Below are 55,764 nucleotides of genomic sequence, written 5' to 3'. Positions count from 1 at the left end.
GGACGAGTTCGTTGCGCACTTGCTCGCGGGTCACGCTGCCTTGCGCGAATGCGCCGAACGAAGCGGACAGGGCGCTGGCGGCGACGACTGCGTAGACGATCGATTTCATGATGACCTCCGGTGTTTGTTTGGCTCTTCCGCGTTCGACACCATGTCGTAAGCGGTTGAATACATCGTAGGCGCCGGAGGACTTAGGGTAAACGTGGATTTCGGTGAAAGATCGTTGCCTCAGGGGCAACAATTCCAAGATAAACACCGTCTGGCCCTAAAGACCATCTCGCATATTGCAATCGTCGGTGTGGCGGGCGGGTGCCGGCGCGGGCTGCGGCGGCGGGAGGGATGGGGCGCGCGGCGCCTCAGACGCTGTCGGCGTCGTCGATTTCCTTGCGTTCGCGGCGCTCCTCGTTGCCGCGGCGCGCCCGCAGGCGCTGGCGCGACAGCACGGCGATCACCTGCTGCGTGGGGGCGCCGGACGGGAGTTCGTTGCGGATGCGGTCGGCTACCATCGGCAGGCCCGCGCGCTGGCGGCGCAGCGCCTTCGCGATCGCCCGGCGGCATTCGTCGCCGTGGCATTCCCACTCATCGCGGATTTTCAGGCAATAACGGCATGTGTCCATGCCGGACAGTCTAACGCGTCTTGCGCTGCGGCGACCCGTCAGGAAACGCAGGGTCGGGCATCGGCGACAGGGCGGCGTGCGGTGCGTCGGGCACGGCGCACGCCGCCGCGCTCACGTTTCCAACTCGGGTCGGCGCGTGTCCGGCGGCGCGACGCGGGTGTCGCTGGCGGCTCGTGGCGGGTTCGCGCCTTCGCGTTTTTCGAGGAAGTACATCGCCAGCGCGGCGATCGTGAGCAACGTGAAGGCGGCGGGGCCCGTCATCGCCGCATGGCTGACCTGCAGCAGATATCCCGCCGCGGCAAGCAGGATGCCGAGCACCACGTTGGCCCGCGTGCGCCGGCGCAGCCAGCGTTCGAGCCCGACGAACGCCATCGCGAAAAATGCCGCCCACGACCCGCTCTCGCTGATGACCGACCCGACCCCGCCCGTCCACGGGTCGACCCAGGACTTGTTCAGCAGCGTCGCGATGGCCGTCTGCTGGTCCGGTGCCATCTGCGCGGCGATCTGCAGCAAGCGGCCGAGCCCGATCCCGCCGACCGCGTCGAGCACCGTGTAGGCCACCAGGAAAACGAAGGTCGACACGCGCGCGAGCCAGGCGACCGGGCCCGGATCGTCGCCGACGAGCAGCCAGAGGCCGATGCAGACGAGCACGACGCACGGCGTCTGGATCATGTGCAGCGCAAACCACCAGGCCGGGCCGAAATACGCAAGCGCGTGATGGCCGTGATCGTATTCGGGCTTCGACAGGTAGTCGAACATGTCGGGGTTGTGCGTGAACCCGGCAGGATGAAACAGCTCGATCGTCGCCAGCACGATCGGCGCGACGAAAAGGCACAGCCACCACAGCACGGCCCGGGTTGTTCGGTTCATATTCGGCTCCTGATTGGCTTGCGAATCGCATTGACGGCGGACCGCGCGTGTCGGCACGGGTGCGATATCGGTCGAGGAATGAAAATGATCGATTGAATGATTTCTCGCGAATGTGCGCTCGAATCGCGTGTCCCATTCGCTCTCAGTCAGCATAGGACACGCGCTGGCGAATGTTAAGAATGAATCTCGTATGGAAACAGGCGCGGCCGATTTATATTCGGCGCGCTCTTTTTCAATTCAATTGGAACGTTGGTGATGGAAATGGCATGAAAACGCCAGCCATTTCCCAGTGGCCGCTCTTGAGGTTCTTGTCCGTCTCGTCGCCCCTCCACTCGGAACGACGACGAGTGGCCGTTACAACGCTCGCGCCCATTCGTTGCCGGGGTGGAGCGCGTCGAGGCAGTCTTTCAGCCACGCGCGTTCGATAGCCGGCAGTTTCGGTAACGCGCGCTCGAAATCCTGATGGTCTTTGGGGCGCCGATCCCTGGCCTTGAACAGAAGCACGGCGGACGGATTCAGATACGGGATGCCGTCAGCCGTTCTCATCACCATGTCGGCGCGAGGGCGCTTGAACGATGGATCTCTCTTGTAGGCCCACAACGCGTGCGTTCCAGGCTCGATCATCATGTCGATCCGCCAACTTTCCGCCGCGCGGTCGAATCCCCGGAATTGCATGATCTCGGACGGCGCATCCCGAGTTGCCGGCAGTTTTTCGACGACGCCCGCATGGGCGGTGTAGAACGCCAAATCACCGAACGCCTGACGGAATATGCCGAAGTCTTCTCTTAGGATCGTGAACTCCAGATCGCCGTGTTCGCGCGTCTGGGCGCCGTGCCAAAGATCGAGGGCCCATCCACCGACGACACACCACGGCAACCGTATATCGCTCAGCCGTCGAGCGAGTTCGGCCGGTTGCCATGCATTCCACGCTTCCTGGTCGGGGATAGCCGTTTGAGTATTCATCGTGTTGGCGTGACTTGCACTGTAGAGTCGCCACGGCTTTTCTCAAAAGCGTATGTGGCCGTGAAAGAAATTCCGTATTTACGATTAGTTTTCATGCGGATGGCGTGCGCTTCCGAAGATTGATCGGCAATTTTGCTTCGCTGGTACGTCGCAATGTATTGAAGTGCCGAGCGTTTTCCCGCGCTTTCGTGATTCGCGAAGACCGATTGCGAAGTTCTTGATGCATGGCATTTACCCCGTGCGTTTCAGCAAGGAATACGGTGAAGGAGGGTTTGCGAACTCGGTGGCTGCCTTTGGAAGAACGCTTCCGATGTCGCTTGGGGTGGCAGCGTTGACCTGCGTCGTGGCGCCTGGCCTTCAACGATGTGAACGGGCGTAGCCGGCCGGCGCAGCCCGCGCGCCGGCAAGCAGGCCGTTTCCTTGAAAAGGGCGCGATTAGCCTGGCGGCGCGTCACCAGTCCATCCGGTGCTTCTCCTCGGTCTCGCGGTGCCGCAGGTCGTCGTCCGCGTGCAGATACCGGCTCGTCGTGGTCAGCGACACATGGCCGAGGTTGTCGCGCACGAGGCGCAGGTCGAGCCGGCCGTCGGCCATGTGCGAGCCCGCGCTGTGGCGCAGCCAATGCGCGGACGCCTGTTCGAGCACGCGCGCCTGTTCCGCGCCCGCGTCGCCTTGCGCGCGCAGCCGGTCGGCCGCCTGCCGGAACACGGTCTTGACGATCAGATGCAGCGCCGCGCGCGTGAGCGGCCGCTGCGCATGCCCGACCGGCAGCACGAGCGGCGTGGCCTCGCCGTCGACGGGCAGCGCGGGCAGCCGATGCGCGCGCCGGTAGCGCGACAGCTCGGCCATCATCTCGTCGGTGGCGGGCACGAGCCGTTGCCGGCCGCCCATGCCGGTGACGTCGAGCCACCACCGGTCGCGCCCGTGCGCATCGCGTCGGCAGAAGAACTGACCCATCGTGTTCTGCGCGACCTCGGTGATCCGCAGACTTGCGCGAGCCGCGCGCCGAACCGCTCGCGCGTCAGCGCGGCGCTTGCGTCGGCGCAGGCTGCGACGCGTGCGCTTGCCTTGGCACCGGCGCGCCGATGCGCCGGAACACGAGCGCCGACAGCAGCGTGATCGCGCCGATGCACACGAACGCGAGCATGAAGCCGCCCGACGCGGACCCGAAGCGCGCGGAGAACACGTTCACGAGCCCGCCGCCGATCGACACGCCGAGCGCCATCGCGAGCATCTGCATCATCGTGAACAGGCTGTTGCCGCTCGCGGCGTCGGCATGCGACAGGTCCTTCAGCGTCACGCTGTTCATTGCCGCGAACTGCATCGAATTGGCCGCGCCGAACACGACGAGCAGCGCGCCTTCGAGCCACGGCGACGGCTGCCCGGACACGAGCGCGAACGCGGCGATGGTCACGCCGATGATCAGCGTGTTGACGACGAGGAACGCCGGATAGCCGTAGCGCTGCACGAGCGGCGCGATCTGGCGTTTCGACAGCACGCCCGCGATCGCGGCCGGCAGCATCATCAGGCCCGAATGCAGCGGCGTGTAGCCGAGCTGCACCTGCATCAGCAGCGGCAGCATGAACGGGACGGCGCTCGAACCGATCCGGCACAGCAGGTTGCCGAGCAGCCCCGCACCGAAGTTCGGCTCGCGGAACAGGCCGAGCCGGAACAGCGGGCGCGCCCGCACGCGCGCGTACGGTACGTATGCCAGCGCGGCGGCGGCGCCGAGCGCGGCGAAAGCGGCCGACCACGCGGTGTGATGCGCGCCCACCGGCGGATCGACCGCGAGCGACAGCAGGATCATCGCGGCCGACAGCAGCGCGCAGCCGACGAAGTCGAACGGTGGCGGCTGCGTCGCGTCGTCGTGCCGCAGGTAGCGCCGCACCGCGACGAAGCCGAGCACGCCGACCGGCACGTTGACGAGAAAGATCCAGTGCCACGACACCGCTTCCGCGAACCAGCCACCGAGCGTCGGGCCGAAGATCGGGCCGAGCTGCCCCGCGATCGACACGAACGCGAGCGCAGACACGTATTGCTCGCCGGGCACGCTGCGCAGCACCGCGAGCCGGCCGATCGGCATCAGCATCGAGCCGCCGACGCCTTGCAAGGCGCGCGCGACGACGAGCTGGTCGAGCGACCGGGCCGCGGCACAGCACACCGAGCCGAGCACGAAGGCCAGGATCGCGATCGAGAACACGCGCCGCGTGCCGAAGCGGTCGGCGAGCCAGCCGGACGCGGGCGTGAGCATCGCCATCGTCAGCGTATAGACCACCACCACGGGCTGCATCGCGAGCGGCGACGCGTGAAGGCTGCGGGCGATGGACGGCAACGCGGTATTGACGATCGTCGTGTCGAGCGTCTGCATGAAGAACGCGGAGGCGACGATCCAGAGCAGCGCGGTGTGTGACGTGATACGGGGCATGGCGAAATCGGTTGAGGCGCGACCGGGCGGCCGAAGGCGTCGTGCCGCTCGAGCGACAGACAGCGACCGATGTTATCGGGTCGCGTGGTAATCGGGAAGTGGCCTGAAGGTGTTGACTGCCGTCGCCATCGAGGCAAGCGCCGCGTCGGCGGGCGGCGGTGCGTCCCGCCGTCAGGCCGCGTCACCCACCCGCCGGCACCAGCGCCAGCCGCTTGCACGCGCACCGCTCGACGCTCGCCGCATCGGTCGGAATCGTCACGTAGCGGCCGTTCGCCCACTCGTCCATCCGGTCCGAATACCACGCCGAAAACCGGTTGCCGGACTGGCCGACCGGCATCGCGAAGCGGGCCGCATCCGGCGCGGCCATGTCGATCACCATCCGCATCGCGGCCGCCATCTTGGTCTCGTAGGGCGCGGCGGCGTCGCTGAAGTCGTTGCCGCCGACGTCGACCGTCGTCATGTCGCCGCCGAACGGCACGCGTACGTCGAACCAGCGCGCGAGCCACGGCACCTGGTGAAACGGCCGGTGACGCGCGAGCGCGGCGTGCGCGTCGCCCCAGCGCCACGCGCGCATGTCGTCCCCGTAGCGCTGTTTCAGGTCGCGCAACGCGGCCCGCAGCGCCGCGCCGACTTGGGCGGAACACGGCGCAGGCGCCGCCGTGCCGGCCGCTTTGCCGCACCACGCGGCGCCGATCGTCGGGTCGCGCAACGCGTTCAGCAACGCCTGGTGCAGGTTGCGCTGGCGCCAGTATTCGGCGAACAGTTCGCGCCCGGCGCGCGGCTCGAAGACGGCCTGCGCGGCCGCGCGTTCCCACGCGCTGGCGATCAGCGGTTCGGCTTCGTCCGCGCGCGCGACGCGATCCCAGCGCCGCAGCCGCGCGAGCGCGTCCGCCTCGTCGCGATCGGCCGGCAGGCCGGCGCGGGCGATCAGCAGCGGCAGCAGGTCGGCCTGCGACGGCGACTGAATATCCGCCTGGATCGCCGCGAAGCTGTCGAGCGAGTGGGTGGCCCGCGCGTCGAGCAGCGCCGTGATCCGCTTGTAGCGGTACGGCAGCACCCATTCGCCGCTGAGGAAATACGGATAGCCGCGTGGCACGATCCGGTTGTTCGCGGTCACGATGCGGCCGGCCGGCGGATTGAGCGCCTGCGGCAACGCGTCGAACGGCACGAAGCCGCTCCAGTCGTAGCGCGCATCCCAGCCGGGCGCGGGCACTTCCGTCATCAGGTCGTTGCCGGGCCGGCGGATCGGCACGCGCCCGGGCGCGACGAAGCCGATGTTGCCGTGGCGATCCGCATACACGATGTTCTGCTGCGGCGCGTCGAACTTCGCGGCGGCGCGCAGGAATTCCGGCCAGTCGCGCGCATGGTCGAAGCCGAGCCCGGCCTCCATCGTCGTATCGTCGGGCATCAGCGCCGTCCATTGCAGCGCGAGCACGTAGCGGCTCGAGCGGCGCAGCGCGTCGCGGGCGTTCGCGGACACGTCGCTGATCACGGGCCCGTGCCGCGTTTCGCGCACGGTCCAGCGCACGGCCGGCTGGCCTTTCACGGCGATCGTTTCCGTGCGCGTCGCGAACCGGGCCCAGCCGCCCGGCGTGCGGTAGTAGTCGGGCCGCGTGAGGTCGACCTGCTCGATGAACAGATCCTCGACGCTCGTGCCGGTGTTGGTCATGCCCCACGCGATCTGCTCGTTGTGGCCGATCAGCACGACCGGCAGGCCGGGCACGGTGCCGCCCGCGACGTTCAGCCGGTCCGAGCGCAGATGCGCGAGATAGAACAGCGGCGGCGTCGACAGGCCGAGATGCGGGTCGTTCGCGAGCATCGGCAGGCCGCTTTCCGAGCGGTTGCCGGCCACCACCCAGTTGTTCGAGCCGAGCCCCTCGACGTGCTGCGACGGCTGCGCATCGAGCGCGGCGGCGGCCGTCACGGCCAGCGCCGACAGGCCGCGCAGCATCGGCACGTAGTCGATCGTCGCCATCGGCGTCGCGTCTTCCGGCGCGGTCGTCACGAGCTGGCGGATCTGCGCGAGCGGCAGCCGCTGCGCGAGCCGCATCCGTTCGATCGCCAGCGCCATGTTGCCGCCGAGATCCCACGCGAGGACCGACAGCCACGCCACCGAATCCTCGGGGGTCCACGGTATGGGCGCGGGCGCGCCCGTCATCAGGTATTCGATCGGCAGGGCCGGGCCGCGCGTGGCCAGATACGCGTTGATGCCGGCCGCATAGCGTTCGAGCGCGAAGCGGGTGTCCGGCGACAGGTGGCGATAGATGCGCTCGGCATTGCGCTTCACGCCGAGCGTGCGCATGAACTGATCGAGCGGCAGCGTGCGCGCGCCGAGCACTTCGGACAGCGTGCCTGACGCGATGCGGCGATTCATGTCGAGCTGCCACAGCCGGTCCTGCGCATGGACGAAGCCCAGCGCGAAATACGCATCGCCGTCGGTCCTGGCGACGATGTGCGGAATGCCGTGCGCGTCGCGGGCGACGACCACGCGCGCGGCGGGCGTGGCCGCGCGCGGCAGGGTGACGGCGCCTTCGAGCACCGGCAGCGACGCGCGGCCGTACAGCGCGACGCCGCCGCCCGCGAGCGCGATCAGCAGGAGGACGAGCAGGCTGAAGGCCAGCCCGGCCCGGCGAAGTGTGCGAGGCAGCAAGATATCCGTCTCCTGGATGGATGCGCCGTGCCGGACATTATCGCAGCAGGCGATGCGGCGTCGACCTCATGGCGCGCGGCATAACCTTATGCGAATTGCTTGGTTCGGCTTGTGCGCGGGCGGCCGTATCGTTCACGGTTATCGCGGGCCGCTGCCCATGCGGCGCGCGAACGATCTGAACACAGGAGAACGCGACATGAGTCGGGACGTGCTGTTTCTGCTGGAACCGGGCTTCACCGATCCGAAGCATCCGGGCGAACGCTTCGTCTGCCCGCACGGGCTGTCGATCGAGGGGCTGCTGGCGAGCGATCCGTCGCGGGCGGCATCGCTCGACGTGAAACGCATCGGCTTCGCGCGGCCGCGCCACGACGTGATCGCGGCGCTGGACGACGCGCACCAGGGCCTGCCGGCGCTCGTGCTCGGCGCGGGCCAGCCGGCGCCGCCGGATGCGCTGGTGCTCGGCGAGGTTCGTTACGTGACCGACCCGAAGCGCATCGTCGAGCTGCTCGCGCAGCGCCACGGTTTTCCGAAGGTGCATTGACGCGGGGCGGCGCGTCGCGCGTCAGCAGGTCAGCGCGGGCGAATTGCAGATGCACGCATAGACCTCGGTGTAGCGGCTGACGGCGGCCGCGGAGTCGAACCTGCGCCGGGCCGTCTCGAAGCCGGCGTCGCCCGGCGCGTCGGCGTGCGAGGGATCGGACCACAGCGCCTCGATGCGTTGCGCGAGCAGCGGGATGTTGCGCGGCGGAATCAGATAGCCGGTTGCCCCGTCGTCGACGAGGTCCGGCGGCCGGCCGGCCGAGGTGCCGATCACCGGGCGCCCGGCCCACATCGCTTCGAGCGCGGACAGGCCGCAGGTCTCGAAGTAGTTCGGCATGCAAAGGATGGTCGCGTTACGGTATGCATCGTACTTCGCGTCACCTTGCAGCGAGCCGACGAACTCGACCTGCCGCCCGATCCCGAGCGATTCGGCGAGGCTGCGCCACGGCGCGGCGTTGCCGCCGCCCGCAACCTTGAGCGGGACGGCCAGCCCGCGCTGGCGGAGCATGCAGAGCGCATGCAGCAACTCGCTCAGGCCCTGGTGCTCGACGAGGCTGGCGGAAAACAGCACGTAGCGGCCGTCGGCGGCGCGATCGGCATCCGGCAGCAGGTTCCGTTCGAATGCGCCCGCATGGTCGCCGATCACCGTCGATTGGGCGCCGGCGCCGACGCACGCGATCATGTCATGACGAACGGCATCGGATGCGACGACACGCGCGTCCGCGTGCGACACCAGGAAATCGACCGCCGCGCGGTAAAGCCGGCCGGCCGTCCGATAGCGGGCGAAGCATTCTCCCGAGTGGACATGCAGAATGCAGCGGCGCCGCAGGAGCCTGGCAATCGCAAAGAGCGCGGCCTTGCGCATCAGCGAGCCGGGCGACGTCACGTGGAACAGGACGAGATCCGCCTGCAGCGCACGCAGCGCGAAACGCGGGAAATCGATGGTCGGGAACAGCACGACGCTCGCGGGCGACGCGCAATCGCGCGTGCCGAAGAACGCGGCCTCGATACGGTGCGCGCGCAACTGCTCGGCTTTCGCCTGAAGATTGGACAGGATCGCCGCGACACCGACGTCGCGTGCGTTTCCCGGCCCAACGTGCAGCACCCGGAGGTTCCGGTCGGCATGGGCAGTCATCTGGGTCTCTCGCTTCTGATTGTTCGTGTACGGCGCAGGGACGAGGACGCTGCTCACGGCAGACCTTGAATCTCGGGAGCCTGTGAAAGACAGCATAGGCAAAAGCGCCTCAAGGTCCAACGAAAGATCATTAATCGTCGGCAGCGCCGGGATGAAGAAGGGCGGCGGCACGCAGACTTTTCCCCGGCCAGGCCTGATTGGTGTGACGAAACGCGCCGGTGAGCGCATGGAAGAACGGCTGTCGAGCCGGACGAATCGTCATCATTCCGCTGATCTGGATCACGAAGCCGGGCAAGGCCGGCGGATCGAGCGACGCGGCAGCGGCCGCGCATTGACCGTCGCGATGCAACGAGGCCGCGAATCCCGCGATTCGCGGCCTTTTTGCGTTCAGAGCGTCTCGATCGCGAGCGCGATGCCCTGGCCGCCGCCGATGCACAGCGTCACCACGCCGCGCTTGATGCCGTCGCGCTTCATCGAGTGGATCAGGCGCGTGGTCAGCACTGCGCCCGTCGCGCCGATTGCGTGGCCGTGCGCGATCGCGCCGCCGTCCACGTTGACGATCTCCTCGTCGATGCCGAGCTGGCCCGCCACCGCGATCGGCACGACCGCGAACGCCTCGTTGATCTCGAAGCGCTCGACATCGCGCAGCGCCCAGCCGGCGCGTTCGAGCGCGATCTTCACCGCGGGAACGGGGCCCAGGCCGAACATCCCGGGCTCGACGGCGGCGATGCCGAACGACACGACGCGGGCGCTCGGTGCGATCCCGTGCGCGTCGGCGAACGCGCGGTCCGCCACCAGCATCGCCGATGCGCCGCTGTTCAGGCCCGGCGCATTGCCGGCGGTGATCGTGCCGTCCGGGCGGAACGCGGGCTTCAGTTTCGCGAGCGTGTCGAGCGTCGTATCGGGGCGGGGCGTCTCGTCCCGCGCGAACGCCACGCGCGCCTTGCGCTGCAGGATCTCGACCGGCACCAGCTCGGCGTCGAACTTCCCGCCGGCCAGTGCGGCGGAGAAGCGCTGCTGCGAGCGCAGCGCCCAGCGGTCCTGGCGGTCGCGCGAGATGTCGAGCTGGCTCGCGAGATCCTCGGTATGCCACCCGGAATGCTGGTCGGAGAATGCATCGACGAGGCCGTCGCGCAGCATGCTGTCGAGGATCGGGGCCTGGCCCATCCGGTAGCCCCAGCGGGCGCCGTCGAGCAGGTACGGCGCGCGCTCCATGCTTTCCATGCCGCCGGCGACGGCCGCGTTCGCGAAGCCCAGCATGATCTCCTGCGCGGCATTGACGATCGCCTGCGCGCCGGAGCCGCAGACCCGGTTGACCGTCAGCGCGGGCACCGCGACCGGAATGCCGGCGCCGATCGACGCCTGCCGTGCGGGGTTCATCTTGTTGCCGGCCTGGATCACGTTGCCCATCACGACCGTGTCGACGGCCGCGCCATCCAGGCTGCTGCGCCGCAGGGTTTCGCGCACGGCGATCGCGCCGAGCTCGGTCGCGGGCGTGTCCTTCAAAGAGCCGTTGAACGTGCCGATCGGCGTTCGGACAGGATGGCAGATGACGACTTCGCGTGTACTCATGATGCGTTCCTCGATCACGTTGACATGGGTGCGCGCGGGCGACCGCGAGCGGTGGTGCGGTGCGCGTCGCGCAATGATTCCCGGATTCCTGGGTTCTGTGCATATGCATGGTCATGTATGTATATGCATATTGTCAACGTGAAAATTGGGCGGCGATGCTTCCCCTATTTCTTCGGGCCGGGGCTCGAATCCGCGCGCGGGCCGGCAGATTTCGAAATTGTCATCCGGCGGTCAGCGTCACGCCGGCTCCGCTCTCCAGAATGACTCCGTCAGGCAGCGGACCGCATCGGCGGTCCTGCCGGCGGCGCATCGACGATGCGTCTTCTTCGTACCGTTCTGGGGAGTTTCATCATGAATCTGAATCGCAGGCTGATGGCTGCCGCCGCGCTGCTCGCCGCCGCAATCGGCACGCCGGCCGCGGCTTTCGCGCAGACTTCGTTGCCCGGCCTGACGCGCGCCGACGTCATCGCCGACCTGGTCCAGGCGCAGCGCGACGGCGTCATGCCCGCACCGAAACGGGACTATCCGCCGAGCGCGCAGACGATCGCCCTCAATCGCGCGCGCTATGCGATCGCGCACGGCGAGCAGGGCGCCGCGACCGCGAACGCGTCGGCATCGGTGTCGACCGTGAGCGCGCCGTGAAGCGGGGGCGGGCGATGAAACCCTTGTCGCGGCTGGCGATCGCCGCTCTGTTGGCGGCGGCGGTTGCACCAGCCTTCGCGCGGGGGATGCCGCAATTGCCTGACGACGACGGCGGCCGCGCGAGCGTGCTGCGCGCGCTGAACCCGGCACGCACGACCGATGACGCGCGGCCGCAGGTGGCCCGTGCCGGCTCGACGGAAGCGCAAGCGCGCCCGTGCGGGACGGATGCGCGAAATCGCGACGCGTCGCTGCAGTGAGCAGCAGAACGTCGCGTTTCCGCTGGGATGCGCAAGGTCCGCAAGTCCGACGCCGATCAATGGCCGCGATAGATCGCGTCGCGGCCGTTGATTGTCATCGCGCGGCCGGATTCGCTGGCGGTTCGGCTCTCCTTGCCATAGCCGGTCGCGTCGGCGGCCGGGGCAGCGCTCGGGCCGGTTTGCGCGACGGCGTTTTCACGCACGCGATTTTCGGCGGCGAGGATCGCGGCCGGATACGTGTTGTGATCCATCGCCGGGCGGTAGCCGGCGGCCACGAGCTGGGCCAGTTCGGCCTTCACTTCGGCGCGGGTCAGTGGATGGGTGGTTTGCTGCGCGAACGAAACGGCCGGTGCGGCGATGATCAGTGCGGCGAGCGTGGAAGAAACGAGCGTTTTCATGTTGGGTACCTGTCTGGTTGAGTGAGCCGCAACCACGTCGATGTCGTTGCGAGTGCAGCCAATATAGGTATCCGTTCGCCGCGGAAAAACGGGCCGCCGGCGAAATGATCTTTGATCTGAAATCACGAATTGGCCGCCGATTCCGTCGCCAGCCTTGCTGCGCGAGCATGTCGGCCGCACGCCCCCTTCGCGGGAAATATCGGGTCGCCGCGCCAAACCGGGGATTAGACCTTCCGGGACTCAACTATGTCGAATTCCGTCTTGGACAGACTTAACCCGCCTGCCTAGACTGAACCCGCTTTCCCTCACCCCTGGAGCAAATCATGAGTCTCAAAGGCAAGCTGCCCGGCAACAAGATCCTCGGCTTCGGCACCGCGCCGCTCGGCAACATGTTTCGCAACATCCCCGACGCGGAAGCCGCGGCCACCGTCGAAGCCGCATGGCAGCACGGCATCCGCTATTTCGATTCCGCGCCGTTCTATGGCGCCGGCCTCGCCGAAATGCGTCTCGGCGACGCGCTCGCGCACCATCCGCGTGACGAATACGTGCTGAGCACGAAGGTCGGCCGCGTGATCCTCGACGAAGTCGAAGACGTGTCGGCGCGCGATCTGGGCGAGAAGGGCGGCCTGTTCGAACACGGCCGGCCGAACCGCATCGTCAACGACTATTCGGCCGACGCGACGCTGCGCTCGATCGAGGACAGCCTGAAGCGCCTGCGCACCGACCGCCTCGACATCGTCTGGGTGCACGACATCGCACAGGATTTCTACGGCGACGAATGGCTCGCGCAATTCGAAGTCGCGCGCAAGGGCGCATTCCGCGTGCTGGGCAAGCTGCGCGAAGAAGGCGTGATCAACGCATGGGGCCTCGGCGTGAACCGCGTCGAACCGATCGAACTGGTGCTCGATCTCGCCGAACCGCAGCCGGACGGCATGCTGCTGGCCGGCCGCTACACGCTGCTCGATCACGAACGCGCGCTGCAGCGCGTGATGCCGGCGGCGGCCGCGCAGAACGTCGGGATCGTCGTCGGCGGCCCGTACAGCTCGGGCGTGCTCGCGGGCGGCACGCACTTCGAATACCAGAAGGCTTCGCCGGAAATCATCGCGAAGGTCGAACGCATCAAGGCGATCGCCGCGCGCTACGACGTGCCGATCAAGGCCGCCGCGCTGCAGTTCTCGATGGCGCATCCGGCCACCGCCGCGGTGATTCCGGGCGCCAGCCGTCCGGAGCGGATCGCGGAAGACCAGGCCGCGCTGAACGTGGCGATTCCGGCCGACTTCTGGCGCGAGATGCGCGAACAAGGTCTGGTTGCGGCCAATGCGCCGCTGCCGATCGATCGTTGATCGTCAACGGTGATGATATGGCACAGGCACACGCAAGCATCCAGGTCTCGGCTTCGGCCGACACGGTCTGGCAATTGATCGGCGGCTTCGGGGCGCTGCCCGACTGGCTGTCGTATATCCCGTCGAGCGAGCTGAGTGAAGGTGGCCGCGTGCGCAGCCTCGCGAATCCGGACGGCGACGCGATCGTCGAGCGTCTGGTCGCCTTCGACGACGCGGCGCGCAGCTACACGTACGCGATCCTCGAGGCGCCGTTCCCGGTCGTCGACTATCGCTCCACGCTGCGCGTGCGCGGGAACGGCGAGAACGCGGCGACGATCGAGTGGTCGGGCACGTTCACGCCGAACGGCGCGACCGACGACGAAGCGATTCGCCTCTTCCGAGGCATCTACGAAGACGGTCTCGCCGAGCTGGCGAAGCGGTTCGCGGCGGTGTGACGGTCGTGACGACAGCCGGCAACGAATGCCGGCTGCCGCTCCGCGCGGTGCGCATTCAACGGCGCGCCGCGCGCCGCGCGTTGCGTCATTCGACCGCCGCGACCACCTCGTCGCCGGTCAGGATCTCGCGGAAGATGCCGACCAGCGGCCGCAGATTGACCTTGTGCCACGCGGCCCACAGCGGCGTGCGATAGCTGAACCACGGCAGCTCGCGCAGCACGACGCCTTCCGGCACCTGATGACGCAGGCTCTGCTGGATCATCGTCACGCCGAGCCCGGCGGCGACGAGCCCGAGCGCCGCGAGCGGCTCGCTCGCCTCGACTGAAATATCCGGTGAAAACCCCGCCTTCGCACACGCGGCGACGAACGCGCCGTGACGCGGCGCGCTTTCCTGCTGCGTGACGCCGATCCACGCCTGTGCGGCGAGATCGTCGGCGACCAGCGTCTTCTTCTTCGCGAGCGGATGCCCTTCGGGCAGCGCAAGCAGCATCGGATCGTTCAGCACGCGCATCGACTCGAGTTCGGGATCGTCCGGCGCGGGCGGCTCCGTGACGAGCGCGATGTCGAGGCTGCGCTCGCGCAAGCCTTCGAGCTGCGCGGCGGACGTGTAGTTGTACAGCGCGATGTGGACGGCCGGGCGATCCGCGCGCAGCGCCTTCAGCGCGCGCGGCAGCACGCCCGAGTGCGTGGCCGTTTCCAGGTAGCCGATGCAGAGCCCGCCTTCGTCGCCGCGGCCGAGCCGGCGCGCGAGCGATTCCAGCCGGTGTGCATGACGCAAGAATGCCTGCGTCTCGCTGAGGAACGTGCGGCCGTCACGCGTCAGGCGAATGCGTTGCTGGCTGCGTTCGAACAGCGTCAGTCCGAGCTTTTCCTCGAGCTGCGCGATCTGGCGGCTGAGCGGCGACTGCGAAATATGCAGGCGCTCCGCGGCGCGGCCGACGTGTTCCTCTTCCGCGACCGCGATGAAATATTGAAGCTGGCGGATGTCGAGCATGTAGGACCTTCCGGGGCTCAAGTCTGGTAGAGGGCGGCCGGAGCGCGTCGCGAAGGTCGAGCGAATTGGCGCGATCGTGTCGCGCGACGACGTGCCGGACAAGACGGCCGTGCCGCCATTCGTGTGCGGCGCGCTTGACGGCATGATAGCGCCGTCAAGCGCGCACGGTATCCGGTTCGGTGCCGGCGTCAGCGAATGGCGACAGGATTGATGTTGACCTGCGTGGAGCCGACGTACAGCGGCTGGCCCAGCACGAACAGGAATTCCCAGGCCTGGTCACGCACCAGCGCGCGGCTGTCGATCAGTTCGAGGTTGTAGATGCCGCGCTTCGCGAGCATGTACTGGTTGATCGGGAATTCATCCCGCGAGTGCGGGTTCGGGTAGACCTCGGAGGCCCAGGTATCCCCGCCGAACGCGACGATCCCCTGGTCGGCCAGCCATGTCGCGGCTTCCATGCCGATGCCGGGTTCGACTTCGAGGAACTGCCGGTTGTCCTTGCCGATCAGTTCCAGCCAGCCGGTGTTGAACAGCACCACGTCTCCCTTGCGCAGCGTCAGGCCTTGCTTCTTCAGGACGGCCTGGATGTCCGCGACGGTGAACTCGGTGCCGCCCGGTACGATCGGCTTGCCGAAGTACGCGGTCATATCGAGCACGACGCCGCGCGTGACGATCGGCGGCACCTTCTCGACGCCCAGCTTCGTCACCCCGTCGACGGTCACGAAATCGGCCGCGCGGTTGCCGTTGTAATAGACGTTGTCGATGCCGATGTGGCCGATCCCGTTGAGCTGCGTGCCGACGCCCGTCCACGCGTTGACCAGCTCGTCGTTGAACGTGAACTTGTTCGGGCCGAGGCTCTTGCCGGCCTGCTGGCCGACCTGCACGTTGTAGAGCCGGAAGCTGCGATGCCGGAACGCCGGCAGGTTCTTGTCCACCGGCACCGCCAGCGGATAGGTCTTGCCGGCCTTGACGAGGCCGACCGCCTGCCTGACGACGTCGGGCGTCAACAGGTTGGCCGCGCCGATTTCATCATGCGGGCCGTAGGCGGACGGATACCAGTCCGCGGCCGGCGCGGCGGCCGCGGCCGTGAACGGCAGGCTCGCGGCGAGCGCGAACGCGAGCGCGGCGAGGGTGCGCTTCTTCATCGAATGTTTTTCCATGCGAATACGGGAGACAGCTGCGTCAGGCCGCGACCGGCGTGGCGCTTGGATAGTCGGTCAGCCCTTGCGCGCCGCCGCCGAACAGCGTGTCGCGGTCGTGCTGAGCCAGCTGCACGCCGGCGCGCAGGCGCGCGGGCAGGTCGGGATTCGCGACGAACGGGCGGCCGAATGCCACCAGGTCGGCCCAGCCGGCGGCAATGGCTTCGCGCGCGCGTTCCGCGGTGTACTTGCCCGCGTAGATCAGCACGCCGGGAAACGCGGCGCGCAGCTTCTGCTTGAACGCGACCGGCATCAGCGGCGCGTCGTCCCAGTCGGCTTCGGCGATGTGCAGGTAGCCGACGCCGAGTTCGCCGAGCAGCTTCGCGGCGGCGAGGTAGGTCGTCTCCGGATCGTCGTCGACGCAGCCGTTCAGCGTGGTCAGCGGCGCGAGGCGGATGCCGACGCGGGATGCATCGCCCGCGCCCTCGATCAGCGCCTGCGTGACTTCGCGCAGGAAGCGCAGCCGGTTGTCGAGCGAGCCGCCATACGCATCCGTGCGCGTGTTGGCGTTCGAATCGATGAACTGGTTCACGAGGTAGCCGTTCGCACCGTGCAGTTCGACGCCGTCGAACCCGGCCTCGATCGCGTGGCGGGCGGCGGCGCGGTACTGGCCGACGATCTCCTGGATCTCGTCGATGCTCAGCGCGCGCGGCGCGGACGCCTGCACGAAGCCGGGCGTGCTGCCGTCGTCACCGGCGATGAACACGTTCACGCCGTCGGCCTGGATCGGCGACGACGACACGGGCGACTGGCCGCCCAGCAGGCTCGTATGGCTCAGCCGGCCGACGTGCCAGAGCTGCGCGAAGATGCGGCCGCCGGCCGCGTGCACGGCGTCGGTCACCTTGCGCCAGCCGGCGACCTGGGCCGGCGTGTGAATGCCGGGCGTCCATGCGTAGCCCTTGCCGAGCGGCGCGATATAGGTGCCTTCGCTGACGATCAGGCCGGCGCTCGCGCGCTGCGCGTAATACGCGGCCATCAGTTCATTGGCTTCGTCGCCGGGCTGGCTCGCGCGCGAGCGCGTCATCGGCGGCATCACGATGCGGTTCGGCAGCGTCAGCGCGCCGAGCCGCAGCGGTTGGAACAGCGGATCCTGGGTCATGGTGGGTGTCCTGTAGAAGCCGCGGCCAGCTGGCCGCGGCGGAAATCTTGGGTGTGCGGGCCGCTTCAGTCCCACTGCGGCGCGAGGCCGGCCGGGTCGACTTCGCGGCCGTTGCGGTCGAGCGCGGCGATCTGCGCCATGTCGTCGTCGGTCAGTTGCAGCGTCTGCGCAAGCAGGTTGCTCGCGAGGTTCGCGCGCTTGGTCGACGACGGAATCACCGCGTAGCCGAGTTTCAATGCCCATGCGAGCGCAACCTGCGCCGGCGTTGCGTCGTGGCGTTGCGCGATCGCGCCGATGACCGGGTCGCCGAGCACCTTGCCGTATGCGAGCGTCATGTACGAGGTCACCTGAATGCCTTCGCGCTGCAGGAACTCGACCAGCGTGCGATTCTGCAGATAGGGGCTCAGCTCGATCTGGTTGGTCGCGATCGCGTCCTTGCCGACCGCCGCGATGGCCTGCTTCGTCAGCTCGATGTTGAAGTTCGACACGCCGATCTGGCGCGTCAGGCCTTTCGCCTTGGCATCGGCAAGCGCGGTCATGAACGTTTCGAGCGCCACGCCGTTGCCGGGCGCGGGCCAGTGGATCAGCGTCAGGTCGACGTGGTCGGTGCGCAGCTTGGTCAGGCTTTCCTCGAGGCTCGGCACGAGCTTCTCGGGCGCGTAGTTGTCGACCCAGATCTTCGTCGTCAGGAACAGTTCGTCGCGCGACACGCCGGAGGCGGCGATCGCCTCGCCGACTTCCGCTTCGTTGCCGTAGATCTGCGCGGTGTCGATTGCGCGGTAGCCGAGGTCGAGGCCGTTGCGAACCGAATCGATGACGACCTGGCCTTGCAGGCGGAACGTGCCGAGGCCGAATGCCGGAATCTTGCTCATGTTGTTCTCCTTGAGGGGTAGAAGCAAAGGTCGATGGAAGGATTGTGCCGTCGGTGACCTTTGCGATAAACGTCAGTAATCGTCAATGACAATTGAATTCAAATCAAGGATCGCGTCGCCCGCCGCCACGGGTTGGGGCCGGGTTCACGGCGTCTGCTCGGCCAGTTCCTGTTTGTGATGGAAATGCGGGAGGACTTCGCTCGCGATCTCGGCGAAGGTCTCGTCGAGCGGCCGGCGATTGCGGCGGAAATGCAGGCCGATGTGCTGCACGCCCGCGTCGCGCATCGCCGCGAGTTCTTCCGCCAGTGCGATGCGTCCCGCGCGGGCGCCGAAATGGTGCCGCTGCAGCGGTTCGTGCGGGTCTGCCGCGAGGTCGAGGTGGATGAAGCTCACGTACGGCTTGTCGCCTGCCACGGCGCGCCAGTTCGCGGCGCGCTGCGCGTGGTCGGCCGGCGTGCCCGGATACGCGAGGCAGCCGTCCATATGCTCGCCGATCCATGCGGGCGTCTGCTGCGCGAGGCCCGCAACGAGCAGCGGCACCGGCGAACGGGCGGCGGGCAGCACGTCCAGGCCGGGCGGCAGGTGTCCGCGCGCACCGTCGCGCAGCAACGCGACCTGGCTGCGGAAATTCGCGCCGCGCGCGGCGAAATCGCGGCCGAACAGCGGATATTCGACCGGCCGGTCGCCGCTCGCGACGCCGAGCAGCAGGCGGCCGCCGCTCAGCTCCTGGATCGTCGCGGCCGATTTCAGCGTCAGCAGCGGTTCGCGCAGCGGCAGCACGACGGCCGCCGTGCCGAGCAGGATGTCGCGCGTGATGCCGGCGAGGTAGCCGAGATACGAGAACGTTTCGAACACCTGCGCGGCGTCGCCGAACGACGGGTCGTACACCGGCACGTCGCGCACCCAGAGCGCGCGGAAGCCGAGCGTGTCGGCCAGTCGTGCGAGCGCCGCATGGTTTTCCAGGTCGGGCACGCCGGGGCGGCGGCCGTCGCGGTGGCGCTTCGTGCCGCCGGCCGGCGACCAGTCGTTGTCGAGCGGCAGTTCGATGCCGATGCTGAAGCCGCCGTCGGCGAGCTTGTCGAGTGAAGTGGGCATGGGCGGGCTCCGTTCAGACTGCGCGCAGGCTGCCTTCGAGCCGATGGAAATCGAGCGACGACGCGGTGAAGAACGAGCGCGACGTGCCGGCGGCGAAATCGTCGATGTGCACGACCGTCGCGCGGTCGGCTTCCTGCCACGAGATCGCGTAGGTCTCGCCGGCGACGTGCTGCCACGCGTACGCGACTTCGCCCTTCGCGCCGGCGTACGGGCCTTCGGTGATCTCGTAGCGCATGCGGAGGCTGCTCCCGTCATACGCGTTGAGTGCGGTGAGGCCGTCGTAACGGACTGCGAAGGTCTTGCCGGCGAACGGCGGGAGGTGGGCGGGCGTGTTCATGATGAGCGTCTCCGGGTGGCGATTCAGTGGGCGAGTTCGACGGGTTCGGCCGTGCGTTCCGGCAGGCCCTGGCTTTGGTCGAGACGGCCGCTCAGCGCGGTGAGCGCGAACGCGCCGAGCGTGACGGCGGCGGCGATCCACGGCGTATGGCCGAGACCGACGTTCGCGACGATCAGCCCGCCGAGCGACGAGCCGCCTGCGACGCCGAGGTTGAAGGCGGCGATGTTGAAGCCCGACGCGACGTCGGCGGCGTCCGGCGCGAAGTGGCGCGCCTGCTTGACGACGTACACCTGCAGGCCCGGCACGTTGCCGAACGCAACCGCGCCCCACGCGAGCATCGTCAGCACCGCGAGCCACTTGACGTGCACCGTGAAGGTCAGCGCGAGCAGCACGATCGCGAGCAGCAGGAAGATCCGCTTGAGCGCCTTGACGGGGCCGACGCTGTCGGCGAGCTTGCCGCCCCACACGTTGCCGAACGCGACCGACACGCCGTAGCCGACGAGCACGAGGCTGACCTGCGACGGCGTGAAGCCGGCGATCTGTTCGAGCAGCGGCGCCATGTAGGTGAATGCGATCAGCGAGCCGCCGTAGCCGACCGCCGTCATCGCATAGACGAGCAGCAGGCGCGGCTGGGCGAGCACGCGGAACTGGCGGGCGAGCGGCGCGGGCGGCGTCTGCGGCAGCCCGCGCGGCACGAACGCCACCGCGCCGACGAACGCGACGAGGCCGAACAGCGCGACGATCAGGAAGGTCGCGCGCCAGCCGAAGTGCTGGCCGATGAAGGTGCCGAGCGGAATGCCGGCGACGAACGCGACGGTCATCCCGCTGAACATCGTCGCGATCGCGCTGGCGGCCTTGTCCTTCGGCACGAGCGTGGTCGCGATGATCGAGCCGACCGAGAAGAACACGCCGTGCGCGAGGCCGGTGAGCACGCGCGCGACGATCAGCGATTCGTAGCTTGGCGCCTGCCAGGCCACGAGGTTGCCGACGGTGAACAGCGCCATCAGCGCGGCGAGCAGCGCCTTGCGCGGCACGCGGCCGGTGAGCGCGGTGAGCAGCGGCGCGCCGATGGCGACGCTCAGGGCGTAGAGGCTGACGAGCAGGCCGGCCGACGGCAGGCTGACGCCGAGGTCGGCGCCGATCGTCGGGATCAGCCCGACGATCACGAATTCGGTCGTGCCGATGGCGAATGCGCTGATGGTCAGCGCGAGCAGGGCGAGGGGCATGAGGCGATCCTGGTTCCAGTAGGGATGGATCGCAGTGTGCCGTTGTTACTTTTGCGGAAAAACTCGGCTATGAGCCAAATTGTTTTGATTTGAAATCAAGAATGGAAGCCGCGCGGCCGCTCATGCGGCCCATGATCGTGCCGTATCGAGCGCGGCATCGGATCGTCGAAACTTTCTCGGGATTTCTCCGAGGCGGCCCGGTCTTGTGTGCACTGCGCTTGGTTTGCAGGTTTGCATCGCCCGCATCGACGCAATGTTTCGACCCTGCAACACGTTCGGTTGCTTCATCCTGAGAGTGAATTCCGACAAATTGATCGGGATGAAAGGGGCGCTTCTCATCGTCGAGTGTTCGCTTTCAAAGCTCCGGTGGTGCATTTGCCTGGCCCCGAGTTGCCTTGCGGCCTCGTTCGGCAGACAGCGTGCTACGTCGCTTCGTGACAGGCGCAACGGGCTTCGCCTGGGCAAGCACAATACACAGATGGACGCCTGACGGCTGGTTGGCTGTCCTTTCGGTCCGTGCCAGGCATCAGGGAGCAATCTTGATCTAACGCAACGCACCGCCATTTCGCGGAGGTAGGGTGGGCAACACGTCGATCGACGTAACGCGAGCCGGGTACCGCGGGGCTTTCTCATGAGAACTCAGGTGAAGCAGTTGCGACGCCATGCCGCCGCACATTCGTTCTATCACCTTGACCAGAGCGCGATCACCGATTGCGCGTGCGCCGGCTTGGCTTGCTTCGCCGCACGCGCCGACCGACCAGCGGTCTGGCAGCGCGCCATCGATCAACAGCCGACCGTTTCCTGCCTGGGAAAATGCTACGACGGCCCCAGCGACAGCGCGCATGACATTCGACCGAACACCAGGAGTCACGGCCGTCGCACCGTGCTGCTGAGCAACGTGCTCATCGGCGGCGTCCGGGACATGACCGTGTATCGTGAACACGGCGGCGGTCTGGCCTTGGCCAGGGCGCAAACCACGGCGCCGGGCGCGTTGATACAAATGCTGCACGAGTCCGGATTGCGAGGGCGCGGCGGAGCCGGCTTTCCGGCCGCGATCAAATGGCAGGCAGTTGCCGATGAGCCGGCCGACACTAAATATCTGGTTGTCAACGCTGACGAAGGCGATCCTGGCGCATTTTCCGATCGTTTCCTGCTCGAAGACGATCCATTTCGGGTAATTGAAGGTGCCGCGATCGCTGCCTACGCCGTGGGCGCGCGCCGAGGTTTCATCTATGTGCGCAAGGAGTACCCGTTGGCTGCGCAAATCGTCTCGCAAGCCCTGCAGCAAGCGCGTGCGGCAGGGTGGCTAGGGTCAGGATTTGACCTTCAACTGATTGTGGGGCAAGGCGCCTATCTCTGTGGGGAAGAGACCTCGCTGCTGAACGCACTGGAGGGCCGCCGTCCCGAAGCGCGTCAACGGCCCCCGCAGATCACTCGGCACGGGCTCTTCGGCGCCCCCACGCTGGTGCACAACGTGGAAACCCTGTGCTCGGTGCCGTGGATCGTGACGGAAGGCGCAGCAGCCTATGCCGAACTCGGATTCTCCCGCAGCCGTGGCACCAAGCTGCTCTCGCTCAATTCCCTGTTTCGCCGTCCGGGGCTTTACGAAGTCGAGTTCGGCATCTCGTTGGCGGATATCGTTGATCACCTGGGTCAAGGTTTGCGCCGTGGCAACCTCAAAGGTCTCATGGTCGGCGGACCGCTCGCAGGCATCGTGCCGCCGGAGCTGTTGGCCACTCGGCTCGGTTACGAAGAAATGCGGGCGATCGATTGCGCGGTCGGGCATGGCGGTGTCGTCGCGTTTTCCGACGACACGTCGATCATGAACATCATCGCAGAGGTGTTCCGGTTTGGCGCGCGCGAGTCCTGTGGCGCGTGCACGCCCTGTCACTTCGGCACGCCCGCGTTGGCGGCTATGGTCGATGCCGTTCCGGCAGGCGCATCGATCGACGGTGCGCGTTATCAGAAAATCATCGACGCACTTGCAGCGACAAGCTTGTGCGGCCATGGGCGTGGGTTGGCGGAGTTCGCCGAGTCGGTGAAGCGGCACTACCGGGCGGAGCTGAAACCATGGCTTGGCTGACCATCGACGGCGTCCGGCACGAAGTGACGGACGGCACGCTGCTCATCGACGCCCTGGCAGAAGCGGGTGCGACGGTTCCGCATTTGTGCCACGACAAGCGCCTGAGGCCATTCGGAACCTGCCGATTGTGCGTGGTGGAACTGGAGGGCCAGGCTCTCCCCGTTGCAAGCTGCTCGTTCACGGTTGAGGATGGCTTGATTGTGCGCACCCGCAGCAAATCCCTCGATGCGCTGCGCCGTACGAATCTCGAGCTGCTCGTCGCGCATTACCCGATAGCCGCATGCGCCGCCGAGCCGCAGCATCCGTTCCGTCGCCTGCTCGCGGAATATGGCGTTCAGCCGGGGGAGAGGCGGGAAGATGGACTGTTTCAGGACGACACTCACCCTTATCTCGGCGTGGCGATGGAGCGCTGCATCTATTGCGAGCGGTGTATCCGCATCTGCGAGGAAATTCAAGGTCAATTCGTTTGGGAGGCGTGGGGACGCGGCGAGGCCACGCGCATCGCGACGGGAAAAGGGCCGACGCTCCTTGCCGGAGGCTGCGTGAGTTGTGGGGCCTGCGTGGACAGTTGCCCAAGCGGCGCCTTGTTCGACAAACGAGTCCGTGTCGAGCCGACCGCGTGGACGCGTAGCACCTGCGTGTATTGCGCCGTGGGCTGCCAGATGAACGTCGGGACTGCAAATGGACGCGTGGTGGCGGTGCGGCCAGCCGACAGCCCGGTCAATCGCGGCCACCTTTGCGTGAAGGGGCGCTATGCGTTCGAGTTCAACCATGCGGCGGACCGCATCACGCGGCCGATGATCCGCCGTGACGGCACATGGCATCCGACGACCTGGGACGAGGCGCTCGACTTCACCGCCGCGCGGCTACGGGAGATTGTCGCGCGTGACGGACCGGATGCGGTCGGCATGCTCGGCTCGGCACGGGCGACCAACGAGGAAAATTACCTCGCGCAGAAGTTCGCCCGCGTGGTGCTTGGCACCCACAACGTCGATTGCTGCGCACGGGTGTGCCACACGCCCAGTGCCAAGGCACTCAAGACCATGCTTGGCGTCGGCGCGGCCACGAACAGCTTCGACGACATCGAGCTGGCAAAGGCCTTTCTGATTTGCGGAGCAAACCCGACCGAGAACCATCCGGTGGTGGGCGCCCGCATCAAGCAAGCGGTGCTCGAGGGCGCGCCCCTCGTGGTCATCGATCCGCGTCGTACCGAGCTGGCGGCGCTGGCCGACGTGCACCTCGCGGTGCGCCCTGGTCACAACGTGCCCCTGTTGAACGCGCTCGCCGCCACGCTGATCGAGGAAGGGCTCGTCGATCACGCGTTCCTGGCCGAGCGCGTAGCCGGCCTGGATGCCTTTACCGCGCATGTCGCCCGATATTCCGCCGAAACCGTGGCGGAGGCTTGTGGCGTATCCGCCGCGGCAATCCGCGCGGCCGCGCGGCTCTATGCCGGCGGCAGGCCATCGATGTGCTTTCATGGCCTCGGCTTGACCGAGCATCTCCAGGGAAGCGAGGGCGTGATGGCGCTGATCAATCTGGCGCTGCTGACCGGCAACCTGGGCCGGCCGGGCTCAGGCATCAATCCGTTACGTGGTCAGAACAACGTGCAGGGGGCGGCGCAGATGGGTTGCGACCCGGCGTCTTTGACGGGGGCACAGGCAATCAACAGGGCCGGCGAGCGCTTCGAACGGATGTGGGGTGTCACGCTGCCGTCGCGCCATGGTCTCAACCTGCTCGAAATGATCGACGCGGCCCGGGCCGGCCGGCTCAAGGCCCTTTGCGTGATGGGCTACGACATTTATCTTTCGCTGCCGAAGGCAAACGACACCGCCGCGGCATTGGGTGCGCTCGATCTGGTGGTCGTACAGGACCTGTTCCTTAATCAAACGGCCGAGGCATTCGGCACGGTCTTTCTTCCGGCCGCCTCATTCTTCGAGAAGGACGGCACCTTCATGAATTCCGACCGGCGCGTGCAGCGCATCCGCGCCGCCGTAGCCCCACCGGGTGAGGCCCGTCCGGACTGGTGGATCATCCAGGCGCTGGCTGCTCGCTTGGGTAAGCCGCACGGCTTCGAGTTCACCGGGCCGCAGGCAATCTGGGACGAGGTGCGTGCGCTGTGGCCCGATGCAATGGGGCTCGGGTATTCGCGGCTGGAACGCGAAGACCTGCATTGGCCATGTCCGGATGAACACCACCCGGGTACTCCGGTGCTGCATCAGGCGCATTTCGTTGGCGGCAAGACCGCGACGCTGGCCATGATCGACTACGTTCCGACGATCGAGAAAACCGACGACGACTATCCTCTGCTGCTGACGACCGGCCGCACGCTGCACCACTTCAACGCGGGCACGATGAGCTACCGGACCAGCAATGCCACCTTGCGGCCGTCCGACACACTGGACATGGCAGCGGAGGATGCGATGCGCCATGGCGTGGTCGAAGGCGAAAGGGTATGTGTGTCGAGCCGCTACGGAACGTCGACACTGCCAGTCCACATCAGCCCTGCCGTACGTGAAGGGCAATTGTTCGCGACCTTCCATCGCCCCGATCTGTTTATCAACCGATTGACTTCGCCCGTGCGCGACCGCTTGGTCGATACACCCGAATACAAGGTGGTGGCAGTCCGGCTGAACAAGCTCCCCGGCGGCGTTGCGGGCGGCGGGGCCGCAGTGGACGAGGGAACCTCATCGCGCGTGACGTAGTTCGCTCAGAACCTCCCCGACCGAAAAATGGCAATGGCCCACGCCATCCCCATCACGGCGGCGACCACAAAACCGCTCAGCCCCAATAGCGAGATGCCGGCATAGTGGGGCCCGGTGTGGAATGTCGTGACAATCGACGAACCGACGACGACAGACGCGATGATCAGGCTCAGGCTGAGGCGATTGCTCGCGCGGTCGAGATGGGCCTCGAGCGTCTGGAGCTGGTCGTGCTCGACGCGCAGCGTCGCTTTCCCGCTTCCCAGCACATCGACCGCGCGATTCAGGATGTCGGGAAAATTGACGGCGGCGCGATGCAGCGAGCGAATCATCCGGAAAAGGCCGGGCGATTCCGGGGCATGCGTCAATGCCGCGAGCGCATGGCGCCCCAGCAAGCGCGGAAGGTAGTCGCGCAGGATACGCAGCGCATTGAAGCTGGAATCGAGCGCCACGGCTTGCGCCTCGACCAGCATGAAGGCTTTGCCCACCAGCAGGAACTGGCGCGGCACCCTGATCGCGTGCCGTCGGCTGAGTTGCAGGAATTGACGCACGATCTCGCTGAACGAGTAGCCCTTGCCGGCTGCCTTGTAGTACGCGTCGAGCGCGTCCGACGCGTCGCGCTTGAGGGCCTCTCGATCCACCCCGGCCGCGGCGATGCCCATCTCGAAATAGGCATCGATCATCAACGAGATATCACCCGAGCCTACCGCCAGAATCAGCTCGGCGAGCGCACCTTGATCGCGTGCCGACAGTTCGCCCATGATGCCGAAATCGTGGAAGCACAATCGCCCGTCTGCCGACACGAACACATTGCCCGGATGCGGATCTCCGTGAAAAAAGCCGTGTTCGAAAACTTGCTTGAGGAATGACTCCATCAGCACCCCGGCCAGTCGCTGCCGCTCCCGCGTGTCCCGAAGCGGCAGCTGCACGAGCTTGTGCCCCACGCTTCGCTCCATCGTGAGCACGCGTCGACTGGTCAGCTCCCAACAGATACGCGGTACGAAGATGTCAGGATCATCGATGAAGTCGGCTCTCAATCGATCGCCGTTTCGGCCTTCCGTCTGATAATCGAGTTCGTCCGCAATGAGCCGGGCGAATTCCTCGACAAGATCGGTCGGGCCGAACCGACGGCTCTCGGGCACGTAGCATTCCAGTTGACGTGCGAGAAAGCGCATGATGCTGACGTCGGCGTGGATGACCGGTTCAATCCCGGGGCGCTGCACCTTGACGACCACGTTCGCGCCATCGTCGAGTCGTGCCCCATGAACCTGTCCTATCGACGCGGCGGCGAGCGGCGCTTCGTCGAACTCGGCGTACAACTGGCCGATCGGGCGGCCCAGTTCGTGCTCGATGATCGAGATTGCCCGAGCGCCGGGGAACACGGCGACCTGGTCCTGAAGCCGCTGCAACTCATCGATCCACGTTTCGGGAAGGAGATCGCGCCGCAGGCTCAGCAACTGACCGAACTTCACGAACGCAGGCCCGAGCTGTTCGAGCATATTCCGAAAGCGGACGGCGTCGCGATCGCCCGGCTGTAATTCCTTCGTGGCTGCGTCGATCACGTCTTGTCCAACGTGCAGCCTCTCCACGCAATGCGCCCAGCCGGCGCCAGCCAATGCGCGAAGTATCTGGACGAGCCGCGGCAGCCGAGCCGCGGCCGGTCGCTCTTCCCGTTGTTCATCGGACGCAAGCGTAGCGTTCATCGATCAGGTGCTCCTTGTCCTCGCGAGGCATCTTGGGATCGCCGTAGAGCACGACCTTCCCGCCGCCGTGGGCGAGCCCCGCCGCGGCGTTCTTGAACGTCATGGCGCGCGCGAGGCGAAAGCACTCCTCGGCACTGACGTCCGGAGCAATGCGCAAGCCTCCGATAGCAGGGCCGGCGGCGACGTTGTCGATGACCAGTATCGCCCTGAGGCCAATCGACGAATCGTGGACGTGGATCGTTCTCGTCGGCCCGAGTTCATCTGCAAAGCCGAATGCATCCTGCATTGTCTCCGCCTCCATGTGCGCGCAGCGTCGCCGAATCGGCCATTCATGCCTCTCGACGCCAGGGTTGCTGGACGCGCAAGCAGCGCTTGCGACGGTTCAGAATGCTGCCCGAAGCGCGACATCGAACGCAATGACAAGTGCCGAACACACGATCCCGAACATCATGTTCGCGTGTCGATGCTCGACGTCAGGATGGCGGCTGACCCACGCGGCCATGAATAGCACCCCGTCGAGCATCACCTGCAGCGCGAACACGATCAACATCAGCGTGAATTCGTAGCCCGCCTGGGACAACTGGGCAAAGTTCCAGCCATGCCTGCCGACCCAATACGCGATCCTGTAGGTTTCGTAGACGACGAGCAGCAGCGGGAACACATAGGAGACAAAGTAAGTCGGCATCGTCGCGTGCCGAAGTTCATGAAGGAAATGATGTCCGGCATGCATGATGGCCTCCGATCGGTGAACGTGTGTGCATCGGGGCGATGTCTTCCACCTTTTCAGCGTAGGCAGCCGCGATGGCCTTCTGTTGATACGCATCAACTGAACGATGCACATCGCCGCGCCACCCGGGCGCCGGCGGCTGGCGTCGTATCGTTGTCCGGCGCGCGCGAAGCGCGCCGGCGCGTGACTGGCCGGGATCAATTCTTTCCCGCTCCGCGACGCTTCGAACAGGTGCGGCATCTCGACTGGCTGGCGGCCGCGCGCCTGACCTGCAAAACGGCGCGGGACATTGTTCCGGGCGCGACCCATCGATTGCGGCGCGGTGTCGCGTATTCGGCAGGGACGAGTGCGCGGTCTGACGCAGGAACGGGCAGACGGTCCTAAATCCTGACGTCTCGCAGCCGCAGCGCGTTCGAGATGACGGACGCAGAACTCAGGCTCATCGCCAACGCCGCAACCATCGGCGACAGCAGCAAACCGGTGAACGGATAAAGCAACCCGGCAGCCAAAGGAACGCCAAGCGCGTTGTATGCGAACGCGAAGCCGAGGTTCTGCTTCATGTTGGCGACCGTTGCCTCGGACAACTCCCGAGCTCGCGCGATACCGCGCAAGTCGCCCTTCACGAGCGTAACTTGCGCGCTGTTCATCGCCACGTCCGTGCCTGTTCCCATGGCGACGCCGACGTCGGCCTTCGCGAGCGCCGGCGCGTCGTTGATGCCGTCTCCAGCCATGGCCACGACATGTCCCGCCTGCTGAAACATCGTCACCAAATCGAGCTTGCCCACCGGCTTGACTTCACCATGAAATTCGTCGAGGCCGAGCTTCTCGGCAACGGCCCTGGCCGTCACCACGCCGTCGCCGGTCGCCATCACGACACGCATGCCGCTTTCCTTCAACGTCGCGAGTGCTTCCGGCGTCGTCGCCTTGATCGGGTCGGCGACGGCCAGGAGCCCGGCCAGGCGTCCGTTCACCGCCAGATACATGACGCTAGCCCCTTGTGCTCGCATGCTGTCCGCTTCGTTGGCGAGCGACTCGACGGATACGGAATCGGCGTGCATCAGCGCCGTGTTGCCCAATGCCAGTGTTCGGCCGGCAACGCGTGCCCGCACGCCTATGCCTGTCGCGGATTCGAAGCCCTCGGCGGGGTCCAGGGCCATGTTTTTGTCACGGGCTGCCGCGACGATCGCGGCAGCCAGGGGATGCTCGCTTCCCTGGTCAAGACTGGCCGCCAGCCGAAGTACCTCATCGGCCGTGTAGCCGTCGATGCCTGCGGCCCGTTCGAACGCCGGGCGCCCCTCGGTCAGCGTTCCCGTCTTGTCGACGATCAGTACGTCGACCTTGCGCAGATTCTCGATGGCCGCCGCGTCGCGGTAGAGCACGCCGTTCGAGGCGCCCTTGCCGCTGGCGACCATGATCGACATCGGCGTGGCGAGTCCAAGCGCGCAGGGGCACGCGATGATGAGGACCGCGACTGCATTGATGAGGCCAAATATCCAGCCTGGATCGGGCCCAAGCAGCCCCCACACCAGGAACGTCAGCAGCGCAATGCCGACGACCGCCACGACGAAGACGCCAGCCACCTTGTCGGCCATCCGCTGCATAGGGGCCCGGGACCGCTGCGCCTGCGCGACCATTTGCACGATCTGCGACAGCACGGTCTGGGAGCCGACCTTTTCCGACCGGATGACCAGCGTGCCCGACGCGTTCATGGTCGCACCAATGACATGATCGCCAACGCGCTTCGTCACGGGGACGGATTCCCCGGTAATCATGGATTCGTCAAGCGAACTCGAACCCGCAGTGACGACGCCATCAACGGGGACTTTCTCGCCTGGCCGGACTCGAAGCATGTCTCCCACACGCACGTCGGATAACGGCGCATCGTCCTCGGAACCGTCCTGGTTGATGCGTCGGGCGGTCTTGGGCGCGAGCCCGAGAAGCGCCTTGATGGCGGCAGACGTTTGCGAGCGTGCCCTCAACTCGAGAAGCTGCCCGAGCAGCGTGAGCGAAATGATGACCGCCGCGGCTTCGAAATAGACGCCGACTTGGCCGTGGGCGCGATATGTCGCGGGAAACGCGCGCGGAAAGACGGTGGCGACGACGCTGTAGATGTAGGCAGCACCCGTGCCGAGACCAATGAGGGTCCACATGTTCGGACTGCGGTCGAGGAACGAACGCACGCACCGCTCGAAGAACGGGAAGCCGGCCCATAGAACGACCGGCGTGGCGAGGAGAAGCTCGACCCAGTTCCCGGTCGACGCGGACACCGATCCGAGCCGATGGCCAACCATCGCCAGCACGAAGACGGTGCCGGTCAGCGGGAGTGTCCACCAGAAGCGACGCCGAAAATCGACCAGTTCCGGGCTCTCGCGAGCGTCGATGTCGGGCAGAACCGGCTCCAGCGTCATGCCGCACCTGGGGCACTGTCCAGGATGGTCCTGGCGGATCTCCGGATGCATCGGGCACGTGTAGATCGTGCCCTGCGGCACTGTCATCGCCGCATCTGCGGGCGGGGTGACGACGTACTTTCCCGGGGCCACTCGAAACTTCGTCAGGCAGGCGTCGCTGCAGAAGTAGTAGTGCATACCGTCGTGCTCGCCGTGAAAGCGTGATGCCTCGGTCACGTTCATCCCGCAGACGGGGTCGCGCAGCGGTTCTTTCGCGCCGTGCGCAAGATGCGCGCCCGGCGACGAACGATCGGGCATTCGCGGGTGATACGACCTGCCTTCGCCACGTTGACGGCTCATCTTGACGCTCCTTTTCAATCGGCGCAGGCATGCTCCACGCGGCGAGGTATCCCTTTGATCAGCCGAGCGCGCGGACTTCGTCAATGCGTTCCTCGGAGCCGGTTGTGTAACCAGGCGAAAAATGCGCCAGCCGCAAAGAACCAGACTGCAAACACGAACGCCGGGTAGACAACGGACCACCAGGACAGCGGTTCGCCGGTCTGAAGACGCCGGAAATCGAGCCCATGAAAGAGCGCATTCATGAAGTTCATGAAGGGCTCTGGAAGTGCCATCCAGACAAGCGTACAAAGAGCGTAGAAGAACACAACCGTGGCAGAAAGCGCCACGCCAGTCGCGAAAGGCTTCATGGTGGCCTCCCTGCCCAGAGAAAAATGCGATTCGAGGCTGGCGTCGACGCTGAATGCGTCAGCCGCATTCAATGTACTTGGGCCGGACGCTTCCCCCGAAGATCGGGAAAAAACCTGGGCGTGTGCGCGGCGTAGTCGCGCCATGCGGCGCCGAATCGCGCTTCCGTTTCCCGTTCCTCTTGTATCGCGAGCCGGACGTACATAAAGACCAGCACAGGGAACATCGCCAATGTCACAAGCGTGGGCCATTGCAGCAGGAAGCCCAGCATGATGATGAACAACCCGACGTATTGCGGGTGCCGAATTCGGCCGTACGGCCCGGTCGTCGCCAACGCCTTGCTGCGCTGAGCTTCGTACAGGACATGCCACGCGGCAGAAAGCAGGAAGAAACCGCCAAGGATGACGAAAAAACTGAGCAGATGAGGAAGCCCTGCATGCGGGTCGCCGTGCCGACCCGTGAGGGTCCACCAGAGGTGCCCGGAGTCATGTGTAAGCAGGTTCGTGCGCGGGAAGCGTGATTGCAACCACCCTGATAGCAGGTAAATGGTGAGCGGGAAGCCGTACATTTCGGCGAACAGCGCCACGATGAAGGCGGAAAAGCCACCGAACGTTCGCCAGTCCCGCTTCGTTGCAGGTTTGAAGAAGCTGAACGCAAAGATGACGAAGACCAGTGAATTGACGACCACCAGGCCCCATAGCCCGTAACCGTCATCGACGCGGCTCATGACTGTCTCCCGAATCAGGATGGCGGACTTTCGTTCCCTGTTCGCCGTGCCGGTGTCCATGGCCGTGGTGCATGAACCGATGCATGAGCGGACACGACAGTAGCAGCAGGTACGGCAGCACACCAAGGAAGTGGGCGCGGTGTTCGGAAAGCAAAAGGAACAACGCAATGGCTGAAAAGGCCAAGAGTGCGATCACCGACCGCGATTTCCAGAACGGTCGCGCGGCATGCGGATTGTCATCCATCGTTCGGCTCCAGGGGCGAAGCAATTTCTTCTCGGAAGCGTGGTCGCGATCAGACTGGCGGTGCAACGTTGCCTGTGTTTCCCCACGCGCGGCGATCGAGAATCCGATAGTTCTCGCATTTCAATTTATCGCTCGTTTATGTAGACGAGTTGACGTGGCTCAACAGGGCTCGAATGCGTTTCGTACGATGTATTGCCGCCCGTGCCGGGTCGCCGGCGCCGGGCGGGATGCGGCATACAGGCGGCGGAAGTCAGGCGTGGCACGCTTGACGTACGTCAAGCCGCTGTTCGTACGGATTCATACGCTGGGAACAGCGCTACCGGGTGTTTGTGAATGTCGTGTGGCCGACAATATGCGAGAGAGGTGCATGAATGATGGCGCAATCAACCATTCCGCCTGCACGACATGGTGGGGTGCGCATGTTCTGGATCGTCATGGTCGCCTCCATCCTGGCGAGCCTGACCGGGTGTGGCTACAACGCCATCCAGGCCGAGGACGAGCAGGTCAAGGCCAACTGGTCCGAGGTGCTGAACCAGTATCAACGCCGTGCGGACCTTGTTCCCAACCTCGTCGATACGGTGAAGGGGTACGCGAATCAGGAGAAAGACGTACTGACGAGTGTGACCCGGGCGCGTGCTCAGGTCGGCTCGATTCGCGCGACGCCCGAACTCATTGCCGACCCGCAGGCGTTTGCGAGATTTGAAGCTGCGCAAGGGCAACTGACCAGTTCACTGTCCCGAATGCTGGTCGTATCGGAAAACTATCCGCAACTGAAATCCGACGCAAACTTCAGGGACCTGCAGGCCCAGCTCGAAGGAACGGAAAATCGCATTGCCGTTGCACGGAACAGGTACATACGCTCCGTCCAGGCGTACAACACCACGGTGCGCTCGTTTCCGAACAATCTCACGGCGAGAGCTTTCGGCTATCCGGAAAGGCCCAACTTCTCCGTAGGTAACGAAGCGGAGATTGCGAAGCCGCCGCGTGTTGATTTCGGCTCGACACCGGCGTCCGCTGGTGGGGTGTCGAATTGAGCATGTTCCGGTTGGTGCTTGCAGTCGTTGCCATATTTTTCGCCCTCGGCGGAACGGTTGTCGGGGCGGATGTACCGGTGCCACCTCTCGTTGCGAGGGTGACCGACGAGACCGGCACGTTAACGGGCGAACAGAAGGCCGCTCTCGAGCAGACCTTGAAGGCGTTCGAGACTCGGAAAGGAACGCAGATTTCCGTTCTTATCGTCCCGACGGTCGAACCGGAAACGATCGAGCAGTTTTCGATGCGTGTCGTCGAGCAATGGAAGCTCGGACGCAAGAGCGTCGACGATGGCGTTTTGCTGATTGTCGCAAAAAATGACCACGCACTTCGCATCGAGGTGGGATACGGTCTCGAGGGCGTACTTACCGATGCGACGAGCAATCGAATCATCAGCGAGGTGATCGTTCCGCGATTCCGAAGCGGCGATTTCTATGGTGGCATCTCGGCGGGCACCGATAGCATCATGCGGGTCGTGAGCGGCGAGCCTCTGCCGCAACCCCAAAAGCGGCAACGTGAATCGGACGGGGCGGGACGCCTGCTGCCCGTTCTCTTTCTCCTGACCGTCATGGCGGGTGGCTTGCTTCGAGCGGTGCTTGGCAGATTGCCGGGCGCGTGTGTCACGGGAGGCATCATTGGCGTGATCGCATGGATTTTGTCCGGTGCAATCTTCATAGCCGCGGCAGCCGGGCTCATGGCGTTGATCTTCACGCTGCTGGGTAGTGGCATGGGGGCCGTTGGTGGCCGCTTCATCGGAGGCGGAAGCGGGCGGCTCGGCGGCGATTCGCACCGGGACATTTTCCGTGGAGGAGGCGGTGGATTCGGCGGCGGCGGTGCATCTGGCAGGTGGTAGACATGGACCTGAAACGGCTTCTTCGACATCTCCTCATGACACGCTGGCGAGTCAATGCCGCGTTCCCGCGCCGATCCCTTCGCGCCATTGAACGAGCGGTGCATGTCAGTCACGACGCACACGTTGGGCAAGTCAGATTTGCGGTCGAAGGGGCACTTCACACCAATGCGCTTCTGAAGGGAACGTCTGCCAGGGCACGCGCCATAGACGTCTTCTCTCAGCTCAGGATCTGGGACACCGAGCACAACAACGGGGTTCTCATATACCTGCTGCTCGCCGACAGGGACGTCGAAATCGTCGCGGATCGTGGTATCCACGCCAAGGTAGATAGCGGTGAATGGGAAGCGATTTGCCGGGTAATGGAAGCGGATTTCCGGCGTGGAGATTACCAGTTGGGCGTGCTGCGGGGTATCGAACTGGTTACCGAACTATTGCGGAAGCACTTTCCGGTAAGTCGTCCTCCTGTTGACGAATTTCCGAGTTCCCCGATAGTGATGTAAGCCGGGCGGGCCGAGGCGGTCAATCGCGCGCGGGGGGCGCCCCGGTCGCGCTCGCATCGCGTCGGGCGATGCCGAGGAAATCACCGCATGCGCACGACTACCGTCGGTTTGGAGAGGGAAAAATGAACGCTGCCACACTTTGCACACGTGCGGTCGCCACGTGTGGCCCACAGACACCGGTCGTCGAAGCAGCCGAAAAGATGCGCGGACTGCATGCGGGCGATCTGGTGGTGGTGCGTGAGGATCAGGGCGTCCGGATGCCGGTCGGCGTGTTGACCGATCGCGATATCGTGCTCGCCGTCGTGAGTCCGGATGCCGAGGCGCGGACGCTGTTCGTCGGCGACATGATGTCGGAGCCGGCCGTGGTCGCGCACGGCGCGGACGACGTCTGGCTGCTTGCAAGGCGAATGCGCCAGCATGGCGTGCGGCGGCTGCCGGTCGTATCGGACGACGGCGGTCTGATCGGAATCGTCACGCTGGATGACCTGATTCACGCCGCGGCAAACCTGCTGGACGAACTGCGCCTCGTCGCGGCACGCCAACCGCATCTCGAAGACAAGCGGCGAGTCTAGACGCTCTCGTCGAGCGCGGCGTCGCGGGCTTGGCCGCCCACATGGCCCCGCCTGCAACCTTGACGGCGCGCGTAACCCGAACTCGCGTCGTCCGCGAGCGTCGCGAGTAAAGGGGACCAGAATGCGTCGCCTTCGTAGGCGGCTGGCTCGACGCCGGTATCGAACCGGATCGCGAGCGCGCGCTCCGCGTCCGTCAGCGGCTCGGCCTGTGCGAGCTGCCCTGCGAGTACCGCTGTATCGGCGTCGGATGCGCCACGCCGCTGGGCCGCTCTTGCCGCGACGCGCGCATGGAGCATCACGGGGCTTGCCGAAAACGCCAGAATGATCACCCGAACCTGAAGGCGATTCGCAAGCGCGATGAATGCCGCCCGGTTGCGCTCGTGCAGGAACGTCGCATCGACGATCGCGGTATGGCCGGATTCGATCACGGTCTTCGCATGCTCGAGAAAGTGATCGTATATTCCGTCGATGGCCGCATCCGAATACGCCGCATCCGGCAATCGAGCCGCTTCCGGGCAGCCGGCGAGGCGCTTGCGCTCCACATCGCTCGACAAGCGGATGGCATCAAGTCTGCCGGCGAGCGCGAGACTTGCAACCGATTTTCCGGAACCCGACACGCCATGGCATAGAAGCAGGGAGGGTCGCACGTCGCGCCGATGCGCGACGACATCCATCGCGATGCGCACATAGCGCGTGCGCTCTGCGTCATCGCCGCGCAACCGAGCGGCAAGCGCGCGCACAAGCGCGCGATAGGTTTTGAAGAACGGCAGCACGTCGAGTGCCCCGTGATCACCCGTCAGCGCAAGCCAGCCGGCCAGCAGCCGGTGTGCACAGTCGTCGCGGCCGTGCGCCGAATAGTCCATCAACGCGAACGAGAGATCGCTGGCGACGTCGATCCAGCGCAACGAGTCGTCGAACTCGATGCAATCGAACATCAGCAGCCGGCCGCGCCAGCGGACAATGTTGTCCAGATGCAGATCGCCGTGGCAGGCGCGCACGAAACCATTCCGGTGGCGCTCGTCAAGCCGGGGCGCGATGCGCTCAAGCTCCGCTTCGATCCAGGTGCGCAGTGCCGCCTCGGACGCCACCGTCGCGTCGAGCTCATCGAGAAGCGGCAGGCATTGGGCCGTGACGCAGCCGGCGCTTCCGAAGCCGGCATGCGGTGCCCGGCGGGGGGCGTGCAGGTGATAGTGTGCGAGCGCGGCCGCCAACGCGTCGGCGTCGGCAAGGCCCTCGTCATGTCGCCTGCAGCGCGCGGAAAGCACCGCGTCTGCATCGAAACGCCGCATCCTGACGACGTATTCAAGCGACGCGTCGTTGAATCGCCCCCCTTTGGGACGCGAGCGCACATCGCTGCCGAAAGCGTTGAGCCGCCCATGAGCGACGAGCGGCTGTACACCCAGATACAGCGGCCCTGCCAACGGACGGTTGAGCGTGCATCCCGCCTGCGCGCAACGTCGCCGCCGTTCGGCCCGTGTGAGATCGACGAAACCGAGCTTCACCGGCTTGATGATCTTGTATGCGTAGCGCCCCGCAAGATACACGATCGACAAGTGAGTCTCGATCCGCCGGATCCGACCGGCGGGGTGCGCGTAGGTGGCCGCGCGCTGAAGCGCCCGATCGACCGAGCGCGCGTTGCGACGCGCGTTGCCGCCCGTCACCGTATGCGGGAGATGTCGCGAGACCGGCATGGCACGGGGACAGGAACACGCGCATGCGTTGCCGACAGATCACCCGATGAGCGGATACGCGTCGCCCGAATGCCGCGGACATGGAGCATGCTGAACACAAGGCTGAGAAGGCGTGGCAGATTTCGCACGATGGGGACTCCGAGTGACGTCGGTATGGATGGGCAGCATGTGCAGCGATTCCATGTATTCAAACGAACATTGCCGCGCCGGCGCTTGACCTGCATCAAGCGTGGCCAGTTGTTCGGGCGTGCCGCCGTCGTTGGATCGCGCCAGGGCGAGTGCCGCGCGTGCCTGCATGACCGGGCGTGCCGATCCGCCAAAGGACGCTTGACGGAAGTCAATGTTCGCGCGCGTCGAGCGTCGATGATTGTGACGCAGCCAAACGCGATGACAGGGCAAGGTTTTGCATCCGGGGAGGTTCGAATGTACACAAGGATCATGGTCGCAATGGACGGTAGTACGTCGTCGCGGCGAGCCCTTGAAGAAGGCTTGAAAATGGCCGGGCTTTGCCATGCCCGGGTTTCCGCGGTCTACGTCGTCGACAAGTCGGCGGTGTTCACCTACCCCGGACGCCTCGATCCGAACGCGTTGATCGAGGCGGATCGGCGTGCGGGTGTGGCGGTATTGCATGACGCCGAGCGAACTATTGCACGCGCCGCCGTGAACGGCGAGACGGAACTTGTCGAGACCGACAGCCTCGGCGAGGACATTGCGGAGCGCCTGCAGCGTTACGTCGATGACCACGCCATCGACCTTGCCGTGGTCGGCACGCACGGGCGGCGCGGCGTCCGGAGAATGGTGATCGGCAGCGTGGCCGAGCGCTTCCTGCGCGAATCGCGGTGCCCGGTGCTGCTCATGCGCGGTGACGATGCACCGCCCGCCGCTGTTGCCGCGGCCTAGCCGTGCGGCGCGATTGACACAGGTCAACCGTCACCAGGCCGGCGAATCTACGCTTTGTGCAACAGCCGCCGAACCAGGTGACCACCATGCAGATCTCGTTTCCTGCCGAAAAGCCGGAATACTCCGCTCCGGATCTCGTTCTGGCGTTCCCGGCCCTCGTCGAAGGTGATCGCGTGCAGTGCGCGATCACGGCCGAGGCGCTGGAAGATCATTTCGGCGCGGCTTCGCCTCGCGAACAAGACCTCGCCAACGCGTTTGCGCGCCATCGTCCTGCCATCGAGTGCGCCGCGCGCCGGATGCTCGAGGAGGTTGGCGGACACCCGATCCTGTTGCACAGCGGGTTCTTCCGGTTCTGCGCGTGATCTCGCCTGCGCGGTTGACGCGTATCAAGCAGCGGCCGGTACACGACGCTACGCTGACTTTGAACGAACAACGTTCGTCCCTCACGCGACACGCAACGTCGCGCTGACGCGTGCTTCATCGCGGGCCGCCCCTGTCGGGACGACGGCGCCGGCCCGATCACCGTTCGAGGAGTGCAAACATGAGCAACATGACGCGTTACGATCCGTTCTCGATGGAACCCGTTTCCGACCTGTTCCAGGGGCTGTTCCGGCCGCTGCGCGGCCTGTCGCTGCCGGACGAGCCCGAGCTTGCGTCGATGAAGATCGACGTCACGGAAAACGACAGTGCCTATCTGGTCAAGGCGGAACTGCCCGGTGTTGCAAAGAACGACATTGAAGTTCAGGTCACTGGCCGCACGGTGTCGATCAACGCGAAGGTCGAGCGCAGCAAGGAACAAAAGGAAGGCGAGCGCGTGATCCGGCGCGAGCGCTATAGCGGTGCGATCAGCCGGTCGTTCTCGCTCGCGGACGAAGTCGACGAGGCGACCGCGACGGCGACCTACCAGGACGGGATACTGTCATTGACGCTGCCGAAGAAGGCACCCGTCGGCCAGAAAAAGCTGACGATCAGTTGACCGATGCCTGGCCGATTCGGCGACACATCGGCCCAGGGGAGGGAGGCGGCGCACGGGATGACCCGCGCGCCGTTCGTTTCATTGGGCGCGCCTGACGTCTTGTCCGCTCAAGCGGCCGGTCGGGCACCATCCATCGGGTAGCCGGTGAGATTGCGCGCATCCATCGCATGCTTCGGCACGAGTCGATGCAACCGGCCGGCAACGGCTCGCACCGCGGCGTCTCCATTGACCTGAATCAGCGAATCCGGACCGCGCTCGTGCAAATCTGATTTTGACGCGGCGGATTTGAACGCCGTGGCTCATAGGAGAGCAGGCGATGAAAACGGACAAGCAACTGAAGCAGGAAGTACAGGAAGAGCTGGAATCCGACCCGTCCATCGACTCGACCCGTATCGGCGTCGAGGTGGCCAATCGCATCGTGACCCTGTCGGGTCATCCGCCAAGCTATGCCGAGAAGCTCGCGATCGAGCGTGCGGCGAACCGCGTATCTGGCGTCAAGGCCGTCGTGATCGACATGACCGTGCATTTGCCGAACGACGACGTCCGGACCGACGAGGACATCGCCATTGCAGTGCGCTCGGTTCTTCACTGGACGGTCGGCCTGCACGACGACACCGTCAAGGTACAGGTCGAGCACGGTTGGATCACGTTGTCCGGCAAGGTCGACTGGGCATATCAGAGCCACATGGCGGTACGTGCGATTTCCCAGATGCGCAGCGTGACCGGCGTGACGAATCACATCGCCGTGCTGGGAACGGTCGGCTCTCTCGACATCGGCGGGAACATCAAGCGCGCGATCATGCGTCACGCCGAACGGGAGGCCAAGCACATCAGCGTCGAGGTGCACGACGGAACGGTGACCTTGTCGGGGAAGGTCGGATCGTTTTCCGAACGCAAGGCGGTGCGCGGCGCGGCCTGGTCGGCGCGGGGCGTGCGTGCGGTCGTCGACAACCTTGTCGTCGACTGAACGTCATGTGCCGCCGGCATGCCGCGTAGCGGGGGCGGGCCGACGGCGGGATCAAGAAGGCGGCCCTGAAGATAGCCCTGAAGACAGCGGAGGGATCGTGCAGACGCGCTCAGTGGATTCCTACACGCGACGTCCCGTCCGGGACGTCTTGCGTCGCATCCGCGGGCGAATGCGTTGCCGCTCGTACCAATCGCCGATCGCGCGCCAGATATCCGGAGCAGATTCGCAATAGGTGAACAGCTCGAGATCGTGGCGGTCGATCATCCCTTCGTCCGCGAGGAACTCGAAATCCACCGCGCGACGCCAGTACGCTTCGCCAACGAGTATCACGGGAAGCGGAGGGATCTTGCCTGTCTGCAGGAGCGTCAGCACCTCGAACAGTTCGTCGAAGGTGCCATATCCGCCGGGAAAGAAGACCGCGGCCTTCGCGCGTTCGAGCAGATGCAATTTACGGATGGCGAAATAGTGGAAGCGGAAACACAAATCGGGCGTGATGTACCGGTTGGGTATTTGTTTCCTCGGGAGCTCGATGTTGAATCCGATGCTAGGCGCACCGCTCTCGTATGCGCCACGGTTGGCGGCTTCCATGATGCCCGGGCCGCCGCCCGTGACCACGGCAAGCCGTGCCGTGCGAACGCTGCAGGCAGCCCGCCCCACAAGGCGTCCGAATTCGCGCGCGACGCGATAGTACGCACTGTGCTCGACGAGCCGGCTTGCCTCGGCGACCGCGTGGCGCCGCTGTGCATCATGCGGCCGCTCAGCCAGCGCACGGTTCGCTTCGGCCAACCGTGCGCTCGCCACCGCCGGTGAGACCATACGTGTGCTGCCGTAGATCACGACCGCGTGACCGATTCGCTCGCATTGCAGGCGCTCCTCGGCTTTCCAGTAGTCGAGTTGCAACCGGATGCCACGCATGCCGGGACGTTTCAGGAATGCGGCATCCTCGTCGGCCGGAGCGCAGGCCAGGCGTTCGGCAAACCGGCGGCTCCGGCGTGGCAGGGGCCGCAGATCGCCGTGGATTCCGGCCGTGCGTGGCGCCGTGGCGCGAGGTTTGCCGCGCGCTTCTTGCGTCATGACGTCGAATTCGGCGCCGCGACGCGTGGGGCGCTCTCGCCGGGCATTGCTGCGGCGGGTGCCGGCGGAAACGCGCTTGACTGCATCCGACATGGGCGGCCGTGGCTATTGGCTCAGAACCCACTGTACGAGCCGGCGCGCGTCATCCCGCGACAGCGGGCCGCCGCGCTCGGCGGCCGACGGCATGGGCGTATCGCCCCAATGCGCGCGCCCCCCGAGCCGCAGCTTGATCTCGAGTTGTTCCTGCGCACGCGGAACGTCGCGATACCGCTCCGCGATCTGGTGGAATGACGGCGCGAGGAATGGCATGTCGGGTGTATGGCAGAACATGCAGTGCTGCGCGTCGACGAGCTCGGTCGGTTCGGGCACTGCCGTCTGTGCTCTGGCGACGCCGGCCAGCGCGATGATCAGGCCAGCGGCGAGTGCGCGTGTGATATTCATGTTTTTCCTCCGTCGGCGTAGAGCCCTGCATGGCACGCGCGCGGACGCGCCGGTGAAATCACCTCGTCGAGTGGCCGACGGGGAGCACGAGGCGTGTGCGGGCTGTGTCCGATGCGCAACAGCAATTGCGGCTGGCCGTCAAATTTCATCGTGTCAGCAACCGGCCTGCGGCCGTTGACCCATGTCAAGCGCGCGGGTGGCCGAGTCATGCGGCGCGCGTGCGGTGAGGCTAGTCTTGAATGGGGTGGCGCGCGCACGCAGGAGGGAGCGCGATGCAGGACGAGCGATGGTTCGAGCCGCTGCGAGAGGTGGCCCGGGAACTGGCGATCCCGGAAGACGCGCTGAAACGCTGGCTCGACGAAGAGATCAAGGATCTCGAAGAGGGGGCGCACGTGCGCGAATTCGTGATGGTGTTCGCGATTCGGCGCGTGCGCGCCCGACTGGCGGCCATTCGCTCGGCGCAACGGGAGCGCTAGCGAGGCGCACGGTGCCCGTTGAATGCGAATTCAGACTTGCGCGAGACTGTCCGGGTCGACGATGCGGATTTGCTTGCCCTGCGCTGCGACCATCCCGCTCCGCTGGAATTTCGACAGCATGCGGCTCACCGTTTCCAGCTTCATGCCGAGATAACCGCCGATTTCGTCGCGTGTCATCCGCAGGATGAATTCCGCAGATGAATAGCCCCGCGCCTTGAAGCGCGCGGAGAGATTCAGCAGGAACGCCGCGACGCGTTGCTCGGCGGTCATCGTGCCGAGCAGCAGCATCAGCCCTGACTCCCGGACAATCTCGCCGCTCATCATCTGGTACACATGATGTTGCATCGTGCGATTTTCACGGCACAGCTGTTCGAGTTGGCCAAAGGGAATGATGCAGACGGTGCTGTCTTCAAGGGCGATTGCATCGCCGTTGTGACGGCCGCTGTGCACGCCGTCCAGTCCAAGCGATTCGCCGACGATCTGAAAGCCCGTCACTTGCTCGTCGCCGTCGCGGTGCATCATGACGGTCTTGAACGAACCGGTCCTTACCGCGTAGATGCTTTGGAACACGTCGCCCGCGCGGTAGAGGGAATCGCCGCGTTTGACATGACGGGTCGTGCAGATCATCGCGTCGAGCCGCGCGAAATCGTCGGGCGTCAGATTTTGCGGCATACACACGTTGCGTAGTGCGCACGATGAACAGCGGGAAGTACTCCGTTTCGGTTGATCCTCGCGCGCCACCGAATGCAGCGGAATGATGGGGTGTAACGGCGTGGACGTCGCGACATCGACGTTGGTCAGCATCATCTGCTCCTGCAAATACGGTCAGCAGCGCACCTTACCCGTGCCATGGGCTTGACGATGTTGACCCTGTCGTATGCGACGGCGATGCTCTGCCGTCTTCATGAGAGGAGACCCGCACCGGTTTGGCCGATTGATCGATACCGCGGTTGTCGGGCGACGAAACTGCGCTTGTTCCGGGCGGCACATGCTACTTGGTTTTCTTATTGCCCAGTATGTATCGCTTGAAGCGCAAGCGAAATCAGCGAGACTTGCAGATTCGGTAGGCGATAGGGAAGCGCTGTAGGACGGTTCCTACACACCTGTCAGAATCTTGTATCCATGCGTCATGTCAACTGACGCGTTCTCCGGGGATCGGCGTTTTCCCGCGCCTTCCGCATGACAAGGGGGAATCCCGGCGATCTTCACAGGTCATCCTGATCGTCGAACAGCTTGTGTCGCATCGCGTAGCGCACGAGCGCCGCTTCGTTCGACATCTGCATCTTCTCGAGAATACGGGCTTTGTAGGTGCTGACGGTCTTCACGCTCACGCAAAGTTCCTCGGCGATCTCGGAAATCGACTGACCGGACGCAACTCGGCGAAATACGTCGAATTCCCGGTCGGACAAGCGCTGATGCGGCAGCATGTCGGTCGGCTCGTTGAGACTTTGCGCAAACTGTTCGGCCATGGCGAGGCTGACATACACGCCGCCGGCGGCGATTTTGGTCAGCGCGGCAACCAGCTCGGCACTCGCACTTTCCTTGGTCATGTAGCCGGCCGCACCCGCACGGAATGCGCGCACCGCATATTGCTGTTCTGCGTGCATCGTCAGCACGAGGATGTGCAACGACGGCTTTTCATCCTTGATCTGCTTGATGAGTTCGACGCCATTGCGGCCGGGCATCGACAGGTCGAGCACCAGCACGTCTGCATTCGTGCCGCGTACGAGCGCCATCGTTGAAGCACTATCCCGCGCTTCGCCGGCGATTTCGAAGTCGCTGGCGTTCTGCAGGATGTGACGGAGGCCGTCTCTGACAAGAGCGTGGTCGTCGGCGATGAGTACCTTGATCATGACAACACGCCCCCTTGCCGGATCGCGTGGAGCGGCAGCGTCACGGTGATCGTGAAACCTTTGCCTGGCTCGTTGTCGATCGTCACATTGCCATCGAGCATGTGCGCACGCTCGCGGATTCCGATCAGTCCGAACGACGGATGGTCGCGCGCCTTCGTCCGGCTATCCGGCGCGCCGTGGCCGTTGTCGGCGATTCGCAACAAGCAGCATCCGTCGTCGACTTTCAGCATCAACGTCACGTGCGTTGCGTCGGCGTGCCGCACGACGTTGGTCAGCGCTTCCTGAACGATCCGGAACAGCGTGGTCGCGCCGGCATTGGTGAATACCGTGTCGGCGGGATCGATATGTCGCTCGACTGCGATTCCGTAGCGATTCGTGAAATCGTTCGCGAGCCATTCGATCGCGGGGACGAGACCGAGATCGTCGAGCATCACCGGCCTGAGATCCGCCGCAATGCGCCGAACCGAGGCGACGGTGGAATCGATCAGGCGGTGCATGCCGCCCAATTGGTCGCGCACGGCGGTACCGGGCGGGAGATGCTTCGCCAGTCCCAGCTCGACGGCGGACAGATCCATCTTGAGTGCGGTGAGCTGTTGGCCGAGATCGTCATGCAGTTCTCGTGCAATGCGGGTTTTTTCTTCTTCACGGACGTTCTGCAGGTTGGCCGACAATTCGCGCAGTTCTTCGCGCGATTGCTTGAGCGCATTCTCCGCGCGGACACGTTCGGTCACGTCACGAAGCATGACCGTATACAACTTGCCGGTGCCGTCGCGGATTTGCGAAATGGATGCCTCGATGGGAAACTCGGACCCGTCCCCGCGCAGCCCGAACAGCACGCGTTGTTGCCCCATTTTCCGTTCGGAGACACCTGTCACGCCAAATTGTTCGACGTGCTTCGCGTGCGTGGCGCGAAAACGTTCCGGAATGAAACGGGACAGTGGGGCGCCGATTGCTTCCATGGCGGAGACGCCAAACACGTGTTCCGCCGCGGGGTTGAAAATCACGACCGTCTGACGTTCATCGATGGTGATAATGGCCTCCATCGACGATCGGATGATGCCCATCATGCGCGCTTCGGAAAGTGGGGCGCCGCTTCCGGGGGTATCCGCGAAATGACGTCGGGTGACGGCCTGATGGACGAGCGTGGCAAGCGCGAGCGAGACGGCGATACCCGTGAGCAGGATCACGATCGCGGCGCCGGACGTGTCGGGCAGGGCGGCGCTGTAGGCGAGTGAAAGCGACGTGCCGCCGAAAGTCAGCGTGTCCGTTCGTTTGACGAATTCGTCGTCGGGCGCGTGTCCGTTCGCGGTCAGGGCGCCTGAATAGATGACCGCCGGCGGATTGTCCGCCGTGACTTGTAAGCCAAGCTGGCTCATCGATGGCGGATCGAACAACCGTCGTACATCCAGGCCGGCGTAGACGAATCCGACGGTCTCGGCTCGCCGCTGCTCGTCGGCAGGCGCGGCAGCGCCGCCCGTATCGATCGGAAGATAAAGCGCGAAGTCCGGATGGTCCGCCGTCGTGTCGGCACGGTCGCGCACCTGCCTCGCCGCCAGTGCCGCCTTGCCGCTATCGGCCGCGCGTCGCAGCGCGCGTTGCGTCCCTGGATCGTCGTCCGCTGCTGCGCCGGCGCCGATGATGCCGAGGGTACGAACAGGCGATTGCAGGCTTTCGAGATCGAGACCGGCGACATAGCGTCGCCACGCGTCGTCGGATTGTCGGGTCGCGACGGCGAAACTACGGGCGCCTCGCAGCACGGCTGCAGCGTTGAGCAGATCGTGCTGGAGATTGAGGGTAGCGAGCGTCGCCATGCGCTCGAATTGAGCCCGTGCCGTCTCATGTGCCCGTACCTGGAGACTTCCGGCCGCGACGAGCGATCCGGCCACGCCGGCAGCGAGGGCAAGCAGCGCGGCAACAGACGCGCGGTGCATGAAGCGTACGCGGCGAGACGTCTGGGCGGCGCCGGGGAAAGATGCATGCGCGGTCATGGGCGTTCATCCCGAAGAAAATCGCCGGCGCCGGCACGCTGCGGCCGGACGCCAAGCTCGCGAAGGCTGGCTGGTACGCTTTTCTGGAGGAATTGTGCGCGGTTTGCCATGATTTCGCCAATCGGGGCGCGTGCGGGCCTGCCGTCAAGCGCCCCCGGGCCGATGCTTGACCCGCATCAAGCGGCGCAACCCGACCCGGCTCAGACTGGGAGCCGGAAACCGGACGAGCGACGGGGAGGCGGTATGTACGAACGGATCTTTGCGGCGCTGGACGGCAGCCGCGGCGCGCGCCTCGCGCTTGACGAGGCGATCCGGCTTGCCTGCGCGTCGGGCGGCCTTGTCGTCGCGGTGTGTGCCGTATCGGACGCGCCGCGGCTCACCGATATCGACAGCGGTTATGTCGACCAACGCGACCGGAACCCTCTGGATACCGACATCGCCAGCAGGGTATTGGCTGACGCCGAGACCGCGTTCCGGTTAAGCGGCGTGCGCGGGTCCGCGCATACGATCGAAACATCCGGCGAAAATGTGTCGGCTGCGCTTGCCCGAGCGGCCGCCGAATGCGATGCCGATCTGATCGTAATGGGGACACATGGCCGCCACGGCATCCGCCGGACATTGCTGGGCAGCGTCGCGGAGTCGCTGCTGCGCACGGCGGATCGACCGGTCCTGCTCGTGCGGGACAATGCCGACGCGCGTGCCGCAGCCCTGTAAACGGTGACGAGGCAGCCGGACCCGGCTGCCCCCTGACGGATTAATGCGACATCAGCACCGGCACCGTCATGCTTTTCAGAACGGTGCGTGTGGCGCCGCCGAGTACACGCTCGTGCATCCGGGTGTGGCTGTACGCGCCCATTACGAGAAGATCGGCATGCAGGTCGCTGGCCCGATTAAGCAGCGTCGCCCCCGAGCCGATGTCCGGTTCGCGCGGCGTCGTCGAAAAAGACGAGCGAACGCCGTGACGCTCGAGGTAGGCAGCGACGTCGACACCTGCCGGGGTCTCGTCCGGATCGGGGCGCTTGCGTGCCACGGTTTCGACGTTGACGGAGCGGGCGCGCGTGAGCAGCGGCAGCGCATCGGCGACCGCTCGGGCGGCCTCCCGGCCACCGTCCCAGGCAACCAGAATGTTCTCGCCGAGCTTGCGCACCCGGCCGGCATACGGCACGACGATGGCGGGACGGCCGCTGCCCATCAGCACGTCCTCGACGAAATGGTGCGCGATAAAAGTCGTGCGGTCGCGAGGGTCGGTCTGGCCGAGCACCAGGAGATCGGCATGACGCGCATGCAGTGTCGCGACGTCCGTTGCCGGGCCGGCGGGCGCCCGCCACTCGACGCTACGCCCCGCGCGTTCAGCAGCCTCGAGAAACCTGATTTCTGCCTGCTTGCGGCGCTCCTCGCACAAGCGCTCGTACACCGCGAGCTTGAGCGGTTCATCGGGGCGCATCAATGGCTCGAACAGGTCCTGGCAGACCACGTACAAACCGATCAGATGCGCGTCCCAGCGCCCTGCGAGATCGAGTGCCAGTGCGAGCCGCGTTTTGCAGCGCTCGCTGTCGTCGAGATGGACGAGCAAGGTCTTGTAGCTCATGACGGCTCCTTTTCGGTCGATGCCGCAGTGGCTTCGGCGGCAGGCTTCGGCGCGGCACGCGCGGGAATCATCAAGACGGCGCAGGTGGCGCCCCGCAGCACGCGCTCGGCAACGCTGCCCAGCATCAGCCGCCGGAAGCCGCGTCGGCCATGCGTTCCCATGACGATCAGATCGGCGCCAGCGTCCCTGGCCACGATCAGGATGCGTTGTGCGACGTCTTCGCCTGCCGGTTCGACATTGGCGATCCGCGGCGTGCCGGACACACCGTGTTCAGCCATGCGTTTCGCGGCGTCGGCGGTGACGCGCAGCCCTTCTTCACGGAATGCGTCGATCAGGATCGACGGATCGTAGCCGAGCGGGTCATAAGCCGGCACGAGAAAGTCGACTACGTAGACGGGAGTAAGCCGTGCATTCGTCTCGGACGCGAGGGTCAGCGCAGCATCGAGTGCACGCGACGATGTCTCGCTGCCGTCAAGCGCGACCAATATGTTCGAGTACATGGCAGTTCCCTTGAGCAGGCGTCGATACGTCCATCATCGGGGCGTGCGCGCCGACCTCGCTGATCTGGATCAAGCCTGCCGGTCGTCCCGCAGCAGCCGCAGCGCGTCGCGTGCGGCGATCCACGCCTCGTTGGTCGGCTCGACGACGACGGTGACTGCACTCGACTTGCGCGAGACCACATGCGCGTGCGTCGCATTGGCAGACATGTCCATCTCGAGGCCGAGCCAGCCCAGCGACGCGCAGATTCGTTCGCGCAGCGCTGCGGAATGCTCGCCGACGCCGGCCGTAAAGACCAACATGTCGAGGCCGCCAAGCAGGGCGGTCAACGCACCTGCCTCGCGCACGATCCGATGCACGTAAAGCGCCAGCGCGTCACGCGCGCTAGCGTCGCCGCGGGCCTCGCGTTCAAGGAGAACACGTGGGTCCGCAGACACGCCGGATACACCCTTGAGCCCCGACTCGTGGTACAGCATCTGGCTCAGCGCAGCGTGCGACAGGTGTTCGGTGTCGAGCAGGTGCAGTACGACTCCGGGATCGAGCGAACCGCAACGCGTACCCATCATCAGGCCATCGAGCGCCGAGAAGCCCATCGTCGTTGCGATGCTGTGCAGCTCGCGCATCGCACAAAGGCTCGCGCCACTGCCGAGATGCGCGGCGATCACGCGCCCGTGTGCCAGCCTGCCGAACGCCTCTTCGAGTGCAACGGCGAGATACGCGTATGACAAGCCGTGGAATCCGTAGCGGCGCACCCCTTTATCGAACCATGCATTTGGCAACGGCAGCAATTGTTCGTTGCGCGGCAGCGTGCAATGAAACGCGGTATCGAATACTGCGATCTGCGGGATACCGGGCAGTTCGGCGCGCAGGATATCGATCGCGTTCAGGATCCGTGGCTGATGCAGCGGCGCGAGTGGCGTCAACTTGCGAAGCTCGCCGAGTACCGCATCGTCGACGACGACCGGCGCCACATGATTCGGCCCGCCGTGCACCACCCGGTGGGCAACGGCACCCAGCGTGACATGGGGCAACCGCTCGCGTATCCACCTTGCGATCGACGTGATGACTGCATGACAAGGATCACTGGCGACGAGGGGCAGCGGGTGTTGCGGTTCGGTGCCAAAGCGGATCGACATGCCGTTACCGTCGTCGCGCGCCTCACCGTCGTAAAGGGGGCGGCGCTCCGGTGCTCCGCGAGGCGGATACGTGAACACGCCGAACTTGATGCTCGACGAACCCGTATTGAGGACGAGAAGCGCAAGGGTACGCATGGCCCCACTCAATGTGACATCGGGACCGGCAGCGTCATCGACGCCAGCACGGTACGCGTGGCGCCGCCCATCGGAAGCTCGCGCCGGAGCATGGCCCGTCAGCCGCCATCACGAGCAGATCGGTACCGGTCTCGTATGCGCGCGACAGCAGTGATGCGCCCGCGTACGGGACAAACAGCGGGCGTTCCCGAGGTTCGCGGAAACAATTCGCGGGCCCGGCCATCGCGTGGAACGAGGCGGGTTCCGTCCGATAGACCGCGGCCAGGCCGGTCAGATGCGCGCCGGACCGCAGTGCGAGCCGCGATGCGAACGCAAGGCGCGCACGAGCGCGGTCGCTTGTGTCGAAGTGCACGGCTGCGCTCTTGTCGCTCATCGCGATCGCTCCGTCGGCGGTGAATCCATCAGTGCGATTCAGTCTAAGAAGGAGGGCACCCGTGCGCTTGATTCAGATCAACGGCCGCCAAGCGTCGCAAACACACAGTGAAACGGTCGTTTTGCCGGACCGTGGCGAGCGGCGCGGAATGAGGTACCGAACAACCAGCTGGAATCGTCGCAAATGAACAATATCGTCCAGTCCGATCCGGACGACGGAACGAGCCTGCCGGGCCTGCTGCCGCCGCCGGATGGCGGACTGCCGACGCTGATTGCTAGGGCCTGCGACATGCCGCCGCTGCCCATTGCGGTCGTGCATCCGTGCGACCCGGTGAGCCTTGCCGCGCTCGCGGCGCTCGGCGATTCGCCGCTTGGCGCCGTGCTCGAACTCGTGGTGGTTGCGCCCCGGACCAGGATCCAGGCGCTGGCGTCAGCGGCAGGTATCGATCTCGCGCGCTGGACGATTCACGACGTGCCGCACAGTCACGCGGCGGCGGCGAAAGCGGTCGAACTCGCCGCTGCGGGCAGGGTGGCGGCGATGATGAAAGGCAGCCTGCACACTGACGAATTGATGGGGGCTGTCGTCGCGGCGAATTCCGGCTTGCGTACCGACAAGCGGGTCTCCCATTGTTTCTTGATCGAGACCGCCGCTTATCCGCGACCGTTCATCCTGACCGACGCGGCGGTCAACATCGCGCCGGATCTCGCGCAGAAGGCCGCCATCACGCAGAACGCAATCGACGTCGCGCACGCGCTCGGTGTGACCTGTCCGCGCGTCGCCGTACTGTGTGCGATCGAAACGGTCAATCCCGCGATGCGCTCGACGCTTGACGCGGCGGCGCTGGCCAAAATGGCCGGGCGTGGCCAGATCACGGGCGCGATCGTCGACGGTCCGCTCGCATTCGACAACGCAGTATCGCAGCGCGCAGCCATCGACAAAGGCATCGATTCGCCGGTCGCGGGCCGGGCGGACATCCTCGTCGTGCCGGATATCGAGGCCGGCAACATGCTGGCAAAACAATTGGAATACCTGGGTGGTGCGGCGTGCGCCGGTGTCGTGGTCGGCGCACGTGTGCCGATTGTGCTGACGAGTCGCGCAGATGGCGTGGCCACCAGACTCGCTTCATGCGCGCTGGCAGCGCTGCTTGCCGACGTCCGGCGCCACTCGGGCTTCCACGCCTGACGAACGCCGAGGATGTCCAAGAAGCAGCGTCAAGGCGACGTAGTCGCGTGCATTTACGTATTGGCGGGCGCGATCTCGTCGAGATCGACAATCTGCTGGTACGTCGGGACTTCGCACGACCAATGCAGTCTCTCTTCGATACGACGGCGCAATGCATCGGCTGCGGCAGGCTCGCCGTGCGTGACGAACGTCCGGGCCGGGGGACGTTGCATCGCACCGAGCCACTGCAGGATCTCCTCGTAATCCGCATGCGCGGAGAGGCTCGTGATGGCCTCGACTTGTGCGCGTACGCGCACATACTCGCCGTGAATCTTCACGGTCGGCTCGTGTGCGGCCAACGCCGCGCCGCGCGTGCCGGCGGCTTGATAGCCGACCAGCGCAATCGTGTTCCGGGCATCGGGAGCGTAGTGGCTCAGGTGATGCAATACGCGCCCGCCCGTCGCCATGCCGCTTCCCGCAACGATCACCATGGGGCCCTGGTGCCCGGAGATGGCCTTCGACTCGTCGACGGTGCGCACCATCGTGGCCGCATGACCGAGCGCATCCGCTTCCGCGATGGTCAGTCGATGCTCGAGGATATGACGTCGATAGACTTCGGTAACGTCCGTCGCCATTGGGCTGTCGAGATAAACCGGCACGCGCGACATGCGGCCGCTCGCCTTCAGGCGAGCGATGAAGAGGAGGATTTCCTGCGCCCTGCCGACGGTGAAACAGGGAATCACGACCACGCCACCCCGCGAAAACGTCTTTTCGAATAGCGCTGCGAGTTCGTTTTCCGGATTCGAAGCCGGATGCAGGCGATCGCCATAGGTCGACTCGACGACCACGAAATCGGCATGGATAGGCGGCGTCGGCGGCCGCATGATCGGGTCGTGACGTCGGCCGAGGTCGCCGGAAAAGGCGATGACCTTGTGACTCCAGCTCACGATGATGCTCGCCGCGCCGAGAATATGGCCGGCGGGCAACAGGCGAAACGACATCGCGCCACCGAGCGCAATGCACTCGTCGAACGAGCAGGGCCTGAGCAGGCGCAGCGCGCGCAGCGCGTCGTCCAGCGTATAGAGCGGCCGCGCCGGATGATGCTTCGAGTAACCGTGACGGTTCGCGAAGTCGGCTTCCTCCTCCTGTAGCCGCGCGCTGTCGCGCAGCATGATCCCGCAGAGCTCGGCCGTTGCCGACGTGCAATACACGGGGCCGCGAAATCCATCGCGTGCCAGTGCCGGCAGATAGCCGGAGTGGTCGATATGCGCATGCGTGAGAACCACGGCATCCAGCGTATCGAGCGAAAGGGGCAGCGGATTCCAGTTGCGCAACCGCAGATTCTTCGTGCCCTGGAAGAGCCCGCAATCGATCAGCACGCGCTTGCCGCCATGCTCGAGCAGATACTTCGAGCCGGTCACGGTTTCGGTCGCCCCGAGAAAAGTCAGTTTCATTGCTTGCCTCACCGGAAGTGGGGGGTGTCAGTGGTCCGATTACATCGCGGCGGTGGCTCGGGTCGTTGATGGAAATCAGCGATTTCGGTACCTATTTGCGCGAAAGACGTTCGTGATGATCGCGGTCCCGGTGTGCCGTCGGCCGGTACCACCTCAGCTTGTGACGCGTGACCAGCGTTCGCCAATCGATTTTCATGAGGAGATACAAGGAGCCGAGCAGCGCAATTTGCGAGACGACGAAATAGCCGCTGAGATAGGCGCCCCCCCGGTTGGGATTCAAGATCAAGGCGCTCGGCCGCAAACCTGCCGATATGCGCCCAGACGGCATAGGTCACGATGCGTCCGACAAAAAATGCGGCGCCGATGGTGCGCAGCGGCAAGCCGGACAGTCCGTATGCGATGAACAGATAGTTGGACGGAAACGGACTGAGCGCGTAGAGGAAGAAAACGCCTGCCGTGAGCCGCCTCCGCCTGGCGAGCCACGCCTGGACGACGTCGATGTTCTCCCGGTCGGCGCGGCGCATCCAGTGTCCCCTGACCAGGGTGCGGGCAAAACCAGCCAGTATCAGGCGTCCGACGGTCGCGGCGCAGGCGGCGACGACGGCGAACACGAACGGATTGCCGTCGGACAGATTGAAGCCGACCCACGACATGGCCATCCACGTCGGCGGGGCAAATGCCGGTATGAGGTTCAGCAGGAGAATGACGGCGAAGAGTATGGCCAGCGTTCCCACGGTGGGTCTCCGCAGTGGTGGGGGCGCCGGTTGCCGGAGCGCCTTCGGGGAGGTGTGCTCCGGCAACGGGTCGGGTTCGCGGGGTGGGGCTCAGGGTTCGCGGACATTGACGAGCAATAGCGGGACCTTCGTGATCTGCGCGACGCGCAATGCGACGCTGCCGAGCACCCAGCCGGCAATGCCGCGTCGGCCGTGCGAGCCCATGACGAGGAGTTCCGCACGCCAGTTGCTCGCCTCGCGCGCGATCGCCTGAGGCACGTCGTCGCTGGTTCGGTGCGTGTGGACGAGTGCCGTGTCCGCATGCGCCGACGTTTCGGCAAGGATCGATGCCGCGGCTGCCAGGGCCTGCTTGCCTTCTTCGATGAATGCGTTTTCGAGGACATCGATGGGAACGAAGTCCGTCAGGCGCACGGCGCGGTCGATGACGTAGATCGCCCGCAGCTCCGTATTGGCCTTGGCGTACCGGATGCCGAATTGCAGGGCCCGTCGCGCCGGCGGGCTGCCGTCGGTCGCGAACAGGATGCGATGGGGCGCCTGCTCGCCGGGCGAGCAGGAACCCTCCGGGACGATGAGGATCGGGCACCCGGCCAGCCTCGCCAGCGGTTCCGCGACGGTGCCCTCGAGCCAGCGAAGCAAGCCGTGGCGTTGGCGGGCGCCGATCACGAGCAGTTCAGCTTGCCATGTTCGGGCCGTATCGAGCAGCGCCTGTACGACATCGCCATTTCGTCTGGAAAGATCGATGACTTCGGTGTCGACAAGGACGTCGCTGCGGGTGAACGTGTCGCGGGCCCGGCTGAGCGCGTCGCTCGCGTCCTGGAGCAGTTCCGCGCGTGCCGAGTCCAGATAGGCCGCCGTTGTCGCCCCGGTGGGTACGAGCGTGCGCGGATTCTCGGCCACGGAGACGATGCGCACCTGCCCACCCGGCGGGACGATATTCCGTGCGTATTTCAGCGCCTGGTCGGATGAGGCCGATCCATCGATGGCGATGAGCATCTTGCCGGGCGGCGCCGGGATGCCGTTGCGTGAGCTGTCGGAAGTCATCTGTGAACCTCCAGGGTCGGTCTGCAACCATTTTGGGAGATTCTGTCCCGCAGACAACGCAACGGCTTGATGCCAATCAACGAACCATCAGTGCTGCGCACCGCGTCCAGCACGTCGTCCTGCATGCCGATGCGGTTCGCGACCGTCTTGACGGCGGGATCCATCCCCTTATCTTCGCGCCGATGTCGATGACGGATGCGGACGACTTGTTCAGGATTCCGATCGTGGCGGCATGCCGCCGTCATTGCTGGTCCCGCGCAGTCGGATTGAGCAGTGCGACAAAGACGACGATGCTTGCAATCAGCGCGACGATTGCGTACGAAAATATCCGCTCATCGCCGAACAGCATTCCATGCACGACGCCCCCCAGTGCCCCCAGCGTAACGAATACGCTCAGTGTCGCGAGTACGATCCGGAACTGCTTGCGTATCATGACCGCCTCCTGAAGAAAGGCCACCGACGCCTCGCATCGCAGATGCGCGCCGTCGGGACCGCTGCCAGCTCAGATTCTGGGGAAATGATCACGTTCCGGAGCACGGCACGATTGATCTGTATCAACGGACGATTGGTCGGCGCCGCTGGCATCCGCACCCTGGGAATCAGGGGCCGCCCCAGGCTGTCGAGCATGTTTGACTGATATCAACGCTGCCGTCGTCCCACCGTCGATCATGTCGACTGGCCAACGGCAACACTGGCGCTTGGCTTATTTTCGCAAGGCTCGCATGTACCGGAAAATCATGGTCGCGATAGACGGCAGCCCATCGTCAATGCAGGCACTCAAAGAAGGCCTGGAGGTAGCCAAGCTTTGCGGTGGGTATCTGTACGTCGTTTACGTGATCGACCAATCGGCATTGTTCACACTTGCCGGCGGGTACGACCAGGAAGCATTGGTTGCCGCGATGCGACGGGATGGTGCCGGGGTGCTCCGCGGTGCCGAGCAGGCCATCGCAGATGCAAGCGCCGCGGGTGATACGGCGCTCATCGAAACCAAGCGTATCGGCGAAGACATCGCGGGACGTTTACAGCGCTACGCCCAGGAGAACACCGTCGACCTCGCTGTGCTCGGTACGCATGGCCGGCGCGGAATCGAACGCATGCTGATCGGAAGTGTCGCCGAGCGCTTCCTGCGCGGCGCGATTTGCCCGGTTTTGTTCACACGCGGTGAAGACCCGCAGCCGGCGGAAACGGTGATTTTCTGACCGGATCCAGGTCGGCATTCACCACTGTTCCCCCTTACGTCGAGGAGAGGCCACGATGAACCGCTCGAATCCGCGGCCCGCTCGCCGCTTTGGGCGCCGTGACGAGCGCGTGCCGCCCCATGCGATGGAAAGTTATCGTGATCGGAGGTGCCCGAAGGGCGCGGTGTACTGTGAAACAAGCGGCAAGATCCACGACGGCGGCCGCCGGCCGTCGCGTGCGATTGCCTGCGCCGCCGGTTCGATTCTATGAAAAAGGAATTCGACTATTCCGGCGTGCTGATCGCGATCGGATTCATCGTACTGTTCGCGGTTCAGTTCTTGACGTCGCATCAGGCGACGACATCGATCGCGTACAGCGATTTTCATCGGCTCGTTGACGCGCGGCTCGTCGACGATCTCGAGATCGGCCCGTCTTCGATCTCCGGCGTGTTGCGAATGCCTGAAGCCGGGGCGATGCTGCCAGCCTCTGACGTCGCAGCCGTGAAGCAGGCCGGCCCGCCGTGGCGCTTCACGACCAACCGCGTCACTGACGACCATCTGGTCGGCACGCTGACGGCGGCCGCAATCCGTTATCACGGCGCGCCGGACACGGGCTGGCTTTCGGCACTCGCATCGTGGGTGCTGCCGCTGATCGTCTTCGTGTTCATCTGGAACATGATGCTGCGCAGGCGAGGCGGGCCGCAAGACTTCAGCGGGATGGGCAAGAGCCAGGCGCGCGTGTACGTGCAGCAGGAAACCGGCATCACGTTCGACGACATCGCCGGCATCGACGAGGCGAAGGCCGAACTGCAGCAGATCGTCGCGTTCCTGCGCAACCCGGAACGCTACCAGCGGCTTGGCGGCAAGATCCCGAAGGGCGTGCTGATCGTCGGCGCGCCGGGCACCGGCAAGACGCTGCTCGCGCGCGCGGTGGCCGGCGAGGCGGCCGTGCCGTTTTTCACGATCAGCGGCTCGGCGTTCGTCGAGATGTTCGTCGGCGTCGGCGCCGCGCGCGTGCGCGACCTGTTCGAGCAGGCGCAGCAGAAGGCGCCGTGCATCGTGTTCATCGATGAGCTCGATGCGCTCGGCAAGGTGCGCGGCGTCGGCGTGATGTCGGGCAACGACGAGCGCGAGCAGACGCTGAACCAGCTGCTCGTCGAGATGGACGGCTTCCAGGCCAATTCCGGCGTGATCATCATGGCCGC

The 55,764-nt window shown here is 65.4% G+C and carries 55 protein-coding genes and 4 pseudogenes (1 of these 59 only partly in view); 20 read left to right on the top strand and 39 right to left on the bottom strand.

Annotated features, from left to right (window positions below):
• The 7 genes and pseudogenes from HWY45_RS33150 to HWY45_RS33120 all read right to left on the bottom strand — a co-directional run.
• Window positions 1-109 carry the beginning of a DUF4148 domain-containing protein gene (locus HWY45_RS33150; RefSeq protein ID WP_059801101.1) on the bottom strand. 191 nt of this gene lie to the left of the window's left edge, so only the first 109 of its 300 coding nucleotides appear in the window; it begins with the start codon at window positions 107-109; its stop codon lies beyond the left edge, outside the window.
• Window positions 110-356: 247 nt separating this feature from the next.
• Window positions 357-617 (bottom strand): hypothetical protein, encoded by a 261-nt coding sequence (locus HWY45_RS33145; protein ID WP_059558501.1) that lies wholly within the window; start codon window positions 615-617, stop codon window positions 357-359.
• A 111-nt stretch (window positions 618-728) separates the two neighbouring features.
• Entirely contained in the window at window positions 729-1,487 is a 759-nt protein-coding gene (locus tag HWY45_RS33140; protein WP_059883786.1) for a hypothetical protein, read from the bottom strand.
• 354 nt (window positions 1,488-1,841) lie between these two features.
• Window positions 1,842-2,450 carry a nucleotidyltransferase domain-containing protein gene (locus tag HWY45_RS33135; protein ID WP_059883785.1) on the bottom strand — a complete coding sequence of 203 codons (609 nt, stop codon included), beginning with the start codon at window positions 2,448-2,450 and terminating at the stop codon, window positions 1,842-1,844.
• 451 nt (window positions 2,451-2,901) lie between these two features.
• Window positions 2,902-3,477: pseudogene (locus HWY45_RS33130) on the bottom strand (tyrosine-type recombinase/integrase); the annotation flags it as partial.
• Entirely contained in the window at window positions 3,470-4,873 is a 1,404-nt protein-coding gene (gene mdtD, locus HWY45_RS33125) for a multidrug transporter subunit MdtD (RefSeq protein WP_059883784.1), read from the bottom strand. The gene mdtD and the pseudogene HWY45_RS33130, both read right to left, overlap by 8 nt.
• A gap of 181 nt (window positions 4,874-5,054) precedes the next feature.
• Window positions 5,055-7,523 carry a penicillin acylase family protein gene (locus HWY45_RS33120; protein WP_230946958.1) on the bottom strand — a complete coding sequence of 823 codons (2,469 nt, stop codon included), beginning with the start codon at window positions 7,521-7,523 and terminating at the stop codon, window positions 5,055-5,057.
• Between the two features lie 196 nt (window positions 7,524-7,719).
• Between HWY45_RS33120 and HWY45_RS33115 the strand changes: the two genes are divergently transcribed.
• Window positions 7,720-8,064: a DUF3088 domain-containing protein gene (locus HWY45_RS33115; RefSeq protein WP_059883803.1), complete on the top strand. Its 345-nt coding sequence runs from the start codon at window positions 7,720-7,722 to the stop codon at window positions 8,062-8,064.
• 21 nt (window positions 8,065-8,085) lie between these two features.
• Here HWY45_RS33115 and HWY45_RS33110 read toward each other — a convergent pair whose 3' ends face one another.
• Window positions 8,086-9,426 carry a glycosyltransferase family 4 protein gene (locus HWY45_RS33110; protein ID WP_081069848.1) on the bottom strand — a complete coding sequence of 447 codons (1,341 nt, stop codon included), beginning with the start codon at window positions 9,424-9,426 and terminating at the stop codon, window positions 8,086-8,088.
• Between the two features lie 159 nt (window positions 9,427-9,585).
• Window positions 9,586-10,770 carry a thiolase family protein gene (locus HWY45_RS33105; RefSeq protein ID WP_059883802.1) on the bottom strand — a complete coding sequence of 395 codons (1,185 nt, stop codon included), beginning with the start codon at window positions 10,768-10,770 and terminating at the stop codon, window positions 9,586-9,588.
• 357 nt (window positions 10,771-11,127) lie between these two features.
• On the opposite strand from HWY45_RS33105, the gene HWY45_RS33100 reads away from it, so the two are divergent.
• Complete coding sequence (locus tag HWY45_RS33100) at window positions 11,128-11,412, top strand: DUF4148 domain-containing protein (protein WP_059558659.1); 285 nt, start codon at window positions 11,128-11,130, stop codon at window positions 11,410-11,412.
• 86 nt (window positions 11,413-11,498) lie between these two features.
• Window positions 11,499-11,669, top strand: coding sequence for a hypothetical protein (locus tag HWY45_RS33095; RefSeq protein ID WP_230974191.1), 171 nt, complete (start codon window positions 11,499-11,501; stop codon window positions 11,667-11,669).
• A 56-nt stretch (window positions 11,670-11,725) separates the two neighbouring features.
• Here the strand turns inward: HWY45_RS33095 and HWY45_RS33090 are convergent, their stop codons facing one another.
• Complete coding sequence (locus HWY45_RS33090) at window positions 11,726-12,067, bottom strand: DUF4148 domain-containing protein (RefSeq protein ID WP_059883782.1); 342 nt, start codon at window positions 12,065-12,067, stop codon at window positions 11,726-11,728.
• A 323-nt stretch (window positions 12,068-12,390) separates the two neighbouring features.
• On the opposite strand from HWY45_RS33090, the gene HWY45_RS33085 reads away from it, so the two are divergent.
• Together HWY45_RS33085 and HWY45_RS33080 are read left to right on the top strand one after the other, a co-directional pair.
• The gene (locus HWY45_RS33085) at window positions 12,391-13,410 is read left to right on the top strand and encodes an aldo/keto reductase (RefSeq protein WP_059883781.1); all 1,020 of its coding nucleotides are present in this window, start codon (window positions 12,391-12,393) and stop codon (window positions 13,408-13,410) included.
• Window positions 13,411-13,427: 17 nt separating this feature from the next.
• Window positions 13,428-13,844, top strand: coding sequence for an SRPBCC family protein (locus tag HWY45_RS33080; protein ID WP_059883780.1), 417 nt, complete (start codon window positions 13,428-13,430; stop codon window positions 13,842-13,844).
• An 85-nt stretch (window positions 13,845-13,929) separates the two neighbouring features.
• Here HWY45_RS33080 and HWY45_RS33075 read toward each other — a convergent pair whose 3' ends face one another.
• The 7 genes from HWY45_RS33075 to HWY45_RS33045 all read right to left on the bottom strand — a co-directional run bounded on the left by HWY45_RS33075 (window position 13,930) and on the right by HWY45_RS33045 (window position 20,663).
• Window positions 13,930-14,838 (bottom strand): LysR family transcriptional regulator, encoded by a 909-nt coding sequence (locus HWY45_RS33075; RefSeq protein WP_059883779.1) that lies wholly within the window; start codon window positions 14,836-14,838, stop codon window positions 13,930-13,932.
• A gap of 188 nt (window positions 14,839-15,026) precedes the next feature.
• Complete coding sequence (locus tag HWY45_RS33070) at window positions 15,027-15,980, bottom strand: cyclase family protein (protein ID WP_059883801.1); 954 nt, start codon at window positions 15,978-15,980, stop codon at window positions 15,027-15,029.
• Between the two features lie 37 nt (window positions 15,981-16,017).
• Entirely contained in the window at window positions 16,018-17,133 is a 1,116-nt protein-coding gene (locus HWY45_RS33065; protein WP_059883778.1) for an alkene reductase, read from the bottom strand.
• Window positions 17,134-17,198: 65 nt separating this feature from the next.
• Window positions 17,199-18,005: a 2,5-didehydrogluconate reductase DkgB gene (gene dkgB, locus HWY45_RS33060; RefSeq protein WP_059883777.1), complete on the bottom strand. Its 807-nt coding sequence runs from the start codon at window positions 18,003-18,005 to the stop codon at window positions 17,199-17,201.
• 144 nt (window positions 18,006-18,149) lie between these two features.
• On the bottom strand, window positions 18,150-19,100 hold the full coding sequence (locus HWY45_RS33055; RefSeq protein ID WP_059883776.1) for an LLM class oxidoreductase: 951 nt from the start codon (window positions 19,098-19,100) through the stop codon (window positions 18,150-18,152).
• Window positions 19,101-19,113: 13 nt separating this feature from the next.
• Window positions 19,114-19,437, bottom strand: a complete 324-nt coding sequence (locus HWY45_RS33050) for a MoaF-related domain-containing protein (RefSeq protein WP_059883775.1) — start codon at window positions 19,435-19,437, stop codon at window positions 19,114-19,116.
• Window positions 19,438-19,460: 23 nt separating this feature from the next.
• The gene (locus tag HWY45_RS33045) at window positions 19,461-20,663 is read right to left on the bottom strand and encodes an MFS transporter (RefSeq protein ID WP_059883774.1); all 1,203 of its coding nucleotides are present in this window, start codon (window positions 20,661-20,663) and stop codon (window positions 19,461-19,463) included.
• Window positions 20,664-21,294: 631 nt separating this feature from the next.
• Between HWY45_RS33045 and HWY45_RS33040 the strand changes: the two genes are divergently transcribed.
• Window positions 21,295-22,746, top strand: a complete 1,452-nt coding sequence (locus HWY45_RS33040; RefSeq protein WP_059883772.1) for an NADH-ubiquinone oxidoreductase-F iron-sulfur binding region domain-containing protein — start codon at window positions 21,295-21,297, stop codon at window positions 22,744-22,746.
• Complete coding sequence (gene fdhF, locus HWY45_RS33035; protein ID WP_059883771.1) at window positions 22,734-25,448, top strand: formate dehydrogenase subunit alpha; 2,715 nt, start codon at window positions 22,734-22,736, stop codon at window positions 25,446-25,448. The genes HWY45_RS33040 and fdhF overlap by 13 nt, the downstream gene beginning before the upstream one ends.
• 5 nt (window positions 25,449-25,453) lie before the next feature.
• On the opposite strand, the gene HWY45_RS33030 is transcribed toward fdhF, so the two are convergent.
• The 7 genes from HWY45_RS33030 to HWY45_RS33000 all read right to left on the bottom strand — a co-directional run bounded on the left by HWY45_RS33030 (window position 25,454) and on the right by HWY45_RS33000 (window position 31,938).
• Window positions 25,454-27,148, bottom strand: a complete 1,695-nt coding sequence (locus HWY45_RS33030; RefSeq protein WP_059883770.1) for an ABC1 kinase family protein — start codon at window positions 27,146-27,148, stop codon at window positions 25,454-25,456.
• Window positions 27,123-27,434: a Glu/Leu/Phe/Val dehydrogenase dimerization domain-containing protein gene (locus HWY45_RS33025; protein ID WP_081069849.1), complete on the bottom strand. Its 312-nt coding sequence runs from the start codon at window positions 27,432-27,434 to the stop codon at window positions 27,123-27,125. Before HWY45_RS33025 ends, HWY45_RS33030 begins: the two co-directional genes overlap by 26 nt.
• A gap of 96 nt (window positions 27,435-27,530) precedes the next feature.
• Complete coding sequence (locus HWY45_RS37055) at window positions 27,531-28,184, bottom strand: hypothetical protein (protein WP_230946957.1); 654 nt, start codon at window positions 28,182-28,184, stop codon at window positions 27,531-27,533.
• 71 nt (window positions 28,185-28,255) lie between these two features.
• Window positions 28,256-30,622, bottom strand: coding sequence for a heavy metal translocating P-type ATPase (locus HWY45_RS33015; protein WP_175038323.1), 2,367 nt, complete (start codon window positions 30,620-30,622; stop codon window positions 28,256-28,258).
• Between the two features lie 80 nt (window positions 30,623-30,702).
• A complete protein-coding gene (locus HWY45_RS33010) occupies window positions 30,703-30,969 on the bottom strand; it encodes a DUF5676 family membrane protein (protein ID WP_059883800.1) in 267 nt (88 codons plus the stop codon).
• A gap of 68 nt (window positions 30,970-31,037) precedes the next feature.
• Window positions 31,038-31,694: a methyltransferase family protein gene (locus HWY45_RS33005; RefSeq protein ID WP_059883799.1), complete on the bottom strand. Its 657-nt coding sequence runs from the start codon at window positions 31,692-31,694 to the stop codon at window positions 31,038-31,040.
• On the bottom strand, window positions 31,678-31,938 hold the full coding sequence (locus tag HWY45_RS33000; RefSeq protein WP_081063111.1) for a DUF2933 domain-containing protein: 261 nt from the start codon (window positions 31,936-31,938) through the stop codon (window positions 31,678-31,680). Before HWY45_RS33000 ends, HWY45_RS33005 begins: the two co-directional genes overlap by 17 nt.
• Before the next feature lie 419 nt (window positions 31,939-32,357).
• Between HWY45_RS33000 and HWY45_RS32995 the strand changes: the two genes are divergently transcribed.
• The 4 genes from HWY45_RS32995 (at window position 32,358) to HWY45_RS32980 (ending at window position 34,895) form a co-directional block, all read left to right on the top strand.
• On the top strand, window positions 32,358-32,972 hold the full coding sequence (locus HWY45_RS32995; protein ID WP_230946956.1) for a LemA family protein: 615 nt from the start codon (window positions 32,358-32,360) through the stop codon (window positions 32,970-32,972).
• Between the two features lie 2 nt (window positions 32,973-32,974).
• A complete protein-coding gene (locus HWY45_RS32990) occupies window positions 32,975-33,823 on the top strand; it encodes a TPM domain-containing protein (RefSeq protein ID WP_059883765.1) in 849 nt (282 codons plus the stop codon).
• 2 nt (window positions 33,824-33,825) lie between these two features.
• Window positions 33,826-34,323, top strand: coding sequence for a TPM domain-containing protein (locus tag HWY45_RS32985; protein WP_059883764.1), 498 nt, complete (start codon window positions 33,826-33,828; stop codon window positions 34,321-34,323).
• 122 nt (window positions 34,324-34,445) lie between these two features.
• Complete coding sequence (locus HWY45_RS32980) at window positions 34,446-34,895, top strand: CBS domain-containing protein (protein ID WP_059558567.1); 450 nt, start codon at window positions 34,446-34,448, stop codon at window positions 34,893-34,895.
• Here HWY45_RS32980 and HWY45_RS32975 read toward each other — a convergent pair.
• Window positions 34,892-36,439 (bottom strand): bifunctional aminoglycoside phosphotransferase/ATP-binding protein, encoded by a 1,548-nt coding sequence (locus HWY45_RS32975; protein WP_330996071.1) that lies wholly within the window; start codon window positions 36,437-36,439, stop codon window positions 34,892-34,894. The genes HWY45_RS32980 and HWY45_RS32975 overlap by 4 nt on opposite strands.
• A 570-nt stretch (window positions 36,440-37,009) precedes the next feature.
• Here HWY45_RS32975 and HWY45_RS32970 point away from each other — a divergent pair.
• The 4 genes from HWY45_RS32970 (at window position 37,010) to HWY45_RS32955 (ending at window position 39,429) form a co-directional block, all read left to right on the top strand.
• A complete protein-coding gene (locus HWY45_RS32970) occupies window positions 37,010-37,486 on the top strand; it encodes a universal stress protein (protein WP_059801072.1) in 477 nt (158 codons plus the stop codon).
• 86 nt (window positions 37,487-37,572) lie between these two features.
• A complete protein-coding gene (locus HWY45_RS32965) occupies window positions 37,573-37,848 on the top strand; it encodes a DUF1488 family protein (RefSeq protein WP_059558577.1) in 276 nt (91 codons plus the stop codon).
• Window positions 37,849-38,027: 179 nt separating this feature from the next.
• Window positions 38,028-38,462, top strand: coding sequence for an Hsp20/alpha crystallin family protein (locus HWY45_RS32960; protein ID WP_059883763.1), 435 nt, complete (start codon window positions 38,028-38,030; stop codon window positions 38,460-38,462).
• Between the two features lie 316 nt (window positions 38,463-38,778).
• Entirely contained in the window at window positions 38,779-39,429 is a 651-nt protein-coding gene (locus HWY45_RS32955) for a BON domain-containing protein (RefSeq protein WP_059558585.1), read from the top strand.
• A 120-nt stretch (window positions 39,430-39,549) separates the two neighbouring features.
• On the opposite strand, the gene HWY45_RS32950 is transcribed toward HWY45_RS32955, so the two are convergent.
• Window positions 39,550-40,503, bottom strand: coding sequence for an LOG family protein (locus HWY45_RS32950; protein ID WP_175038324.1), 954 nt, complete (start codon window positions 40,501-40,503; stop codon window positions 39,550-39,552).
• Window positions 40,504-40,608: 105 nt separating this feature from the next.
• Window positions 40,609-40,944, bottom strand: a complete 336-nt coding sequence (locus HWY45_RS32945; RefSeq protein WP_059883761.1) for a c-type cytochrome — start codon at window positions 40,942-40,944, stop codon at window positions 40,609-40,611.
• A gap of 272 nt (window positions 40,945-41,216) precedes the next feature.
• On the opposite strand from HWY45_RS32945, the gene HWY45_RS32940 reads away from it, so the two are divergent.
• A complete protein-coding gene (locus HWY45_RS32940) occupies window positions 41,217-41,420 on the top strand; it encodes a DUF3562 domain-containing protein (protein ID WP_059558593.1) in 204 nt (67 codons plus the stop codon).
• A gap of 30 nt (window positions 41,421-41,450) precedes the next feature.
• On the opposite strand, the gene fnr is transcribed toward HWY45_RS32940, so the two are convergent.
• The 3 genes from fnr to HWY45_RS32925 form a co-directional block, all read right to left on the bottom strand.
• Complete coding sequence (gene fnr, locus HWY45_RS32935) at window positions 41,451-42,224, bottom strand: fumarate/nitrate reduction transcriptional regulator Fnr (protein WP_059883798.1); 774 nt, start codon at window positions 42,222-42,224, stop codon at window positions 41,451-41,453.
• Between the two features lie 401 nt (window positions 42,225-42,625).
• Window positions 42,626-43,273, bottom strand: a complete 648-nt coding sequence (locus HWY45_RS32930) for a response regulator (protein ID WP_059883760.1) — start codon at window positions 43,271-43,273, stop codon at window positions 42,626-42,628.
• Window positions 43,270-45,261 carry a PAS domain S-box protein gene (locus tag HWY45_RS32925; RefSeq protein WP_059883759.1) on the bottom strand — a complete coding sequence of 664 codons (1,992 nt, stop codon included), beginning with the start codon at window positions 45,259-45,261 and terminating at the stop codon, window positions 43,270-43,272. Before HWY45_RS32925 ends, HWY45_RS32930 begins: the two co-directional genes overlap by 4 nt.
• 243 nt (window positions 45,262-45,504) lie before the next feature.
• Between HWY45_RS32925 and HWY45_RS32920 the strand changes: the two genes are divergently transcribed.
• Window positions 45,505-45,975 (top strand): universal stress protein, encoded by a 471-nt coding sequence (locus HWY45_RS32920; protein WP_059883797.1) that lies wholly within the window; start codon window positions 45,505-45,507, stop codon window positions 45,973-45,975.
• A gap of 40 nt (window positions 45,976-46,015) precedes the next feature.
• Here the strand turns inward: HWY45_RS32920 and HWY45_RS32915 are convergent, their stop codons facing one another.
• The 4 genes and pseudogenes from HWY45_RS32915 to HWY45_RS32900 all read right to left on the bottom strand — a co-directional run bounded on the left by HWY45_RS32915 (window position 46,016) and on the right by HWY45_RS32900 (window position 48,991).
• A complete protein-coding gene (locus tag HWY45_RS32915) occupies window positions 46,016-46,849 on the bottom strand; it encodes a universal stress protein (protein ID WP_059883758.1) in 834 nt (277 codons plus the stop codon).
• The gene (locus HWY45_RS32910) at window positions 46,846-47,349 is read right to left on the bottom strand and encodes a universal stress protein (protein ID WP_059883757.1); all 504 of its coding nucleotides are present in this window, start codon (window positions 47,347-47,349) and stop codon (window positions 46,846-46,848) included. Before HWY45_RS32910 ends, HWY45_RS32915 begins: the two co-directional genes overlap by 4 nt.
• Before the next feature lie 69 nt (window positions 47,350-47,418).
• Window positions 47,419-48,618 (bottom strand): acetate/propionate family kinase, encoded by a 1,200-nt coding sequence (locus tag HWY45_RS32905; RefSeq protein WP_059883756.1) that lies wholly within the window; start codon window positions 48,616-48,618, stop codon window positions 47,419-47,421.
• Window positions 48,619-48,626: 8 nt separating this feature from the next.
• Window positions 48,627-48,991, bottom strand: a pseudogene (locus tag HWY45_RS32900) (hypothetical protein).
• A 183-nt stretch (window positions 48,992-49,174) separates the two neighbouring features.
• Here HWY45_RS32900 and HWY45_RS32895 point away from each other — a divergent pair.
• Complete coding sequence (locus HWY45_RS32895; RefSeq protein WP_059883754.1) at window positions 49,175-50,173, top strand: bifunctional enoyl-CoA hydratase/phosphate acetyltransferase; 999 nt, start codon at window positions 49,175-49,177, stop codon at window positions 50,171-50,173.
• Between the two features lie 53 nt (window positions 50,174-50,226).
• Here the strand turns inward: HWY45_RS32895 and HWY45_RS32890 are convergent, their stop codons facing one another.
• The 5 genes and pseudogenes from HWY45_RS32890 to HWY45_RS32870 all read right to left on the bottom strand — a co-directional run bounded on the left by HWY45_RS32890 (window position 50,227) and on the right by HWY45_RS32870 (window position 53,814).
• Window positions 50,227-51,606 carry an MBL fold metallo-hydrolase RNA specificity domain-containing protein gene (locus HWY45_RS32890; protein ID WP_059883753.1) on the bottom strand — a complete coding sequence of 460 codons (1,380 nt, stop codon included), beginning with the start codon at window positions 51,604-51,606 and terminating at the stop codon, window positions 50,227-50,229.
• A gap of 91 nt (window positions 51,607-51,697) precedes the next feature.
• A pseudogene (locus HWY45_RS32885) lies at window positions 51,698-52,340 on the bottom strand (TVP38/TMEM64 family protein).
• Between the two features lie 90 nt (window positions 52,341-52,430).
• The gene (locus tag HWY45_RS32880) at window positions 52,431-53,381 is read right to left on the bottom strand and encodes a universal stress protein (RefSeq protein WP_059883752.1); all 951 of its coding nucleotides are present in this window, start codon (window positions 53,379-53,381) and stop codon (window positions 52,431-52,433) included.
• 83 nt (window positions 53,382-53,464) lie between these two features.
• Window positions 53,465-53,601: pseudogene (locus HWY45_RS32875) on the bottom strand (ABC transporter permease); the annotation flags it as partial.
• Between the two features lie 21 nt (window positions 53,602-53,622).
• The gene (locus HWY45_RS32870; protein WP_059883751.1) at window positions 53,623-53,814 is read right to left on the bottom strand and encodes a DUF2964 family protein; all 192 of its coding nucleotides are present in this window, start codon (window positions 53,812-53,814) and stop codon (window positions 53,623-53,625) included.
• A gap of 289 nt (window positions 53,815-54,103) precedes the next feature.
• Between HWY45_RS32870 and HWY45_RS32865 the strand changes: the two genes are divergently transcribed.
• Complete coding sequence (locus HWY45_RS32865) at window positions 54,104-54,580, top strand: universal stress protein (RefSeq protein ID WP_059883750.1); 477 nt, start codon at window positions 54,104-54,106, stop codon at window positions 54,578-54,580.
• Between the two features lie 246 nt (window positions 54,581-54,826).
• The coding region (locus tag HWY45_RS32860; protein ID WP_176118426.1) for an AAA family ATPase at window positions 54,827-55,764 on the top strand (938 nt) is incomplete at its 3' end.

The organism is Burkholderia stagnalis (genome assembly GCF_902830275.1).
Lineage (GTDB): Bacteria > Pseudomonadota > Gammaproteobacteria > Burkholderiales > Burkholderiaceae > Burkholderia > Burkholderia stagnalis.
The sequence above is the reverse complement of the archived record's forward strand: the minus strand, read 5'-3'. Positions and strand labels throughout refer to the sequence as shown.

Coding starts and splice junctions, on each gene's coding strand:
- HWY45_RS32890 (WP_059883753.1), bottom strand. CDS start 51,606: ATGAAACTGACTTTTCTCGGGGCGACCGAAACCGTGACCGGCTCGAAG.
- HWY45_RS33030 (WP_059883770.1), bottom strand. CDS start 27,148: ATGAACGCTACGCTTGCGTCCGATGAACAACGGGAAGAGCGACCGGCC.
- HWY45_RS33045 (WP_059883774.1), bottom strand. CDS start 20,663: ATGCCCCTCGCCCTGCTCGCGCTGACCATCAGCGCATTCGCCATCGGC.
- HWY45_RS33135 (WP_059883785.1), bottom strand. CDS start 2,450: ATGAATACTCAAACGGCTATCCCCGACCAGGAAGCGTGGAATGCATGG.
- HWY45_RS33095 (WP_230974191.1), top strand. CDS start 11,499: ATGCCGCAATTGCCTGACGACGACGGCGGCCGCGCGAGCGTGCTGCGC.
- HWY45_RS33055 (WP_059883776.1), bottom strand. CDS start 19,100: ATGCCCACTTCACTCGACAAGCTCGCCGACGGCGGCTTCAGCATCGGC.
- fdhF (WP_059883771.1), top strand. CDS start 22,734: ATGGCTTGGCTGACCATCGACGGCGTCCGGCACGAAGTGACGGACGGC.
- HWY45_RS33105 (WP_059883802.1), bottom strand. CDS start 10,770: ATGAGTACACGCGAAGTCGTCATCTGCCATCCTGTCCGAACGCCGATC.
- HWY45_RS33110 (WP_081069848.1), bottom strand. CDS start 9,426: ATGCGCTCACCGGCGCGTTTCGTCACACCAATCAGGCCTGGCCGGGGA.
- HWY45_RS33000 (WP_081063111.1), bottom strand. CDS start 31,938: ATGGATGACAATCCGCATGCCGCGCGACCGTTCTGGAAATCGCGGTCG.
- HWY45_RS33145 (WP_059558501.1), bottom strand. CDS start 617: ATGGACACATGCCGTTATTGCCTGAAAATCCGCGATGAGTGGGAATGC.
- HWY45_RS32985 (WP_059883764.1), top strand. CDS start 33,826: ATGGACCTGAAACGGCTTCTTCGACATCTCCTCATGACACGCTGGCGA.
- HWY45_RS33140 (WP_059883786.1), bottom strand. CDS start 1,487: ATGAACCGAACAACCCGGGCCGTGCTGTGGTGGCTGTGCCTTTTCGTC.
- HWY45_RS33090 (WP_059883782.1), bottom strand. CDS start 12,067: ATGAAAACGCTCGTTTCTTCCACGCTCGCCGCACTGATCATCGCCGCA.
- HWY45_RS33010 (WP_059883800.1), bottom strand. CDS start 30,969: ATGAAGCCTTTCGCGACTGGCGTGGCGCTTTCTGCCACGGTTGTGTTC.
- dkgB (WP_059883777.1), bottom strand. CDS start 18,005: ATGAGCAAGATTCCGGCATTCGGCCTCGGCACGTTCCGCCTGCAAGGC.
- HWY45_RS33080 (WP_059883780.1), top strand. CDS start 13,428: ATGGCACAGGCACACGCAAGCATCCAGGTCTCGGCTTCGGCCGACACG.
- HWY45_RS33070 (WP_059883801.1), bottom strand. CDS start 15,980: ATGAAGAAGCGCACCCTCGCCGCGCTCGCGTTCGCGCTCGCCGCGAGC.
- HWY45_RS33005 (WP_059883799.1), bottom strand. CDS start 31,694: ATGAGCCGCGTCGATGACGGTTACGGGCTATGGGGCCTGGTGGTCGTC.
- HWY45_RS33075 (WP_059883779.1), bottom strand. CDS start 14,838: ATGCTCGACATCCGCCAGCTTCAATATTTCATCGCGGTCGCGGAAGAG.
- HWY45_RS32965 (WP_059558577.1), top strand. CDS start 37,573: ATGCAGATCTCGTTTCCTGCCGAAAAGCCGGAATACTCCGCTCCGGAT.
- HWY45_RS32895 (WP_059883754.1), top strand. CDS start 49,175: ATGAACAATATCGTCCAGTCCGATCCGGACGACGGAACGAGCCTGCCG.
- HWY45_RS32955 (WP_059558585.1), top strand. CDS start 38,779: ATGAAAACGGACAAGCAACTGAAGCAGGAAGTACAGGAAGAGCTGGAA.
- HWY45_RS33065 (WP_059883778.1), bottom strand. CDS start 17,133: ATGACCCAGGATCCGCTGTTCCAACCGCTGCGGCTCGGCGCGCTGACG.
- HWY45_RS33115 (WP_059883803.1), top strand. CDS start 7,720: ATGAGTCGGGACGTGCTGTTTCTGCTGGAACCGGGCTTCACCGATCCG.
- HWY45_RS32870 (WP_059883751.1), bottom strand. CDS start 53,814: ATGATACGCAAGCAGTTCCGGATCGTACTCGCGACACTGAGCGTATTC.
- HWY45_RS33015 (WP_175038323.1), bottom strand. CDS start 30,622: ATGAGCCGTCAACGTGGCGAAGGCAGGTCGTATCACCCGCGAATGCCC.
- HWY45_RS32995 (WP_230946956.1), top strand. CDS start 32,358: ATGTTCTGGATCGTCATGGTCGCCTCCATCCTGGCGAGCCTGACCGGG.
- HWY45_RS32905 (WP_059883756.1), bottom strand. CDS start 48,618: ATGCGTACCCTTGCGCTTCTCGTCCTCAATACGGGTTCGTCGAGCATC.
- HWY45_RS32930 (WP_059883760.1), bottom strand. CDS start 43,273: ATGATCAAGGTACTCATCGCCGACGACCACGCTCTTGTCAGAGACGGC.
- HWY45_RS32940 (WP_059558593.1), top strand. CDS start 41,217: ATGCAGGACGAGCGATGGTTCGAGCCGCTGCGAGAGGTGGCCCGGGAA.
- HWY45_RS32990 (WP_059883765.1), top strand. CDS start 32,975: ATGTTCCGGTTGGTGCTTGCAGTCGTTGCCATATTTTTCGCCCTCGGC.
- HWY45_RS37055 (WP_230946957.1), bottom strand. CDS start 28,184: ATGGGTCGCGCCCGGAACAATGTCCCGCGCCGTTTTGCAGGTCAGGCG.
- HWY45_RS33040 (WP_059883772.1), top strand. CDS start 21,295: ATGAGAACTCAGGTGAAGCAGTTGCGACGCCATGCCGCCGCACATTCG.
- HWY45_RS33085 (WP_059883781.1), top strand. CDS start 12,391: ATGAGTCTCAAAGGCAAGCTGCCCGGCAACAAGATCCTCGGCTTCGGC.
- HWY45_RS32960 (WP_059883763.1), top strand. CDS start 38,028: ATGAGCAACATGACGCGTTACGATCCGTTCTCGATGGAACCCGTTTCC.
- HWY45_RS32945 (WP_059883761.1), bottom strand. CDS start 40,944: ATGAATATCACACGCGCACTCGCCGCTGGCCTGATCATCGCGCTGGCC.
- HWY45_RS32915 (WP_059883758.1), bottom strand. CDS start 46,849: ATGAGCTACAAGACCTTGCTCGTCCATCTCGACGACAGCGAGCGCTGC.
- HWY45_RS32980 (WP_059558567.1), top strand. CDS start 34,446: ATGAACGCTGCCACACTTTGCACACGTGCGGTCGCCACGTGTGGCCCA.
- HWY45_RS33025 (WP_081069849.1), bottom strand. CDS start 27,434: ATGCAGGATGCATTCGGCTTTGCAGATGAACTCGGGCCGACGAGAACG.
- HWY45_RS32950 (WP_175038324.1), bottom strand. CDS start 40,503: ATGACGCAAGAAGCGCGCGGCAAACCTCGCGCCACGGCGCCACGCACG.
- HWY45_RS33050 (WP_059883775.1), bottom strand. CDS start 19,437: ATGAACACGCCCGCCCACCTCCCGCCGTTCGCCGGCAAGACCTTCGCA.
- HWY45_RS32910 (WP_059883757.1), bottom strand. CDS start 47,349: ATGTACTCGAACATATTGGTCGCGCTTGACGGCAGCGAGACATCGTCG.
- HWY45_RS32865 (WP_059883750.1), top strand. CDS start 54,104: ATGTACCGGAAAATCATGGTCGCGATAGACGGCAGCCCATCGTCAATG.
- HWY45_RS32925 (WP_059883759.1), bottom strand. CDS start 45,261: ATGACCGCGCATGCATCTTTCCCCGGCGCCGCCCAGACGTCTCGCCGC.
- mdtD (WP_059883784.1), bottom strand. CDS start 4,873: ATGCCCCGTATCACGTCACACACCGCGCTGCTCTGGATCGTCGCCTCC.
- fnr (WP_059883798.1), bottom strand. CDS start 42,224: ATGCTGACCAACGTCGATGTCGCGACGTCCACGCCGTTACACCCCATC.
- HWY45_RS32880 (WP_059883752.1), bottom strand. CDS start 53,381: ATGACTTCCGACAGCTCACGCAACGGCATCCCGGCGCCGCCCGGCAAG.
- HWY45_RS32970 (WP_059801072.1), top strand. CDS start 37,010: ATGTACACAAGGATCATGGTCGCAATGGACGGTAGTACGTCGTCGCGG.
- HWY45_RS32920 (WP_059883797.1), top strand. CDS start 45,505: ATGTACGAACGGATCTTTGCGGCGCTGGACGGCAGCCGCGGCGCGCGC.